This window comes from Mycobacterium sp. TKK-01-0059 (assembly GCF_000709305.1).
Classification (GTDB): Bacteria; Actinomycetota; Actinomycetes; order Mycobacteriales; family Mycobacteriaceae; genus Mycobacterium; species Mycobacterium intracellulare.
In genome coordinates, this window is record NZ_KL446993.1 from 1,007,308 (window position 1) to 1,064,978 (window position 57,671).

A 57,671-nucleotide genomic window follows, 5' to 3' on the forward strand; every position below is an offset into this window, starting at 1 on the left:
GCGGTTGCGGTCGGCGAGCTCGCCCCATCGCTGCGCCTCGCGGCTGGCCGACAGGGCGCCGACCTCGTTCACCTCGTCCAGGCCCCACTGCCCTCCCTCGCGAATCAGGGCCTCGATGAGCACCGCCGAGCTGGCGGGGTTGTGGTCTTCCAGGGGCGGGACCTGGTTGGTGACGACATGGGTATCCGGCATGGGATCAATGTTACATTTTTCCGACAGTTGCACAAGAGGTGTAATGATCAGCGTGGGTGCGCGGCGAAGAAGTCCCACAGTTGTCGCGTCGCGAAGTCGGGCCACTCGTGGTCGCCGTGGTCGACCGTGATGAGCACGACCCCGCGACCGTCGGCGCATCCCGCGGTCGAGGTGGTGATCGGGCCGTCGGTGGTGGCCGACGGGGCGCCGCACTGATCGACGTTGCGCCAGAAGGCATTCACGTCCGGCACGGGCGGGCCGTTGATCACGCTGTAGCCCGGCCCGCCGCCGTAGGGCACCAGCTCGTCCGCGGTGCCGTGAATGTGCATGACCGACATCGGATGCGGCGTGCGGCAGACGTTCAGCTGGGTGCCCGCGACCGGGCCGATCGCGGCGAAGATCTCCGTGGTGCAGGCCAGCGTGTAGGACATGATGCCGCCGTTGCTCATGCCGGTGGCGTAGACCTTGGCGGTGTCGATGCCGACGTTCTTGGCGATGTCGGCGACGGCCGCGCTGATGAAACCGACGTCGTCCACGCCCTCTCGCCCGGACCGGCCGCAGCAGGTTTGGCCGTCGACGTTCCAGGCGTGGTCGAGGCCGTCCGGGTAGGCGACGACGAACTTGCCCGAATCGGCCAAACCGTCCCAGTGGTAGTCCTTTTCGGCTTCCCTGGCGCTTCCCGACACACCGTGCATCATGACCACGAGCGGGGCCGAGGCCGCCACTCCCGCGGGCTTGTACAGCCGATAGCTGCGATCGAGATCGCCGACCTTGAGGTGGTGGACGCTGGTGCCGGTCACGAAGCCCGTCGGCGCGTTGGCGACCCCGGGGAAGCAGCCCGCGAGCACCAGGACGACACCCGAGATCGTGGCCAGCCGGCGCAGCATGGATCAAAGGTAAGCGCTGGCCCGCGCTCAGCCGCCCGTTTTCTCCCGCAGGAACGCGATGTCGTCCTTGCGGCCCTCGTCGGCGGTTTCGCAGATCACCGGGGCGTCGGCGGCCTTGACCACCGCGGCGAGCAGCTCGGGATCGATCTGGCCGGTGCCGAAGTTGGCGTGCCGGTCGGCGCCGGAGCCCGCCGCGTCCCTCGAGTCGTTGCAGTGCACCAGGTCGATGCGGCCGGTCAGCGCCTTGATGCGGTCGACCGCGTCGATCAGCCGCTCGCCGGCGGCCCAGGCGTGGCAGGTGTCCAGGCAGAACCCAATTCCCTTGTCGCCGATGTGATCCCACAACCGGCCGATGGTGTCGAAATGGCGGGCCATCGCGTGGTCGCCGCCGGCGGTGTTCTCCAGGTAGACCGGCACGTCCGTTTCCAGGTAGTCCAGCGCCTTGACCCACCGTTCGAAGCCGGCGTCCATGTCGTTATCGTCGGCGTGGCCGCCATGCACGATCACCGCCGTCGCGCTGATCGCCGCGGCCGCGTCGCAGGTGTCCTGCAGAATCTTGCGCGACGGGATGCGGACCCGGTTGTTGGCCGAGGCCACGTTGATCAGGTAGGGCGCGTGGATGTAGAGCGGGATGGTCGACGCCTTGAGCGCCTCGGCGTCGTCACGCGGCTTGGGCTTCTTCCAGCTCTGCGGGTTGCCGAGGAAGAACTGCACGACGTCGGCGCCGTCGGCCTGCGCGGCGGCCAGCGGGTCATCCTGGTGGACATGCGAACCGATGAGCACGGTGGCCAGTGTAGTGAGGGGTCCTGACGGCGGCGAGAGTGCAACCTCCCGCCAGTCGAACGCCCGGCTGGCGGGGCGTTCGACTGGCAACGCCCGGCTGAACGGGCGTTCGGTCGGACAATCAACAGCCGCCCCACGCAACGAGAAAGCCCCGGGCGAAACCCGGGGCTTTCTCGTTGTCGCAGAAACTACCGGTAGTCGCTGTAGCCGTAGTCGTCCAGCGGCACCGCGGCGCCGGTGGCCTGGCCGAAGTCCGGGCTGTAGTACTGATCCTCGTAGGACGGGATCGTGTACGCGGCGGCCCGGGCCTCCTCGGTCGGCTGCACCTGGATGTTGCGGTACCGGTTGATGCCGGTCCCGGCCGGGATCAGCTTTCCGATGATCACGTTCTCCTTCAGACCGTTGAGCTTGTCGCTGCGGCAGTTGATCGCCGCATCGGTCAGCACTCGCGTGGTCTCCTGGAACGACGCCGCGGACAGCCACGAGTCGGTGGCCAGCGACGCCTTCGTGATACCCATCAGCACCGGACGGCCGGCGGCGGGCTCGCCGCCCTCGGCCACCACCCGACGGTTCTCCGCCTCGAACTCCGCGCGGTCGATCAGCGAGCCGGGCAGGAACTCCGTCGAGCCCGAGTCGATGATGGTGACGCGGCGCAGCATCTGGCGAACGATCACCTCGATGTGCTTGTCGTGGATCGACACACCCTGGGCGCGGTAGACCTCCTGGACCTCGCGGACCAGGTGGATCTGCACCTCGCGCGGGCCCTGCACGCGCAGCACCTCGTGCGGGTCGGCCGAGCCCTCCATCAGCTGCTGGCCCACCTCGACGTGGTCGCCGTCGGACAGCACCCGCTCGGACCCGTCCTCGTGCTTGAAGACACGCAGCCGCTGCCGCTTGGAGAGCTTGTCGTAGACGACCTCCTCGCTCCCATCGTCGGGAACGATGGTGATCTTGTAGAACCGCTCGCCGTCCTCGAGCTGGACCCGCCCGGTGACGTCGGCGATCGGCGCCTTGCCGCGCGGCACCCGGGCCTCGAAGAGCTCCTGCACCCGCGGCAGACCGCCGGTGATGTCCTCACCGACACCACCCTGGTGGAAGGTACGCATCGTCAGCTGCGTGCCCGGCTCACCGATGGACTGCGCGGCGACGATACCGACGGCCTCGCCGATGTCGACCAGCTTGCCGGTCGCCATGGACCGCCCGTAGCACGTCGCGCACACGCCGGTGCCCGTGGTGCACGTCAGCACCGAGCGCACCTTGACCTGCGTGATGCCCGCCGCCAGCAGAGCGTCGATCTCCGGGTCGCCCAGGTCCTCGCCGCGGGCGACGACGACGTTGCCCGCCTCGTCGACCGCGTCGGTGCCCAAAGTCCGCGCGTACGCCGAGGTTTCGATGTACGGGTCGCGGATCAGCGTGCCGTCGGGCTGGCGCTCGGCCAGCTCGACCAGGATGCCGCGCTCGGTCTCGCAGTCGTGCTCGCGGACGATCACGTCCTGGCTCACGTCCACCAGACGACGGGTCAGGTAACCCGAGTCGGCGGTACGCAACGCGGTGTCCGCCAGGCCCTTTCGGGCGCCGTGCGTGTTGATGAAGTACTCCAGCACGGTCAGGCCCTCGCGGAACGACGACTTGACCGGACGCGGGATGAACTCACCCTTCGGGTTGGTCACCAGGCCCTTCATGCCGGCCAGCGTCCGGGTCTGGGTGAAGTTACCGGTGGCGCCCGAGTCGACGATCGTGATGATCGGGTTGTCGCTCGGGTAGTGCTCGCGCAGCGCCTGACCGACCTCGTCGGTGGCTTCCTTCCAGATCTCCACCAGCGCCTCGTTGCGCTCGTCGTGGTTCAAAGCACCACGCTGGAACTGCTTTTCGACCTTCTCCGCCCGCTCCTCGTAGTGGTCGAGGATCTCCTTCTTGCGCGGCGGAACCAGCACGTCGGCCATCGACACGGTGACACCGCTGCGGGTCGCCCAGTAGAAGCCGGCGTCCTTGAGCTTGTCGACGGTCTGCGCGACCACGATCATCGGGTAGCGCTCGGCCAGGTCGTTGATGATGGCGGCCTGCACCTTCTTGTGCATCTGCTTGTTCACGAACGGGTAGCCCACCGGCAGCAGTTCGTTGAACAGCACCCGGCCCAGCGTGGTGTCGGCCATCCAGGCGTCGCCCGGCTGCCAGCCGTTGGCGCCGAACAGCTCCGCCTCGATCTCGGCGGGCGGACGCAGCTGCGTCAGTCGCACCTTGATCTTGGCGCGCACCGACAGGACGCCGCGGTCGGCGGCCATGATCGCCTCGGCCGGCGAGGAGTACACCCCGACCTCCGGCTGATCCTTTGCGGCGGGCTGGAATTCGCCCAGGGCGGCGTCGACCTCGGTGGTCAGGTAGTACAGCCCGGTCACCATGTCCAGACGCGGCATGGCCAGCGGGCGCCCCGACGCGGGCGACAGGATGTTGTTACTCGACAGCATCAGGATGCGCGCCTCGGCCTGCGCCTCCGCGCTCAGCGGCAGGTGCACCGCCATCTGGTCGCCGTCGAAGTCGGCGTTGAAGGCCTCACACACCAGCGGGTGCAGCTGAATGGCCTTGCCCTCCACCAGCATCGGCTCGAAGGCCTGGATGCCCAGCCGGTGCAGGGTGGGTGCGCGGTTCAGCAGCACCGGGTGCTCGGCGATGACCTCTTCCAGGACGTCCCACACCTGGGGGCGCTGGCGCTCCACCATGCGCTTGGCGCTCTTGATGTTCTGCGCGTGGTTGAGGTCGACGAGCCGCTTCATCACGAACGGCTTGAACAGCTCGAGCGCCATCAGCTTGGGCAGCCCGCACTGGTGCAGCTTGAGCTGCGGGCCGACCACGATGACCGAACGGCCGGAGTAGTCGACGCGCTTACCGAGCAGGTTCTGGCGGAACCGGCCCTGCTTGCCCTTCAACAGATCCGACAGCGACTTGAGCGGACGGTTGCCCGGCCCGGTGACCGGGCGGCCGCGGCGGCCGTTGTCGAACAGCGCGTCGACGGACTCCTGCAGCATCCGCTTCTCGTTGTTGACGATGATCTCGGGCGCGCCGAGGTCGATCAGCCTCTTGAGCCGGTTGTTGCGGTTGATGACCCGGCGGTACAGGTCGTTGAGGTCGCTGGTGGCGAACCGGCCACCGTCGAGCTGCACCATCGGCCGCAGCTCCGGCGGGATCACCGGGACGGCGTCGAGCACCATGCCCATCGGGGAGTTACCCGACTGCTGGAAGGCGGCGACCACCTTGAGCCGCTTGAGGGCGCGAAGCTTCTTCTGCCCCTTGCCGTTCCGGATGACGTCACGCAGCGAGTCGGCCTCGGCGTCGATGTCGAAGTTCTCGATCAGCTTCTGGATCGACTCCGCGCCCATGGCGCCGGTGAAGTACTCGCCGTAACGGTCGACGAGCTCGCGGTAGAGGTTCTCGTCGACGATCAGCTGCTTGGGGGCCAGCTTGGTGAAGGTGTTCCAGATGTCCTCCAGCCGGTCCAGCTCGCGCTGGGCGCGGTCCCGGAGCTGGCGCATCTCGCGCTCGCCGCCGTCGCGCACCTTGCGACGCGCGTCGGCCTTGGCGCCCTCGGCCTCCAGCTCGGCCAGGTCGGCCTCCAGCTTCTGGGCGCGGGCCTCCAGGTCGGCGTCGCGCTGGTCCTCAACGGCCTTGCGCTCCACCATCATTTCGGCCTCGAGCGTGGACAGCTCGTTGTGCCGCATCTCGTCGTCGACCGACGTGATGACGTACGCCGCGAAGTAGATGATCTTCTCGAGATCCTTCGGGGCGAGGTCGAGCAGGTAGCCCAGGCGCGAGGGCACGCCCTTGAAGTACCAGATGTGCGTGACGGGGGCGGCCAGTTCGATGTGGCCCATCCGCTCCCGGCGCACCTTGGCGCGGGTCACCTCGACGCCGCAGCGCTCACAGATGATGCCCTTGAAGCGGACGCGCTTGTACTTGCCGCAGTAGCACTCCCAGTCGCGAGTCGGTCCGAAGATCTTCTCGCAGAACAGCCCGTCCTTCTCCGGCTTGAGCGTGCGGTAGTTGATCGTCTCCGGCTTCTTGACCTCGCCGTAAGACCATTGCCTGATGTCCTCCGCGGTGGCCAGGCCGATACGGAGTTCATCGAAGAAGTTGACGTCGAGCACGTAACTCCCTTTCCCCTTGCGGGTTTAGTGACTAGAAGTGATTAAGCCAGGTCCTCAACGGACGCGGATTCGTTGCGGGACAGGTTGATTCCCAAGTTGGCCGCGGCCCGCTCGAGGTCCTCGTCCTCGCCTTCGCGCAGTTCGATCGCCGCGCCGTCCGACGAGAGCACCTCGACGTTCAGGCACAGCGACTGCAGCTCTTTGAGCAGCACCTTGAACGACTCGGGGATGCCCGGCTCGGGGATGTTCTCGCCCTTGACGATCGCCTCGTACACCTTGACCCGGCCGACGGTGTCGTCGGACTTGATGGTCAACAGCTCCTGCAGCGTGTATGCGGCGCCGTAGGCCTGCATGGCCCAGCACTCCATCTCGCCGAACCGCTGGCCACCGAACTGCGCCTTACCACCCAGCGGCTGCTGGGTGATCATCGAGTACGGGCCGGTGGAGCGGGCGTGGATCTTGTCGTCCACCAGGTGGTGCAGCTTCATGATGTACATGTAGCCGACGGTCACCGGGTACGGGAACGGCTCACCGCTGCGGCCGTCGAACAGCACCGCCTTGCCGTCGCCGTCGACCATCACCTCGTTGTCCCGGTTCGGCAGCGTGCAGGACAGCAGCCCCTGCAGCTCCGCCTCCCGGGCGCCGTCGAACACCGGCGTCGAGACGATGGCGTTCGGCTGCGCGTGCAGCAGGTCCTCGGGCAGGTTGGCCGCCCAGTCGGGTGAACCCTCGATATTCCAGCCGGACTTGGCCACCCACCCGAGGTGGGTCTCCAGGATCTGGCCGATGTTCATCCGTCGCGGCACCCCGTGGGTGTTCAGGATGATGTCCACCGGCGTGCCGTCCGGCAGGAACGGCATGTCCTCCTGCGCCAGGATCTTGCCGATCACGCCCTTGTTGCCGTGCCGGCCCGCCAGCTTGTCGCCGTCGGAGATCTTGCGCTTCTGGGCCACGTAGACGCGGACCAGTTCGTTGACGCCGGCCGGCAGCTCGTCGTCGTCCTCGCGGGAGAACACCCGGATGCCGATGACCTTGCCGGACTCGCCGTGCGGCACCTTCAGCGAGGTGTCGCGCACCTCGCGGGCCTTCTCGCCGAAGATCGCCCGCAGGAGCCGCTCCTCCGGGGTCAGCTCGGTCTCACCCTTCGGGGTGACCTTGCCGACCAGGATGTCGCCGTCGCGGACCTCGGCGCCGATGCGGACGATGCCGCGCTCGTCGAGGTCGGCCAGCACCTCATCGGAGACGTTCGGGATGTCCCGGGTGATCTCCTCGGCGCCCAGCTTGGTGTCGCGGGCATCGATCTCGTGCTCCTCGATGTGGATCGAGGTGAGCACGTCCTCTTCGACCAGGCGGTTGGAGAGGATGATCGCGTCCTCGTAGTTGTGGCCCTCCCACGGCATGATCGCCACGAGCAGGTTCTTGCCCAGCGCCATCTCGCCGTTCTCGGTGCACGGACCGTCGGCGATGACCTGGCCGGCCTCGACCCGGTCGCCCGCGTCCACGATCGGCGACTGGTTGGCGCACGTGCCGTGGTTGGAGCGCTCGAACTTGCGCATCCGGTAGGTGTGCCGGGTGCCATCGTCGGCCATCACGGTGATGTAGTCGGCCGAGACCTCCTCGATCACCCCGGCCTTGTCCGCGACGACGACGTCACCGGCGTCGATCGCGGCGCGCAACTCCATGCCGGTGCCCACCAGCGGCGCCTCGCTGCGCACCAGCGGGACCGCCTGGCGCTGCATGTTGGCGCCCATCAGGGCACGGTTGGCGTCGTCGTGCTCGAGGAACGGGATCATGGCGGTGGCCACCGACACCATCTGGCGCGGCGACACGTCCATGTAGTCCACCTCGGACGACGGCACGTACTCGACCTCGCCGGCCTTCCGGCGGACCAGCACGCGCGACTCCTCGAACCGGCCGCTCGCGTCGATCGGCGAGTTGGCCTGCGCCACGACGTGGCGGTCCTCCTCGTCGGCGGTCAGGTAGTGGATCTCGTCGGTGACCACACCGTCGACGACCTTGCGGTACGGCGTCTCGATGAACCCGAACGGGTTGACCCGCGCGTACACCGACAGCGAGCCGATCAGGCCGATGTTGGGACCCTCCGGGGTCTCGATCGGGCACATCCGGCCGTAGTGCGACGGGTGCACGTCGCGCACCTCGAGGCCGGCCCGCTCACGGGACAGACCGCCCGGGCCCAGCGCCGACAGGCGGCGCTTGTGGGTCAGACCCGACAGCGGGTTGTTCTGGTCCATGAACTGGGAGAGCTGGCTGGTGCCGAAGAACTCCTTGATCGCGGCCACCACCGGCCGGATGTTGATCAGGGTCTGCGGCGTGATCGCCTCGACGTCCTGGGTGGTCATCCGCTCGCGGACCACCCGCTCCATGCGGGACATGCCGACCCGGATCTGGTTCTGGATCAGCTCGCCGACGGTGCGCAGCCGGCGGTTGCCGAAGTGGTCGATGTCGTCGGTCTCCACCGGCACCTCGATGCCGCCGGGCACGGTCATGACGGCGGGGTGGCCATCGGTGCGGGCGTGGTGCAGGCGCACCAGGTACTCGATGGTCGCGACGACGTCTTCCTCGGTCAGCGTGGACGACGTGATCGGCTCGCCGGCGTGCAGGCCCAGCTTCTTGTTGACCTTGTAGCGGCCGACGCGGGCCAGGTCGTAGCGCTTCTCCTTGAAGAACAGGTTCTCCAGCAGGGTCTGCGCGGACTCCTTGGTCGGCGGCTCGCCCGGGCGCAGCTTGCGGTAGATGTCCAGCAGCGCCTCGTCGGTGCCGGCGGTGTTGTCCTTCTCCAGCGTGCCCATCATGATCTCGGAGAAGCCGAACCGCTCGTGGATCTGCTCGTTGGTCCAGCCCAGCGCCTTGAGCAGCACGGTGACCGGCTGGCGGCGCTTGCGGTCGATGCGCACGCCGACGGTGTCGCGCTTGTCGACGTCGAACTCCAGCCACGCGCCGCGGCTGGGGATCACCTTGACGCTGTGCAGCAGCTTCTCGGTGGACTTGTCGATGGTCTCGTCGAAGTAGACGCCGGGCGACCGCACCAGCTGGCTGACGACGACGCGCTCGGTCCCGTTGATGATGAAGGTGCCCTTCTCGGTCATCATCGGGAAGTCGCCCATGAACACCGTCTGGCTCTTGATCTCGCCGGTGTTGTTGTTGATGAACTCGGCCGTGACGAACAGCGGGGCCGCGTACGTCATGTCCTTGTCTTTGCACTCGTCGACCGGCGCCTTGACCTCGTCGAAACGCGGGTCGGAGAACGACAGCGACATCGAGCCGGAGAAGTCTTCGATCGGCGAGAGCTCCAAGAGCACCTCTTCGAGGCCACCCACCGGCTTGACGTCGCCGCGGGCGGCCGCGGCCTCACGCCAGCGCGGCGAGCCGATCAACCACTCGAAGGAGTCGATCTGCACGTCGAGCAGGCCGGGAACCTCGAGCGGTTCGCGGAGCTTGGCGAAGGAAACTCGGTTGGGGGCTCCGGGCACGGAGCCGTTTGAGGAACTTCCGTTTGAGGAACTCTGTGGGCGATCCGTTTTGCTCTGGCGAGAATCAGCCAAGATGCATCCTTCCAGCACCTCGTGCGACTCACGAAAACCGGGACCACCGGTCTGTTCGCCGCGAATTGTGTCGGTTAGGCCGGCGAACGATCTGTCCGAGTCTCACGCGCACAACTAAAGAACTAAGCCACTAGAGGGGGCTCAGGCTTAGACCACGGTGTCAAGTGGTGGGTGAGGTGGGCAGGAAGTAGCCAGCGCAACGTCCAACAATAGCGCAGGGCGGCGCATTCCTCAACTGTCCAGCACAGGCCATCCAGGGACATCGGCGCTGGCTGGCATCTCGACTTTCCGCTGGATACATGCTGCCCAACAGACTGGCCCGTTTACGCCCCGTCGTCAAGGGGGCGGGCCGCCGAGTTACACGAAGTTATCGCGAATCCTCGGGGCGGGCCTCCTAGTCGCCGACCTCGTGCGCCCGGTACTTGTGCGTGCCCTCCATGTCGTCGATGATCGCGGCCTGGGCCTTCTGCGGCAGGGTGTGCAGGATCTCGCGGACCCGCGCCTGGCGGCGGGCGACGGCCTTGCGCTCCGGCATCCCGGGGGACGCCACGATCTGCGGAGGCACGCCCTCGATCTCCTCGACGCCGCCGGCGTGCTGCCCGGCCTCGAGGGCGGCCTGCTCCTCGGCCATGGTCGACTCGTCCTTCTCCTCGGACATGCCGATCGGCCCGATGCGGCGGCCGTTGAGGAACTGCCGCACCACCGGCTCGTCACTAGTCAGGAGCACCTCGCGGGGGCCGAACATGACCAGCTTGCGGCGGAAGAGCATGCCCATGTTGTCCGGCACGGTCCGGGCGATGTTGATGTTGTGCGTGACGATCAGGACGGTGGCGTCGATCTGGGCGTTGATGTCGAGGATCAGCTGGCTCAGGTAGGCGGTACGCACCGGGTCCAGACCCGAGTCGGGCTCGTCGCAGAGGATGATCTGCGGGTCCATCACCAGGGCGCGGGCCAGGCTGGCGCGCTTGCGCATACCGCCGGAGATCTCGCCGGGGAACTTCTTCTCGTCGCCACCCAGACCCACCATGGTCAGCTTCTCCATGACGATGTCACGGATCTCGCCTTCCTTCTTCTTGGTGTGCTCGCGCAGCGGGAAGGCGGCGTTGTCGAAGAGGTTCATCGAACCGAACAGGGCGCCGTCCTGGAACATCACGCCGAACAGCGTGCGGATCTCGTAGAGCTCCTTGGCCGAGCACTGCAGGATGTCGGTGCCGTCGATGACCACCGAGCCGCGCTCGGGGCGCAACAAACCGATCAGTGACTTCAGGAAAACCGATTTGCCGGTACCCGACGGCCCCAGCAGGACGCTGACCTCCCCGGCGGGGATTTCCAGCGTCACGTCTTCCCAGATTCTCGAGGAACCGAAGGACTTCGTGAGTCCATTCACCTCGATTGCGACGCCCATGGGAAATCCTTCCGTCGACACTCATGCCTGCCACCTGCCCTTTTGTGTGGCATGAGTCACTGTAGCGCACGCCTGCCACACGGCATCAGGGTTGCGGCACACAGCGGGGAAAAATTGGCCTTCCCGAGATCAGCCGGAAGCCGCGATGGCGCAACTTATTTGACGCACGTGTTAGCCAGCGGGCGCCCAGTTGCCGTGGAATCCCATCGGCACCCGCTGCGGCAGATGCACGGTGGCGACGTGCTCGAGCGTCTGCGCGTCCAGCAAGACCAGTCGGCCCTCGTCGCGGTCGCGGTGATAGCCGAACCCCATGAGGATGCCGTCATCCTCGGCGCCCGGTGCGGGATTGGGCACAAACGACATCTCGCCGAGCAAAAGGCCCGCATCGAGATCGGCAGCGGTGGCGGATCCGGTCGCGTAGTCGTGCTTGTACACGGCGGTCGACATCTCGGATCGCCCGCCGGACAGGTAACCGCCCTCGGTGCCGATGGTGTAGCCATACCGGTGCGGCCCGCCCAGCAAGGCCTCGTTGATGCGCGGGAATTCTTGGGGGCGATCGTCACGGCGTTCGCTGGTCACCGTCCCGGTGGCCAGGTTGACGGTCCAGCGGTCCAGCGTCGGCCGGCTGTCGCCGGGACCGCGCAGGTCACGGTCGAACATCCGCGCGTAGCGCACCACGTCGAGCACCAAAACCTCTGTGCCGTCGCGCATCTCGGAGTAGGCGTTGAGCGGGTGGTAGACGTAGCAGGGCTCGATGTCGAACCAGCGCACGTCCCGATTTCCGCCCTCTCGGGGCATCACCCCGATGCGCGCCGGGTAGTTGTCGTCCCACCGGTACGGCATCCGGCTGGTCGGCCGCTGGTTGCGATTGATCGCCGTCGCCATCGGGCTGGGCAGCCGCACGCGCCCGATGAGCGACTGCATCACCAGGCGGGCCGGTAGGCTCAGCCAACGGGGCACGTTCGCCGGCATCACCTGGACGGGGTCGAACGTGACGGGCAGGTCGTAGATCACCACGTACTTGTCGGTCAGCGAGAAGTCGTGCATCATCGGCGACCCGCCCACCTCGATGTCGACGGTGCGCCGCGCCCGGCCCTGGGTGTCGATGACCGAGTACTGCACGGTGCGCCCGCGGGTGAACGAGTAGGACACCGCGTGCAATTCGCCGGTCCGCGGGTCGGCGTGCGGATGGGCGGTGTATCCCCCGAACAGGGTTCCGTCGAAGTCGCAGGGCCCCTCGGTGTCCAGCTCGTCGGTGAGGCGGTAGTTCGCCCCGCCCCCCTCGACGAGCGCGAGCGTGTGGCCGGCGTGGCTGAGGACGTTGGTGTTGGGGCCGACGGAGAGCATGCCGGCCCGCGGGTTCAGCCCGCTGGGCGCCGGCTCGCCGAGTGCGGCGCAGACGTGGGCGGTGCGCACCCATCGGTTGCGATACCAGCGGGCCTGCCCGCCTTGCAGCGCCACGCCGTGCACCATGCCGTCGCCGCTGAACCAGTGGTAGACGGCGGGGTCCACCTCGGCGACGGGGTTGGGCCCGTTGCGCAGGTAGCGCCCGTCGAGGTGTTCGGGAATGCGTCCGGTGACCTTGAGGTCGGTGGCGGTGACCTCCGCGCTCACCGGCGCCAGGAAGTCCTCGAGGTAGGGGTTGCCGGGCTTGGCGGTTGTCGTGGTCGCCATGGCTGAGCTCCTATAACATTGTTATTTCAGCGTTATTGGCACCGTACGCCCCCGATGAGAAGATGGCAATGTGTCTTCCGAGATGACTTCGCCGATTCAGCGCAGCGTTCGCGAGGAGATGCTGCGCGCCGCGGTCGGCCTGCTCGACGAGCACGGCCCCGACGCCCTGCAGACGCGCAAGGTGGCCGGCGCCGCGGGGACCTCGACGATGGCGGTCTACACCCACTTCGGCGGGATGCGGGGGCTCATCGCCGAGGTGGCCGAGGAGGGCCTGCGCCAGTTCGACGCCGCGCTGACCGTGCCGCACACCGCCGACCCGGTCGCCGACCTGTTCATGATCGGGGCCGCCTACCGCCGCTACGCGATCAAGCGCCCGCACGTGTATCGGCTGATGTTCGGCAGCACCAGCGCGCACGGCATCAACGCGCCCGCCCACAACGTCCTGACGCTGACGGTCGCCGCGATCGAGCGCGACTACCCGAGCTTCGCGCACGTGGTGCGCGGGGTGCACCGGTGCATGCTGGCCGGCCGCATCAAACCCGCGGGCGCCGTGAAAGACGGTGTCGACGACGCGTCCGTGGTGGCGACCGCGGCGCAGTTCTGGGCGTTGATCCACGGCTTCGTCATGCTGGAACTGGCCGGCTACTACGGCGACGACAGCTCGGCCGTCGTCCCGGTGCTGGGGTCGATGACGTCGAACCTGCTTGTGGCCCTTGGTGATTCACCGGAGCGGGTGGCGCAGTCGCTGCAGACGGCGATGGGCGCCCGCTGAGCGCACGAAGCCCCCGGGACCTCGATCCCGGGGGCCTGCGCGCAGTGACTTACTTGACGGTGACGGTGGCGCCAGCGGCCTCGAGCTTGGTCTTGGCCTCGTCGGCGGCCTCCTTGGCGACCTTCTCCAGCAGCGGCTTGGGCGCGCCGTCGACCAGGTCCTTGGCCTCCTTGAGGCCCAGGCCGGAGACGATCTCGCGGACCACCTTGATGACGCCGATCTTCTTGTCGCCGGCGGACTCGAGGATCACGTCGAATTCCGACTGCTCCTCGGCGGCCTCGGCGGGCGCGCCACCGGCGGCCGGGCCGGCCGCGGCGACGGCGACCGGGGCGGCGGCGGTGACCTCGAAGGTCTCCTCGAACTTCTTGACGAAGTCGGAGAGCTCCAGGAGCGTCATCTCCTTGAACGCGTCGAGCAGGTCGTCGGTAGACATCTTTGCCATGGGTGTGGGTCCTTCCTTGTTTTTCCCAGGTTCCGGGGTGGTTGTTATTCGGCTTCGGCCGGGGCTTCCGCAGGCTCGGCGGGTGCTTCCGAAGCGGGTTCCGGGGCGGCTTCCGCGGCGGGCTCAGCGGAAGCTGCTGGCCCCGCCGATCCCTCTGCGGCCTTCTTCTCTTGCAACGCGGCCGCGAGCCTGGCGACCTGCGACGCCGGGGCGTTGAACAGCCCGGCCGCCTTGGCGAGGTTGCCCTTCATCGCGCCGGCCAGCTTGGCCAGCAGCACCTCGCGCGATTCGAGGTCGGCGATGCGCTCGACTTCGGCGACCGTCAGCGCGCGGCCGTCCATGTAGCCGCCCTTGATGACCAGCGCCTTGTGCTCCTTGGCGAAGGTCTTGATGGCCTTGGCGGCGTCGACCGGCTCCCCGGTGATGAACGCGATGGCCGTCGGGCCGGCGAAGAGTTCGTCGAGGCCGTCGACCCCGGCTTCCGACGCAGCCCGCTTGACCAGCGTGTTCTTGGCCACCGAGTACGTGGCCGACGCGCCCAGCGAGCGCCGCAGCTCGGCCAGGTTGGCGACCGTCAGGCCGCGGTACTCGGTGACCAGGGCAGCGGTCGATTCCTTGAACTGCTCGGCGATGTCCGCAACGGCGGTGGCCTTGTCAGCCCTGGCCATGCCTACCTCCTGAAGTGAAGTCATGCGACGTGTCGTCTCGATTCCCCCGAAAACGACGAACGCCCCGGCGCAGGAAACGGCCGGGGCGTACAAACACGCCGGCGCGAGCCGGCGTCGTGCCTCGTCCTCCTGCGTGGGCCGCCGGGATACCTCCCGGACCTTCGACCGATTGCTCGGTCACCGACGGTCTTCGGTGGAACGGCTAACACAATAGCGTGGCCTGCGCGGTCAGCCAAAACGGCGACCCCGGACGCCGGCTCAGATGACCGCGCGGGTGACGCCGAGGGTCAGCAGGACGAACACCGCCAGCAGCAGGGCCACCCGCAGCCGGTGCAGCCGATCCCACCGGGCCGCGAGGTCACGCGAGAGCTCACCGGCGGCCGGCCACTTGGCGATGCGGTTGTTGATCGGCACCAGCAGCGTGACCGTCAGCAGCACGACCAACACCATCAGGGCGCCGGCGGCCCCGTACAGCCAGTCGCGCGCCGCGCCCCGCTCCTTGATGGCCAGCGCCACCAACAGCAACAGGCTCAGCGCGTACCAGAACGGCATCGTCGTGCCCAGCGATCGGGCGGCGCCGACGCGGGCCGCACGGAAGGCGTCGTCGGGCAGCCGCGCGATGAGCGGGTGGAAGAACACCGCGACCGCCAGCTCCACACCCACCAGCAGGCCGATGATCACGACCGCGAGCGCGTCGATGCTGTGGTTCATGCCAGTCAGCGTAGAAAGCCGCGTGCGGCGTGCGGCGCGTCAGCCCAGGGCCGCGAGGCGGGCCGCGCCGATCAGGCCGGCCGCACCGCCGAGCTCGCCGGGCACCACCCGCAGCCCGGACAGGAAGTCCAGCCCCGCGTAGTCGGCCAGCTTCGCCCGCAGGGGGTCGAAGAGCAGCGGCCCGGATTTGGACACCCCTCCCCCGATCACGACGAGGTCCAGATCGCAGACCGCGCCGACCGAGGCGATCATCGCGGCGAGCGCGTTGGCCGATCGGTGAAAGGCCCGCCGGGCCACCGGGTCTCCGGCCGCCGCCGCGACGGCCAGGTCCCTGGCGCCCGCGCCGGGCGGCGCCGCCCACCCGTTATCGCGCGCCCAGCGCACCATCCACGGCCCGGACGCCACCGTCTCCACGCAGCCGCGGCCGCCGCACGTGCACGGCGGCCCGTCCAGTTCGACGACGATGTGCCCGACGTGGCCGGCGTTGCCGGTGCGCCCGGCGTAGGGGACGCCGTCGAGCACCAGACCGCCGCCCACCCCGGTGGAGACCACCATGCCCAGCAGGAACCGGGCGTCCGGCCCCGCGCTGCGGCCCGCCCCGATCCAGTGCTCGCCCAACGCCATACACAGGCCGTCGCCGCCCAGCACCACCGGCACCCCGGGCACCGCGCTGGCGACCCTGTCGCGCAGCGGGAATCGGTCCCAGCCCGCGATGTTGATCGGGCTGACCGATCCGGTGTGCAGGTCGATCGGCCCGGCCGAGGCGATGCCGACGGCGGTGATCGGGGCGTCGGCCGCGCGCACCGCGTCGGCGATCATCGCCTCGACGACGGCCCACACGTCGCCGGCGGCGGTCGTGACCGGGGTGGGGCGGATCGCGCTGTGCACCAGCGCGCCGGCCGAATCGACCAGTGCGGCGGCGATTTTGGTGCCGCCGATGTCCAGGCAGAGGGTTGGCATGGTCTCAGTGCCGGTGGGTGTTGTCGGGTTGGCGGGGGTCGCCGGGATGCTCGTAGCCGGGCGCGAGCCGCACCAGCTCGGCGCGGCGGGCGTGCAGCCACAGCCGGAAGGCGCGCCGCCGGGCGGCGCCGCGCAGCTGCTCGGCGATCGCCGATCGCACCTCGGCCAGCGGTGGAGCGGCCAATGCCGTTGTGCGCCAGCCGCTTTCACCCGGCCGTGCCGCGGCGAAGCGCAGCGGGTTGCGGGCGTGATAGGCGGCCACCTCGTCGTCGGTGACGTGCACGTCGGCGGTGACGTCGGCGAACAGCGCCCGGGCGCGCGGGTCGGCCAGTACGGCCGCGGCGATGCTGCCGATCTCCAGCCGTGCGGTCACGTCGGGCAGCAGCTCCGCCTCGGTCGGGGCTTCGCGCGGGTCCAGCCCGCACGCGTCCGCCTCGGCGGCGACCACCCGCCGGGTCACGATGAGCTGGGTCAGCCAGCGCCGCAGTTGGCGGCCCTCGCCGGTGCCCGCGGCCGGCAGCGCGCCCGCTCCCCGCCCAGCGCGCAGCCGCGTTTCGGCCGCGTCGACCTCCGCGCACGACACGGGGATGCCGGCGACGGTCGCGACAGGGTGGCCGCTCATGTCACCGTCACCCGGACCGCGGGCGAGTAGACCAGCCGCCCGGCGCAGCCGATGCGGACCAGCGCCCACCATTGCCCGGGTCCCAGCCAGGCCGGCGGGGTCACCCGGAAGCCGAGGCCGACGGTGCCGCCGGCGGGCAGGACCGCGCCGAGGGCGGCGGGTCCCATCCATTCCCACGTGCCCCAGGGGCTGATCAGATGCGCCTCGAGCGCCAAATCGGCCCGGGCGTGGGTGCCGACGGTGACGGTCACCTCACCCGCTTCGCCGGGTCGCAGCGTGACCTCGCGCGGCCCGTCGGCGAGGTAGACCAGCCCGCCCGGGTCGACCGCCGCGCCGCCCACCGCGACCACGCACACGTCCTCGACCGCTTGCCGCCAGGGGGCGGGGATGTGTTCGCCGGTGAGGCGCAGCCGTGCCCGGACGGGGTAGAGGCCCGGTTCTGCCGTCGGCGGGATCGACACCACCACGTCGGCCTCCAGGTGGCCGCCGCTGCACAGGGTGAAGGGCAGCTCGGCGGGCGTGGCCGACCAGCCGTCCGGGCACGCGAGGACGACCCCGCCGCGCAGCGTGGCGTCGCTGCAGTCGCTGGCCGCGGTCAGACGCACCGTCACGTCGCGGCCGGGCTGCGCACTGATCTGCGACGGGTGCAGGTGGGCGACCGCGGGCAGGCCCCCGAGCGGCGCGGGCCCGCGGTTGTGCAGCCAATAGCGGGCGTAGAGCGGCTGGGCGGCCTCGGCGTTCGGCGCCAGGGCGGCGGCGTCCGCGAGCGTCGCGGGCAGGTCGAACCGGGCCAGCACGGTCGCCACCTGGTAGCCGTGCAGGTCGACCGAATCCAGCCGCCCCTCGGGAGCCTCCAGGAGGTCGGCGGCCCGCAGGTCGCTGATCGCCGCGACGTCCGAGCTAAGCGTCACCCGCGCGCCCGCCCCGGTCGTCTCCACCAACCGCAGGGCGACCGAGTGCGGGTCGACCGGCGCGGCGCGGCCCGCGGTCAGCGGATCGCCGGCCGCCTTGAGGGCCGCCAGGTGGACCGAGTCGGCGAGCTCGACGCGCAGCAGCGCACCGACCGGCGGCAGCGCACCGGGCCGCCGGCCCCCGGCGACGGCGAGCAGCGGCTGCGCGAACTGCGCGCTGCGGGTGGGGATGTCCGCGCGCCGCCAGTCGCCGTCGCCGCTGACCAACGCGTAGTCGAAATCGTGGGTCCAGTGCTGCAGCTGGAAGTTGGAGCCGTCCGGCGCGGTGCGGCGGGGGTCATCGATCCAGATGCCCGACGGCCAGCCGGTGCACGAGCGCATCAGCGCGGTGTGCAGGGTGCCCTCGGTGTCGACGGCGAAGCTGGGCACCCCGCGGTTGAGCAGGGCGACGGTGCGGTCCTCGAACGCCTCCGTTCCCGACGCGGGCCGCTGCGCGACGATCTCGGCGTCACCGAGATCGTCGGCCAGCGCGGCGATCTCCGCGCGCAGGTCCTCGTCGGCGCGGCCGTCGACGACCAGCACCGGCAGCGCCCGCAGTCCACGCAGGTCGGCGCCGGGCACCCACACCGCGGCCAGCGGCGTCTCGGCCGGCACCCAGACCCGGGCCCGGCCGGTCGCCGCCAGCTGGCGGTCGAGTTCCCGGGCGTACACCGCATCGGCGTGGGCCAGCACCGCCTCGGTGAAGGCGTTGCGGTCCGGCCCGCCCAGCGCGATCCGCACGTCGGGCAGGTTGGAATCCACCTCCAGGTGGCCGTAGCGGGGCTTGTCCGCGGCGCTGCAGGTGGCCGTGACTCCGGCGCGGACCAGCGCCACCATCAGCGCGCGCGCCAGCGGCCCGGACACCGCCTCCGCCGGAGACACCACCTCGGCGACCGAGATCGCCCGCACCCCGGCCCCCGACACCCGGACCCGGGCGGCCGAGGACAGGCCGAACCAGCCGTACGCCGGGTTGTCCAGGGCCCACAGGTGCCGGGCGGTGTCCACCGCGCGCGGCCCGTCGTGCAGCAGCGCGAAACCGCGGCCGACGACGGCGTCGCCGACTTCGCTGACCGGCATGGCGCCCGGCACCGGGCACGGCCAGCGCAGCCGCACCAGCTGATCGGCGCCGGTGAAGTCGTCGATGGTGGTGCGGCAGTCCACCCGCGCGACGCCCCGCCACAGCGTCAGGGTCTGGGTGTAGCGCAGCAGCGTGCCGATCCGACCGCGGACCACCACCCGCTCACCGAGGGGTCCGCGAAAGGCCCGCACCCGCGCCGGCGATTCCGACGAGCACACCACCGGCCCCTTGGGCAGCAGGTGCCACGGTCCCTCGCCCTGCGTGGGGTGCGACGGGTATTCCTCGTAGACGGCGAGCTCGTTGCCCACCCGGCCCTCGGCGATCAGCTCGCGGCCCCCCTGGGCAGACAAGTCGATCAGCGAGGCGACGGCCCCGCCGCGGGCCTTGTCGACCTCGAGCCGGTAGTGCTCGTTGGCGATCACCGATCCCGGCACCGCCGCCCAGCCGGCCGCTTGGTCGGCGGGTGCCAGCCGGTAGGCCCGCCAGCCCAGCGACCCGACATCGCGGGCCAGCCAGGTGACCGAGCTCCCGTCGTGCTCGACCAGCGCGGGCAGTTCGGCGCCGTCGGCGTCCAGCACCCGCACGCCCGCGGGCAGCGGCGGATCGATGCGCGCGGTGACGAGATCGGTGCGTGGGTGCGCCAGGGGGTTCCACACGACGACGTCGCCCTCGATCGCCCCGGACAGCAGCGCCAGCGAGGCGTCCCGGGCCGTGCGGCCCAGCTCCCACGCGTCGCGCCAGCCGGTCAACAGGTCGAGGTAGACCTGGTCGGATTCCGACCCGGTGATCGCGTCGTGGTGCGCGCCGTAGGCCAGCTGCACCCACGCCTTGGCCAGGGCCGCATGCGGGTAGTCGGCGCCGGTCGCCAGGGCCGCGAACACCGCGAACCGCTCGGCCGCCAGCACGGCGTTCTCGGCGGCCCGGTTGGCTTGTTTGGTGTCGATGTAGGACACGTCCTTGCCGGTGTAGATCGGGTTCATGTCCCGGGTCTGCGGCGACGGCTCACACCCGCGCTGCGCCAGCTCGGCGCGCACCGCCGCGAAGAACTCGCGCGGCAGCGCGCACACGAATCGCGGCCAGGTGTAGCGGGCGGCCCAGTCGCGATGGATCGCGGTGACCCATGTGTTGGGCGGCGTGTAGTCGGTGCCGACGGGCAGCAGCACGTTGCGGGTCAGCGCCACCGTTTTGAGCTGATCGAACAGCTCGTACGTGGCGTCGGAGGCCTCGCGCAGCGTGGTCGCGGAGTCCATCCACCACCCCGCCGAGTAATGCGCGGGCATGTAGTGGGTGAGCAGGCCGCGGCCCGACGGCGAGATCCACTCGAACTCGCTGCAGAACTGCATGCCGCCCAGTCCGCCGTCGCTGTGCATCGGGCCCCACTGGTGGTGCGGTCCCCGGGCCCACGAACTCGACGTCAGGCCGGCGTCGGCGGCCAGGCCCGGGAACTGCGGGTCGTGGCCGAACACGTCCAGCTGCCACGCGGTCGCCGGGTCGGCACCCAGGACGTGGCGCTGAAAACCCATGCCGTGCACCAGGTTCCGGATGGTCGTTTCCGGGCTGGTGAGATTGGTGTTCGGTTCGTTGTAGGTGCCGCCCAGCACCTCGACACGGCCCTGCGCGATGAACCGGCGCAGGTCGGCGCGGTCCTCGGGGCGGGTGTCCCAGTACGGCTTGAGGTAGTCCACCTCGGCGAGCACGAACTTGTACTCGGGCTCGCGGCGGGCCATCTCCAGGTGGGCGTGCACGAGCTCGAAGCCGTTGGTCTGCCGGGCCCGCCCCGGCGGATCCTCGGTCCATTCGCTGGTGTAGGCGCCCTGGGTGTTCCACCACACCGGGTCGTAGTGGAAGTGACTGACCATGAACATGGTCCAGCCGGGCTCGGCGACCGTGAACTCGAACGGCAGGTCCGCGCGCCCGGCGCGCACCCGCGCGGACCGTCGCTCGCCGACCACCGGACGGTCCAGGGTGACGGGGACCTCGACGAGCTCGTCGCCGATATCGGCGACCGCCTCCCCGGTCAGGCCGTCCCCGTCGATGCGGACCCGCCTCGGCTCGCCCACCCCGGCGACGGTGACGCGCGCCAGCTGCAGCGGGGCTTCCGGCGGCCCGACGAAAAGCTCCGTCGACTCCGCCGAAACCAGCTGCATCCCCGCACTTTACGGCGGCGCGGCCAACCGAGAAACCCGTCGCCTGACCGCGAACCCGTCGCATTGGTGGAAAGCTCGGTGCCATGGCAGATCTGAGCGCCCAACTGGCCGACCAACTCGACTGGCACTGGCGCAACCAGCTGCGCCCTCGCCTGGGCGGCCTGACCGACGACGAGTACTTCTGGCAGCCGGTGCCCCACTGCTGGACGGTGCACCCGGACGGGTCGATCGACTTCGCGTTCCCGGCGCCCAGCCCGGCATCGTTCACCACGATCGCGTGGCGCATGGCACACGTGATTGTCGGGGTGTTCGCGATGCGTGCCCATCACCATTTCGGTGGACCGTCCGCCGATTACCAGAGTTGGAACTACGCCACCACCGCCGCCACCGCCCTGCGGCAACTGGACGAGACGTACGCGGTGTGGATCAACGGTGTACGGTCGCTGTCCGCCGCCGACCTGACCCGCCGCTGCGGCGCGGCCGAAGGGCCGTACGCCGACTACCCGCTGAGCGCGCTGGTCTTGCACATCAATCGGGAAGCGATCCACCATGGCGCCGAAATCGCTTGCCTGCGCGACCTTTACGTTCACAACAGGATGGATTGACAATGCCCGCCCTCGCACCACCGGTGTCCGATGAACGCAGCGCCCTGCGCGAATTCCTGGCGTTCCACCAAAGCGCGTACTTCGCCGTCAGCTACGGCCTCACCGACGAACAGGCCCGCTCCACGCCGTCGGCCAGCGCGCTGTCGATCGGCGGGCTGGTCAAGCACGCCACGGGGATGCAGCACAGCTGGATGACCCGCGTCGCCGCCGCGCCCGACGCGCCGCCGAAGGACACCCGTCCGTTCGAGCAGATCAGCAAGGAGTTCGCCGACCAGCATGTGATGGGTCCCGACGAGACGCTGGACGGGCTGCTGCGGGCGTTCGAGGCGCAGAACGCGACGTCGCTGCGGCTGGTCGAGACCGCGGACCTCGACGCCGCGGTGCCCGTGCCGCGCGACATCCCCTGGTTCCCCAAGGACCAGCGGGCGTGGTCGGTGCGCTGGGTGATCCTGCACGTGATCAACGAGCTGGCGCGGCACGCCGGTCACGCCGACATCGTCCGGGAGACGATCGACGGCGCGACCATGTACGAGCTGATCGCCGGGCACGAAGGCTGGGCGATCGAGGGGTGGGTGCAGCCGTGGCGAGGCGGGCACCGGCACCAGTAGAGATTGGGACTTGCCAGCACCGGTTTGGCAGACTGCTGGAATGAGTTCTACCAAGCATCGAGAGGTGGCCAAGCTCGACCGGGTGCCGTTGCCGGTCGAAGCGGCCCGGGTAGCGGTGACCGGTTGGCAGGTCACCCGCTCCGCCGCTCGCATCGTCACCAAGCTGCCCGGCAGGGGTCCGTGGCAGCAGAAGGTGATCAGGCAGCTCCCCCAGACCTTCGCCGACCTGGGACCGACGTACGTCAAGTTCGGGCAGATCATCGCGTCGAGCCCGGGGGCGTTCGGCGAATCGCTGTCCCGGGAGTTCCGCGGCCTGCTGGACCGGGTGCCGCCCGCCGACCCCGGCGAGGTGCACAAGCTGTTCATCGAGGAGCTCGGCGCCGACCCGTCCGAGCTGTTCGCCAGCTGGGACGAGGAACCGTTCGCGTCGGCGTCGATCGCCCAGGTGCACTACGCGACCCTGCACAGCGGCGAGCAGGTCGTCGTCAAGATCCAGCGGCCGGGCATTCGCCGCCGGGTCGCCGCCGACCTGCAGATCCTCAAGCGCTTCGCCCAGGCCGTCGAGGTGGCCAAGCTCGGCCGCCGGCTGTCCGCGCAGGACGTCGTGGCCGACTTCTCCGACAACCTGGCCGAGGAGCTCAATTTCCGGCTGGAGGCGCAGTCGATGGAGGCGTGGGTCTCGCACCTGCACGCCTCCCCGCTGGGCCGCAACATCCGGGTGCCGCAGGTGTACTGGGACTTCACCAGCGACCGGGTGCTGACCATGGAGCGGGTGTCCGGCATCCGCATCGACGACGTCGCCGCCATCCGCAAGGCCGGGTTCGACGGCGTCGAGCTGGTGAAGGCGCTGCTGTTCTCGCTGTTCGAAGGTGGGCTGCGGCACGGGCTGTTCCACGGCGACCTGCACGCGGGCAACCTTTACGTCGACGATCAGGGCCGGATCGTGTTCTTCGACTTCGGGATCATGGGCCGCATCGATCCCCGCACCCGGTGGCTGCTGCGCGAATTGGTGTACGCGCTGCTGGTCAAGAAGGACCATGCCGCGGCGGGCAAGATCGTGGTGCTGATGGGGGCCGTCGGCACCATGAAGCCCGAGGCCCAGGCCGCCAAGGATCTGGAAAAGTTCGCCACCCCGCTGACCATGCAGACGCTGGGCGACATGTCCTACGCCGACATCGGCCGGCAGCTGTCGGCGCTGGCCGACGCCTACGACGTCAAGCTGCCCCGCGAGCTGGTGCTGATCGGCAAGCAGTTCCTCTACGTCGAGCGGTACATGAAGCTGCTGGCGCCGAAGTGGCAGATGATGTCGGATCCGCAACTGACGGGGTATTTCGCGAACTTCATGGTCGAAGTCAGCCGCGAGCACTCCTCGGACGTCGAGGTATAGGCGTGCAGGTCCGCACGGGATACGCCATATCAGGCGACCTGAAGCTGTACTACGAGGACATGGGCGACGTCGACGACCCGCCCGTCCTGCTGATCATGGGGCTGGGGGCCCAGCTGCTGCTGTGGCGAACCGCGTTCTGCCAAAAGCTGATCGACCAAGGGCTGCGCGTCATCCGGTACGACAATCGAGACGTCGGCCTGTCCAGCAAGACCCAGTACGGCAGCTCGGGACAGCCGCTGGCGACGCGGTTGGTCCGGTCCTGGCTCGGTCTGCCCAGCCGGGCGGTGTACAAGCTCGAGGACATGGCTGACGACGCGGCGGCCGTGCTCGATCATCTGGGCATCGAACGCGCCCACATCGTCGGGGCGTCGATGGGCGGCATGATCGCCCAGATCTTCGCCGCGCGATTCCGCGAGCGGACCCAATCCCTGGCGATCATCTTCTCCAGCAACAACGCGGCTCTGTTGCCGCCGCCGGCACCGCGCGCGCTGCTGGCCCTGTTGAAGGGGCCGCCGCCGAACTCGCCGCGCGAGGTGATCGTCGACAACGCCGTGCGGGTCGGCAAGATCATCGGCAGCCCGCGCTACCGGGTGCCCGACGAGCAGGCCCGCGCCGAGGCCGCCGAGGGGTACGACCGCAATTACTACCCGCAGGGCGTGGCGCGGCACTTCGCCGCGGTGCTGGGCAGCGGCAGCCTGCGGCGCTACAACCACGGCACCGTCGCTCCGACCGTGGTGATCCACGGCCGGGCGGACAAGCTGATGCGGCCCTTCGGTGGCCGCGCGGTGGCCCGGGCCATCGACGGCGCCCGATTGGTGTTATTCGACGGGATGGGTCATGATCTGCCACAGCAGTTGTGGGATCAGGTGATCGGCGTGCTGACTAACAATTTCGCCAGGGCGTGTTGAGCCAAAAGGCATTCCGCAGAAACATTTCCCCGCATTTTCAGTCCATGCCGCAGGGTTGTACGGTTGTCGAAGGAGGGTGGGTGTCGCAATGGTGAAGCTGGAGCCGTATTACGAAGAGTCGCAGGCTACCTACGACATTTCGGACGACTTCTTCGCGTTGTTCCTCGACCCAAACATGGTCTACACCTGCGCGTATTTCAAAGACGACGACATGACCTTGGAACAGGCGCAGCTGGCCAAGCTGGACCTGGGGCTGGACAAGCTGAACCTCGAGCCGGGCATGACGGTGCTCGACGTCGGGTGCGGCTGGGGCGGGGCCGTGGTCCGGGCGCTGGAGAAATACGACGTCAATGTCATCGGCATCACGCTCAGCCGCAACCATTACACGCGCACCAAGGCGCGGCTGGCCGCGATCCCGACGACGCGGCGCGCCGAGGCCCGGCTGCAGGGGTGGGAAGAATTCGACGAGCACGTCGACCGGATTATCAGCTTCGAGGCCTTCGACGCGTTCAAAAAGGAACGCTGGCCCGCGTTCTGGGACTGGGCATATGAAACCCTCCCCAACGACAGCCGGATGCTGATGCACAGCATCTTCACCTACCCGCAATCGCACTGGAAGGAAGTCGGCATCAAGATCACGATGTCGGACCTGCGCTTCCTGCACTTCCTCGGCAAGGAGATCTTTCCCGGCGGGCAGATGTGCGGCGAAGCCGACATCGTCGACCTTTCGCGAGCCAGCGGTTTCGGCCTCGAGCAGACGCAATACCTGCAGTCGCACTACGCCCGGACGCTGGACACCTGGGCGGCCAACCTGGAGGCCAACCGCGACCGCGCGATCGCCATCCAGTCCGAAGAGGTCTACGACCGCTTCATGCGCTACCTGACGGGCTGCGCGAACCTTTTCCGCAAAGGCATCTCGAACGTGGCCCAGTACACGCTCACCAAGTAGCGTCGGCGGAAAGTAGAGTTTGGCTGCGCGGTCGGGCCCGCGACGCGCACTCGCACCCTTCGGAAACGACGCCTCGACGTTGGGTATCGTTGCTGCTCACACCGGACCCCTCGATGCGCGCGACTAGAGGCAGCGAACGTCATCGAGGAGAACAGGACGAAAATGGCTGAGCAACCGACTGGCCCGACGAAGACGCGGACGCGCTCGGAAGACATCCAGGCGCATTACGACGTCTCCGACGATTTCTTCGGCCTGTTCCAGGACCCGTCACGGATCTACAGTTGCGCCTACTTCGAGCGCGACGACATGACCCTGGAAGAGGCCCAGTACGCGAAGATCGACCTCAACCTCGACAAGCTGGACCTCAAGCCCGGCATGACCCTGCTCGACATCGGCTGCGGGTGGGGCACCACCATGAAGCGCGCCGTCGAGCGGTTCGACGTCAACGTCATCGGCCTGACGCTGTCCAAGAACCAGCACGCCCGCGCCGAAGCGTTGCTCGGCTCCATCGACAGCAACCGCTCGCGGGAGGTGCGCCTGCAGAACTGGGAGGACTTCTCCGAGCCCGTCGACCGCATCGTGTCGATCGAGGCCTTCGAGCACTTCGGCCACGAGAACTACGACGACTTCTTCAAGCGGACCTACGACATCATGCCCGACGACGGCCGCATGACCGTCCAGAGCAGCGTCAGCTACCACCCGTACGATCTGGCCGCGCGCGGCAAGAAGCTGAGCTTCGAGACGGCGCGGTTCATCAAGTTCATCGTGACCGAGATCTTCCCCGGCGGCCGGCTGCCCTCCACCCAGATGATGGTCGACCACGGCGAGAAGGCCGGTTTTGTTGTGCCCGAACCGCTTTCGTTGCGACCGCACTACATCAAGACCCTGCACATCTGGGGTGACACGCTCGAGTCGAACCGGGACAAGGCCATCGAGGTCACCTCCGAAGAGGTCTACAACCGCTACATCAAGTACCTGCGCGGCTGCGAGCACTACTTCACCGAGGAGATGCTCGACGTCAGCCTGGTGACCTACCTCAAGCCGGGCGCGGCCGCCTGAATTTCTGCGGCGCCTGTCGGATTGGCGCTGCGCGGTTCGTCGAGTAGGTAGAGAGTGGAGCAGACGGCTTCGCTCACTACCGGAGGTGACGACCATGCAGTACTTCGCCTTGTTGATCAGCAAGGAACAGGACCGTGCGCCCGACGATGCCGCCGCCGCGATGGCCGCCTGGGAGAACTTTCATGCCAAGGCCGGGCCGGCGATCAAGGCCGGTGACGCCCTGGCGCCCGCCGCGTCCGCCGTGGCCATTTCCGGCGGCCCGGACGCGCCGACGGTCACCGACGGTCCCTTCGCGGAATCCGCCGAAGTGGCTTGCGGCTATTACGTGTTCGAGGCCGAAAACCTCGACGAGGCGCTGGCGCTGGCGCGCGACGTCCCGGTGGCCGAGTTCGGGGCGGTGGAGCTGTGGCCGGTGGTCCACGCCGTCGAGCCGTCCCGCGCACTCACCGGCAACGACTGGCTCGCGCTGCTGCTCGAGCCCGCCGAATCCGCGCACACACCGGGCACGCCGGAGTGGGAGGCGGTGGCGGCCAAGCACGTCGAGCTGCACGCCGCCGCCGGCGATCACGTGATCGGCGGCGCCGCGCTGCACGACCGGTCCACGGCGACGACCGTGCGGGTGCGCGACGGCGAGGTCCTCATCACCGACGGGCCGTACGTGGAGGGCGCCGAAATCGCCACCGGCATCTACCTGTTGAGCGCCGCCGATCGTGACGAGGCGGTCAAGATCGCCTCGATGATCCCCGCCTCGTCCGTGCAGCTGCGCCAGTTGGCGGGCGTCTCCGGCCTGTAGCCAGATGGCCGACCTGGACGGCGTCTTCCGCCGGGAGTGGGGCCCGGCCGTGGCCGCGCTCGCGCGGTGGTCGGGTGACCTCACCGTCGCCGAGGACGCCGTCCAGGAGGCCTGCGCCGAGGCGCTGCGCACCTGGCCGCGCGACGGGCTGCCCGCCAACCCGGGCGGGTGGCTGGTGACCGTCGGCCGTAATCGGGCCCGTGATCGCTTGCGCCGCGAATCGGTGCGCCCCGGAAAGGAATTGGCGGCCGTGTTGGACGACATCAGGGCGCGCACCGAGCACACCGACCCGCACCCGGTTCGCGACGACGAGTTGCGGATGATGTTCACCTGCGCGCACCCGGCGCTGGACCGGCAATCGCAATTGGCGCTGACGCTGCGGCTGGTCTCGGGCCTGACCGTCGGCGAAATCGCCCGCGCGCTGCTGCAGACCGAGGCGGCGATCGGCCAGCGAATCACGCGCGCCAAGAACAAGGTTCGGCACGCCAACATCCCGCTGCGCGTCCCGCCCGCCGAGCTGCTGCCCGAGCGCACCCCGCACGTGCTGGGTTGCGTCTATTCGGTGTTCACCGAGGGCTACTGGTCGACGGCGGGCCCGTCGGCCATCCGCGACGACCTGTGCGACGAGGGGATCCGGCTGGGCGGCGAGCTGTGCGCGCTGCTGCCCGCCGAGCCGGAGGCGCACGCGCTGTCCGCCCTGATGCTGCTGCACGATTCGCGACGCGCGACCCGGGTGGACGAGTCCGGGATGCTGGTGCCGCTCGAGGACCAGGACCGCCGCCGGTGGGACCGCGCGCGCATCGCCCGCGGGCTCGAGCGGTTGCGTCACGCCCGAGGCTCGACGGGCGCCTACCTGCCCCAGGCGGTGATCGCCGCGCTGCACGCCACGGCCCCGTCCTGGGAACGCACGGACTGGGTCGCCATCTGCTCGGCCTATGACCGGCTGTGGCAGCTCACCGGGTCCCCGGTGGTGGCCGCCAATCGCGCGCTGGCGATCGGCTTTCGCGACGGGCCCGACGCCGGGCTGGCCGCCCTGGACGATGTGGCTGGCGATCCGCGGCTCGCCCGCTCGAACCTGGTCGCGACCGTGCGCGCCGACCTGCTGCGCCGCGCGGGCCGGCCGGCCGATGCGCTGACGTGGTACCGAGCGGCGTTGGAGTCCAACGGGTCTGAGCCGGGACGCGCGTTCCTGCGGCGCCGCATCGCCGAGTGCGGGGGGTAATTCCCGCCGAACGTCGACTTGTGGCGCCGATTACTTGGGTGATCGCGCCACAAGTCGACGTTCGACCAGGAGAGAGATCAGGCCTCGGAGAAGTTGCGGGTGACCGACGGGTCGACCGGAATGCCCGGCCCCGTCGTCGTCGACACGGTGATCTTCTTCAGGTAGCGGCCCTTCGACGCGGACGGCTTGAGCCGCAGCACCTCGTCGAGCGCGGCGCCGTAGTTCTCGGCCAGCGACTTCTCGTCGAAGGAGGCCTTGCCGATGACGAAGTGCAGGTTGGCCTGCTTGTCGATGCGGAAGTTGATCTTGCCGCCCTTGATGTCGGCCACGGCCTTGGCGACGTCGGGGGTTACGGTGCCGGTCTTCGGGTTCGGCATCAGGCCGCGCGGACCGAGCACCCGCGCGATGCGGCCGACCTTGGCCATCTGGTCCGGGGTCGCGATCGCGGCGTCGAACTCCAGCCAGCCGCCCTGGATCTTCTCGATCAGGTCGTCGCTGCCGACGATGTCCGCGCCGGCGGCCTGCGCCTGCTCGGCCTTGTCGCCGACCGCGAACACCGCCACCCGGGCGGTCTTGCCGGTGCCGTGCGGCAGGTTCACCGTGCCGCGGACCATCTGGTCGGCCTTGCGCGGGTCGACGCCGAGCCGGATCGCCACCTCGACGGTCGCGTCCTGCTTGCTCGACGACGTTTCCTTGGCGAGCTTGGCCGCCTCCAGCGGGGAGTACAGGCTGTTGCGGTCCACCTTCTCGGCGGCGGCGCGGTATGCCTTGCTGTTCTTGCTCATTGATTCATCCAATCTGGTGTTGGGTCGTGGTTATCGGGCCGAAGCCAGCCCTCCCACGGTGGTGGTGCGGGGTATTACTCGACGGTGTCTTTGCGTCGATTCGTCCTTCCCATACCTACGCTGGGCCTCGTTCCTCGCCCCGCTTCGTCATGCTCGGACTACTCGACGGTGATACCCATCGACCGGGCGGTGCCGGCGATGATCTTGGCGGCCGCGTCGATGTCGTTGGCGTTCAGGTCGGCCTTCTTGGTCTCGGCGATCTCCTTGACCTGATCCCAGCTGACCTTGGCGACCTTGGTCTTGTGCGGCTCGGCCGAACCCTTGCCGACGCCGGCGGCCTTGAGCAGCAGCTTGGCGGCGGGCGGGGTCTTGAGCGCGAAGGTGAAGCTGCGGTCCTCGTAGACCGTGATCTCGACCGGGATGACCTGGCCGCGCTGGTTCTCCGTGGCGGCGTTGTACGCCTTGCAGAACTCCATGATGTTGACGCCGTGCTGACCGAGCGCAGGCCCGACCGGCGGCGCCGGGTTGGCCTGCCCCGCCTGGATCTGAAGCTTGATCAGCCCGACGACTTTCTTCTTCGGGGCCATGAGATGTTGTTCGTTCCTTCCTGGTTTGTGCCCGGCGGAGGCGCCGGTTTAGAGCTTGGAGACTTGGCTGAAGGTCAATTCCACCGGGGTCTCGCGGCCGAAGATCGACACCAGCACCTTGAGTTTCTGCTGTTCGCCGTTGACCTCGCTGATCGTGGCCGGCAGCGTCGCGAACGGGCCGTCCATGACCGTGACCGATTCGCCGACCTCGTAGTCGACCTCGATGGCCGGGCGTTCCAGCCCCCCGGCCTCGGCGGCGGTGGCGGTGGTCGCCGCCCCCTTGGCGGCCTTCTTCGTCGCGCCGCGCGGCAGCAGGAACTTCACCACGTCGTCGAGCGTCAGGGCCGACGGGCGCGACGTCGCCCCGACGAACCCGGTGACGCCGGGGGTGTTGCGCACCGCGGCCCACGAGTCGTCCGTCAGGTCCATGCGCACCAGGATGTAGCCGGGCAGCACCTTGCGATTGACCTGCTTGCGCTGGCCGTTCTTGATCTCGGTGACCTCTTCGGTGGGCACCTCCACCTGGAAGATGTAGTCGCCGACGTCGAGGTTCTGCACCCGCGTTTCGAGGTTGGCTTTGACCTTGTTCTCGTATCCCGCGTAGGAGTGGATGACGTACCAGTCGCCGGGCTTGCTGCGCAGTTCCGCCTTGAGCGCGACGGCCGGGTCGACCTCTTCGGCCGGCTCGTCGGGCGCCCCGGCAGCGTCGGCGGCCTCGTCCGCGGTCGCCTCGTCCGTGGTCGCCTCGGAAACCTCGGAGGTCGCCGTGTCGTCAGAAACCTCGGCAGCTTCCGTGGTCTCTTTCAGGTCGACCGCGTCACCCGCGGACGGGTCACCGTCGAAGCTAGTCACGGTGTGAGTCCTCTCTGTCACTTTTCACAGCGGCGTCGCTCGCTCAGCCGAACACCAACAGCACCAGCTTGGTCAGGCCGAAATCCGCCAGGCCGACCAGCGCCACCATGAAGGCCAGGAAGGCCAGCACGACGGAGGTGTACGTGAGCATCTGCTTGCGGTTGGGCCAGATGACCTTCCGCATCTCCGCAACGACCTGCTTGAGGTAGTTGTAGACGAACAGGAACGGGTTGGCCCGGCTGTCCGCGGATTTCTTCGGCTTGGCGGCCTTCTTGGCTTTGGCGCCCTTCTTGGCCTTGTCCTTGCCGGAGGCTTCGATCTCGTCCGGCGACGCGGCGTCGACATCCTCGCCGGCGTCGGCCGCCTTCTGGCGGGACCGCTTGCCGGTCGGGCGTTGTGGCCGCGTCACCACCGCCGTCCGGACACCGCTCGCGCGGCCCTCCGTCGTGTCAGTGCCGTCGCTTGCGGCGTCGTTGGCAACGTCGCCTTCGTCGCTCACCGCACGCTCCTTTGTTTGCTAGTACCCACCAGAACCGTCCCATCGGTGGCGGCGCACCTTCCAGTGTCCACCATGGCACATGCTCATGCCCATGGTCCGGCTCCGTCCGTCTTCAGCAGGGGCGACAGGACTTGAACCTGCAACCTGCGGTTTTGGAGACCGCTGCTCTGCCAGTTGAGCTACGCCCCTTCGCGGTTGGCAGGCCAACCTGCGCTTACCTACCGGGGCTTACATGACACGCGCGCCTTCCGATTGCTCGACTCACGGAAAGCGCGCTGATGCTGGGAAAACCCCGAGGTCCGAGTGTACATCGACGCGGGAGTCAGATACTAATTACGCCGTTCTGACGACCTGGCCGGACTCCGAGTCCCAACGCAGGTTCGCGGAGTTGTCGCTGAACTGGCTCATCAGCGTGGTGTAGGCCTCCAGGACCACCTCACCCTTGTCGTTGGTGCAGATGTTCTTGGTGACGACGATGTCGGCGCCGAAACGCTCGTCCACCGAAACGATGTCCATCCGGGCCCACAGCTTGTCGCCGGCCTTGATCGGCTTGGAGAACACGAACCGCTGGTCGACCTGGACGATCACCAGCGTCTCCATGCCGATGTCGACGTGCCGGAAGAAATCCAGCTGGACCAGTTTGGCGAAGATGGTCCCGAAGGTCAGCGGCGCGATGATCGCGTCGTGGCCGAGTTCGGCGGCGGCGTCCTCCTCGAAGTGGGCCGGGTGGCGGTTCTTGATGGACAGCGCGAACTGGCGCAGTTGTTCACGGCCGACGACGAAGTAGTCCGGGTAGCGCCAGATCATCCCCCTGATGTCTGTCTTGAGCGCCATGCGCTATGCCAGGGTCGCGGACGCGATGGCCCTACCGAAGATCTTCTTGCCGCCGGTGGTGGCGGTGAGCGCGATGGTCACGGACTTGGTTTCGGGATCGGCGGACTTGACGCGGCCGTTGAAGACCAGCTCGGCGCCCTTGCCGTCGTTGGGCACCGGCACCACGGCGGTGAACCGCACGTTGTACTCGGTCACCGCGCCGGGGTCACCGATCCACGCGGTGACGTAGCCGCCGCCGATGCCCATGGTCAGCATGCCGTGCGCGATCGCGGTCTCCAGGCCGACGACCTTGGCCATCTCGTCGTCCCAGTGGATCGGGTTCAAGTCGCCGGAGACGCCCGCGTAATTCACCAGATCCTGTCGGGTCAACGGGTAGGTCTTCTCCGGAAGCTGGTCACCCACCTTCACGGAGCTGAACTCACGCAGTGGCATCAGAAAATCCCTCTTCTCCATCCTCGCCGGCACGGCCCGCCAGGGTCGTATAGGTCTCTTGCACGACGTCACCCGCCTCGTTGGTGATGACGTTCTTGGTGACGATGATCTGGGTGCCGTGCGACACCCGCACCGAGTCCACGTAGACGTCGCAGTAGAGCTTGTCCCCGGCGACCAGCGGCGCGAAGAACTTCAGCACCTGGTCGACCTGCACGATCTGGGCGTCCTGGACGGCGACGTTGGCGTGCTTGAAGAAGGCCGTCTGCGCCGTGTAGCCGAACACGCAGACGAAGGTCAGGGGGGCCGGCAGCCCCGAGTAGCCGAGGTCGGCGGCCGCCTTCTCCTCGAAATACGCCGGGTCGTCGTGTTTGACGGCGACCGCGTACTCGCGGATCTTCTCCCGCTCTACCTCGTAATGATCGGGGTAGCGGTAGTGCATCCCGACGATGCTCTCGGTTAACGGCACGGTTCTTAAACTACCTAGTCAATCGGAGTAAACGCTGGCGGGGCGCCGCTAGCGTGTCTCTCGATGCGCCTGGTGCTTACCGCAGTTGGGGCAGAACTTCTTCAGCTCCAGTCGGTCCGGGTCGTTCCGGCGGTTTTTCTTGGTGATGTAGTTGCGGTGCTTGCACACCTCGCATGCCAAGGTGATCTTCGGCCGTACGTCGGTACTGGACGCCATGACGGTTCTCTCTCGATTCTTGAAAAGATCTCTGCTGTTCTGTTGTAGCGATGGCCGGACTCGAACCGGCGACCTAACGATTATGAGTCGTTCGCTCTAACCGACTGAGCTACATCGCCTCTGGCCACCCCGTTTTGGGGTCGGGCCGCCACGCCTGCTCGGCGTCCGCCGAGCCCCCTAACGGAATCGAACCGTTGACCTTTTCCTTACCATGGAAACGCTCTACCGACTGAGCTAAGGGGGCCGTTCACCCGAAGCGATCAGTCGCGCGGGCCTAAAAGAGGGTACAACCTGGCTCGCAGCGGCACCAAACCACGAGTACCGATGGACGGCGACCCGCGGTGGTCACCCGAAATGCCCGGCTCACCCGGTCTCGCTGGAGCGGCGAGGCCGCCACGCGTTGAGGTCGCTGAATTCGTCGTACTCGTCGTCCTCTTCGTAGGAAGCTCCCTCACGAAGCAGGGTGCGCAACGCGAGATTGACGGCCTCACGCGCGTCGGCGACACGGAAGCGCTGGATCGCCTCGTCGACCAAATCGAGGTCGACCTCGATTTCGACCTTCTTCCTCATGCGCCAACAATACCCACTGGCAACGGACCCAACCCGGTGCTCCGAAGGGGTGTCGCGCCGCCGCCGGGCGGCGCGAACAAAGTGGTGGCGGACTACCCGCCGGGCCGCCGCGATCCGGGTCCTAGTCTGGTCACGTGTCAGATGACCGGCTCTACTTCCGTCAACTGCTCGCCGGCCGCGACTTCGCCGCCGGCGACATGTTCGCGACGCAGATGCGCAACTTCGCGTACCTGATCGGCGACCGGCAAACCGGGGACTGCGTGGTCGTCGACCCGGCGTATGCCGCCGGTGATCTCCTCGACACCCTCGAGGCCGACGGCATGCACCTGTCCGGGGTACTGGTGACGCACCACCACCCCGACCACGTCGGCGGATCGATGATGGGCTTCTCGCTGGCCGGCCTGGCCGAACTGCTGGAACGGGCGCCGGTGCCGGTGCACGTCAATACCCATGAGGCGCTGTGGGTTTCGCGAGTCACCGGGATCGGGGTCGGCGACCTGACCGCGCACGAGAACCACGACAAGGTCAGCATCGGCGACATCGAGATCGAGTTGCTGCACACCCCCGGCCACACCCCGGGCAGCCAGTGTTTTCTGCTCGACGGCCGCCTCGTCGCCGGTGACACGTTGTTCCTGGAGGGCTGCGGGCGCACCGACTTCCCCGGCGGCGACTCCGACGAGATGTACCGCAGCCTGCAGCGGCTCGCGACCCTGCCCGGGGACCCGACGGTGTTTCCGGGGCATTGGTATTCGGCGCAGCCCAGTGCCTCGCTGTCGGACGTCAAGCGGTCCAACTATGTGTATCGGGCCGCGGACCTTGACCAATGGCGAATGCTGATGGGTGGGTGATCGCTCGATGGCGCCCCTTCGGCGTCCGGCCCTGTGATATAAGCGGAGGGTGGATTCCATGGGTTGGATCCAGGACAGCTGGCATGGGGTCACGCACGTCGGGTCCAGCACCTGGATAGCGTGGGCAGCGTGGGCGGCGATCGCCCTCGCCGTCGTCACACTGGTCTTCACCAACAGCCAGATCACCCGCAACCGCCGCACCGCCGCGGAGCAGACCCGCCCGCACGTCGGGGTGTTCATGGAGCCGCATTCCGCCGACTGGCACGTGATCGAACTCGTGGTCCGCAACTTCGGCCGGACCGCGGCCTATGACATTCAGTTCTCGTTCGACAATCCGCCGACCGTGGCCGAATACGAAAGCGCCACCGACGGCTACGCCGACGTCGTCGAACTGCGCCTGCCCCGGGAGCTGCCGGTGCTGGCGCCCGGCCAGGAATGGCGCCTGGTGTGGGACTCCGCCCTCGACCGCGCCGAGATCGGCAGCGGCATCGAGTCGCGTTTCACCGGGACCGTCAGCTATTACGACCGCCCCGACCAGCCGCGCGGATGGCGATTCTGGCAGCGCGAGCGTTCCCCCCTGCGCACCGACGTCGTCCTGGACTGGGACGCCCTGCCACCCGTGCAGCGCATCGAGTTGATGACCACCCACGACCTGGCGAAGCGGGAGAAGGAAAAGCTGGAGCTGCTGCGCGGCCTGCTGACCTATTTCCACTACGCCAGCAAGGAGACCCGGCCCGAGGTTTTCCGCAGCGAGATCGAACGGATCAACGCCGCGGTTCGGGAGACCCAAGACCGCTGGCGCACCCGCCAACTCGACGAACCCACCGATGTGAGCCTGCGCTGGAGTAACGCCGAAGACGATCTGGGCAAACACCACAACCAGTCCGCCTGACGGCAAGGAGCAGGAGCACCCATGACCGCCCCGGTCCACTACAGCACCAAGGACTCCCTCGCCGTCATCAGGATGGACGACGGCAAGGTCAACGCGCTGGGCCCGACCATGCAGCGGGCTCTGGGCGACGCGATCGACCAGGCCGAGCGGGACAACGCCGGGGCGCTGGTGATCACCGGCAACGAGCGGGTGTTCAGCGGCGGCTTCGACCTGAAGATCCTCACCTCCGGCGAGGTGCAGCCCGCGATCGACATGTTGCGCGGCGGGTTCGAGCTGGCCTACCGGCTCCTGTCGTTTCCGAAGCCGGTGGTGATGGCGTGCACCGGCCATGCGATCGCGATGGGGGCGTTCCTGTTGTCGTCGGGCGATCACCGGGTGGCGGCCCACGCCTACAACATCCAGGCCAACGAGGTCGCGATCGGCATGGTCATCCCGTATGCCGCGCTGGAGATCATGAAGCTGCGGCTGACGCCGTCGGGGTACCAGCAGGCCGCGGGGCTGGCCAAGACGTTCTTCGGCGAAACCGCCCTTGCCGCAGGCTTTATCGACGAGATCGTGCTGCCCGAGATGGTGCTGGACCGCGCGCAGGAGGCCGCCGCCGAATTCGCCGGCCTCAATCAGCGCGCGCATGCCGCCACCAAGCTGCGCGCCCGGGCCGACGCCCTGGCCGCCATCCGCGCCGGCATCGACGGGATCGAGGCCGAATTCGGGCTCTAGCCCGCTGATTTGCCCCTGGCTGAAGTGGTTTCGGGGCCCGCTGCCGGGGAAGTCCACGCCTGTGGCCACAGATCGCATCGCGGATCCCTGGGGGGCGCGCACCCCGTACGAACCCGGCACCCCATGGCCGGACCGGGTCGACACCTACCTCGCCGACGGCATCACCGCCGAGTCGGTGGACCGCTGGGTGCAATCGGCGGCGGTGCTGCACTCCAACGGCGACGGTCTGGACATCGCCGTCAAGGACGGCCGCATCGTGGGCGTGCGCGGGCGCGCCGTCGACCGCGTCAACCACGGGCGCCTCGACCCCAAGGACCTGTTCGGCTGGCAGGCCAACGCCTCCGCCGACCGGCTCACCACCCCGATGATCAGGGAGCGCGGCGAGCTGAAGCCGTGCGACTGGGACACCGCCATGCAGCGGATCGTCGACCGCAGCAAGCAGCTGCTCGACGGCTACGGCCCCAGCTCGATCGGCTTCTACACGTCCGGACAGTTGTTCCTGGAGGCCTACTACACGCAGGGCGCCATCGCGCACGGCGCGATCGGCACCAACCACGTCGACGGCAACACCCGGCTGTGCACCGCGACGGCGGCCGAGGCGCTGAAGGAGTCGTTCGGCTGCGACGGGCAGCCGGGGTCCTACACCGACGTCGACCACGCCGATGTCATCGCGTTGTTCGGGCACAACGTCGCCGAGACGCAGACGGTGCTGTGGGCGCGGATGCTGGACCGGCTGGCCGGGGCCTCGCCGCCGGCGATCGTCTGCGTCGACCCCCGGCTGACGCCGGTCGCCCGGCACGCCACCGTTCACCTGGCGCCGGTGCCGGGCACCAACGTCGCGTTGATGAACGGGCTGCTGCACGAGATCATCGGCAACGGCTGGATCGACCGGGACTACATCGACTCGCACACGGTCGGTTTCGACGAGCTGCGCGGCCGGGTCGAAGAGTTCGGACCCGAGCGGGTCGCCGACATCTGCGGCGTGCCGGCCGAGGACATCCGGCGCGCCGCGCAGCTGCTCGGCACCGCTAAGCGGCTGCTGTCCACCGTGCTGCAGGGCTTCTACCAGTCGCACCAGGCCACCGCGGCGGCCGTGCAGGTCAACAACATTCACCTGGTGCGCGGCATGCTGGGTAAGCCCGGCTGCGGGGTGCTGCAGATGAACGGGCAGCCGACGGCCGAGAACACCCGCGAATGCGGCGCCGACGGCGACCTGGCCGGTTTCCGCAACTGGTCCAACGACTCCCACGTCGCCGAGCTGGCCGCGTTGTGGAACCTCGAGCCCCTGCAGATTCCGCACTACGCCCCGCCGACGCACGCCATGCAGATGTTCCGCTTCGCCGAGGAGGGGACGCTGCGGATGTTGTGGGTCACCGCCACCAATCCCCTGGTGTCGCTGCCGGAGCTGGCCCGCATCCGCGACATCTTCTCCCAGGAGCGGCTGTTCCTCGTCGTCCAGGACATCTTCCTGACCGAAACCGCCGCGCTGGCCGACGTCGTGTTGCCCGCCGCGGCGTGGGCCGAGAAGACCGGCACCTTCACCAACGCCGACCGCACCGTGCACCTGTCCGAAAAGGCCGTGGATCCACCAGGTTCCGCGCGCCCGGACCTCGACATCTTCCTGGACTACGCGCGCCGCATGGACTTCCGCGACTCCGACGGCCAACCCTTCCCACCCTGGACCGATGCCGAGTCGGCGTTCGAGGCGTGGAAGCAATGCAGCGCGGGGCGGCCGTGCGACTACACCGGTCTGAGCTATGCGAAGCTGCGCGGCGGCAGCGGCATCCAATGGCCTTGCAACACAGAACATCCCGACGGCACCGAGCGTCTCTACGCCGACGCGAAGTTCTGGGCGGAACCCGACTACTGCGAGGCCTACGGCAAAGACATGATCACCGGCGCCCCGCTGCAGCCCGACGAGTACCGCTCGATGAACCCCTACGGCAGGGCGATCATCAAGGCGGCCCAATACGTTCCTCCCCATGAGCGGACCAGCCCGGATTTCCCGTTCGCGCTGATCACCGGACGCACCGTCTACCACTTCCACACCCGCACGAAAACCGCGCGGGCACAGCAACTTCAGCGGGCCGCCCCCGAGGTCTGGGTCGAGGTCTCGGCCGGCGACGCGCGCCGGCTGGGCATCGCCGACGGCGACCTGGTCGAGGTGAGCACGCCGCGGGGCTGCATCAGGTGCGCGGCGCGGGTCTGCGGTATCCGCGACGGCGTGTTGTTCGTGCCCTTCCACTACGGCTATTGGGATGCCGGGACCAACGGGCATCACCGGGCCGGCAACGAACTCACGCTGACCGATTGGGACCCGGTGTCCAAGCAGCCGATCTTCAAGACGGCCGCCGCCCGGCTGCGCAAAAGCCGGATGCGGCGAGCCGGCGGGAACGGCGCCGCCGCCCCGCCCGCGGCGGTTGCCGAAGCCTTGGGGGGTCAGGCGTGAAGCTCAAAATGGCGCTGCGCGAACTGCACCGCTCCGAACGCAAGCTGGCCCACGAACTCAACGTGGTCGCCGCGCGACACCACAGCGACCAGGACGTCAGCCACCTGGCGCAGGACCTGGCCGGCTGGTCACGCCATCACCTCGCCGAGCTGGCGCGGCACGGCCGCCACTACGGCCTGCACCTGTCCACCGATCCCCGCACCGGCGCGGTCACCGGTTTCCTGCAATCGCGCCTCAGCGGCCTGCTGCGGCACCGGCCGGAGCCGGGGCTGATGCTGCTCGCCGACCTACGCCGGATTCACCGCCTGTCCGCGGGGGTGTCGCTGGACTGGGAGCTGCTGGCCCAGGGGGCGCAGGCCGCCAAGGATTCCGAACTGCTGAGCCTGGCCTCGCGCTGTCATCCCGAGACGCTGCGCCAGATGCGCTGGGCCAACGCGATGCTCAAAGAGCTTTCGCCGCAAGTGTTGATGAACTGAAACGGCGAACGCGGTGACCGCCATCGGCGGCCACCGCGTTCCTCTCGCCTCCTCGCCGCCAGTCTGGCACGTGCGCGACGAGCCGTCACTTCACCCGGCGGGGCGACGGCTTACCGGAACCGGTCCAGATAAGCCGGCCAATCCCACGTCGACAGGAACGCCTGCGCCGCCGCATAGCCGCTCTCGTACAGCTCTTCGAGGCGGCCCTTGGGGATGTCGAAGTCGAGCACGCCGACATCGGTCGACTCGACCGCGATGGCGCGGGCCGCCACCCACGGCCGGCTGAGATGGGTCTGGTCGTGGCCGGCCAGCATGGTGGTGACCAGGCTTTCCAGCAACGCCGTCTGTTCGAAGAAGCGCAACGGTTTCAGGGCCGGCATCACCGCGCCGATGCCCTCGGTGAGCCTCGGCAGCACCGTGATCCCGAACGTGGGCCAGCGCGGGGCCCTGCCGTCGGGGCGGTCGAAGGTGTCGATCGGGAAATTCGACAGCACGCCGCCGTCGACCAGGGTGGACGTCGAGCCGTCGGCGCCCGTCAGCTTGACCGGGCGATAGAAGAACGGGATCGCCATCGAGGCGCGCACCGCGTCGGCCACCGGCTGCTCGTCGGGGTCCAGGCCGTAGAGCCGCCGAAAGTCCCACGGGAACCGCACCAGCTGCGCCGCGGTCAGGTCGGCGACGGTGACCACCAGCTTGTCGCGCCGCCCCTCGAGCAGGCGGTCGTCGTCGAGGTGCAGATCGCCGAAGCGGGTGACCCCGAAGTTCTTCAACTCGCTGCGGATCCAGTCGTAGGCCACGTCGCCGCGGTACATGCTGGAATCGGTGACCAGCCCCCAGGCCGCACCCAGGTAGGGCACGGGTCCGGCGTCGCGCCACTTACGCAGGGGGACCGAGAACGCGAGCTCCTTGACCTGCGCGCCGGTCAGCTGCCCATCGGTGGATCCGGCCGCCAGGATCGCCGCGACCACCGAACCGGCCGAGACCCCCGACACCCGCTTGATCGAATACCCGGCATCCATCAGCGCGACGATGGCGCCCACCAGCCCGATGAACTTGACGCCCCCGCCGGAGAGCACCAGATCGACGGGCTTCGGCTGGTGTGCGGTGGATTCCATCTACCGCTCCGACGAAACCCATTGATAGGGAAGGAATTTCCCGTCGAACGTGACCACGACGCGGTCACCGGACGGGTGCGGCTTCTTCTGGATGTCGACACTGAAGTTGATCGCGCTCATGATCCCGTCACCGAACTGTTCGGCGATCAGCTCCTTGAGCGCTCCGCCGTAGACCTGCAGGGCCTCGTAGAAGCGGTAGACGGTCGGGTCGGTCGGTACGGCGGTGGGCAGGCCGCCCCGCATGGGCGCCGCCGCCAGCACGGGCACCACCGACTCGTCGAGGCCGAGCAGCTCGGCCAGGGTCTTTGCTTGCTCGACCGGAATCGGGTGCTGCCCGAGCAACGCCGAGGTCGTCCACACCACCGGCCTGTCGATGGCGTCGGCCAGTTGTTGCCACGTCAGCCCCTTCGCCAGGCGCGCGACGACGATCTGTTCGGTGAGTTCGGTTCTCGTCATGGGTCCCAGCATGCACGCCGGCCCGATCGCGCCTCAGCCCGGTTTGGTCGCGGTGACCAGCCGCGTGGAGAACCACGGGCCGCCGTACCACATCCGCCAGCCGAGGTTGCGCCGCCGCACATTGCGCCAGCCCAGTTCGCGCAGCCGCTCGGCGTGCTGACGCGTCTCCCAGAGGTCCGCGATCGCGAGCCGGCCGCCCGGCCGCAGCACCCGCGCGGCTTCGTCGAGCGCCCGCCGCCGGCCGGCGTGGCCGTCGATGTTGTGGATGGCCAGGTTGCTCACGATCACGTCGACGCTCTCGTCGGCCAGCGGCAGCGCGGTCATGTCGGCGGTGCGCACCTCGACGCGGTCGGCGACGCCTTCGGCGACCGCATTGGCCAGCGTGGCCTGCCGCGAGTTGTCCGTCTGGTCGGCCTGCCACAGGTCGACACCGATCGCGCGGCCCCGCGGCAACCGCTTGGCCGCGGCCAGCAGCACCGCGCCGCGCCCGCACCCGAGGTCGAGCACCGTCTCGTCGCCGGCGAGCCGCAGATCGCGCAGAACCCGGTCCCACACAACGAATTTCCCGGACCGCGTCGCGTACATGTACAGGAGCGCGTTGCCGGCGATGCCGGCGCTCGACACCGCCGCCAGCCCCGCCCGGAGCCGCTTGCCGCGCGCCCAGCTGATCGCGGCCCAGACGGCCAGGGCGACAACTTGAGCGCCGACGCCCAGCGCCTGGGTTCGCGCCGAGAACTTGTGAAACGAACCGTCGACTCCGTAATCGCCCTGGTGGTCATGCATGCCCCTTAGCTTACGACTCAGCAAGTCGCCGAAGGTTTTTCACGCGTCTCACCACCGGCCGTGATGCACCACCTCGGAAAACGGCCGGCGATTCGGTGTGCGGATCGGGCGCAGCGGGCGATCGGCGGGATAGCCCACCCCGAGCAGGAAAGCCACCAGGTGATCGTCGGGAACACCCAGGATGGCGCGCGCCTTCTCCTGATCCCCGACCGACGAGTGGCCGGTCCCGATTCCCAGGTCGGTGGCCGCGATCATCATCGCCATGGTGGCCTGGCCGATGTCGTAGTTGTCGGTGACCACCCGGCGCTCGTCGGGCGGCACCGGCGCCACGATCGCGATCGCGGCCGGCGCAGCGGCGATGTGGCCGGCGCCCCGCCAGACGGTGGACAACTCCTGCAGCTGGGCGCGGTCGGTGACGATGACGAAGTCCCAGGGCTGACGGTTTTTGGCCGACGGCGCACGCCAGCCGGCTTCGGCGATCCGGTCGAGGTCCTCGTCGGAGATCGCCCGCGGCTGATACTCGCGCACATTGCGCCGCGCGCAGATCGCGTCCCAAGCATCCATCAGATTCCCTCCCTGGCGGCTGTTCCCCCAAGTATCGGCGAAGCCCGCCGAAGTTTGCGTACGGCCGAATCGGGAAAGTCGTGGTGACGTGGTGAACCACCCGGGCGGGCGGCTCGTGAACAACTGAATGCCCCAAGTCAGAAAGGCGGGTGGCCGCCGTGGCAGAGCACCTGACGCCGCACTTCGAAGAGGTCCAAGCCCACTACGACCTGTCGGACGACTTCTTCCGGTTGTTCCTCGACCCCACCATGACCTACAGCTGCGCGTACTGGGACCGCGGCCGAGATATCACGCTGGAAGAGGCCCAGCTGCGCAAGATCGACCTCTCGCTGGGCAAGCTGGGCCTGCGGCCGGGGATGACGCTGCTGGACGTGGGCTGCGGCTGGGGCGCCACGGCGCGCCGCGCGATCGAGAAGTACGACGTCAACGTCATCGGCTTGACCCTGTCGGCACACCAGGCCGCCCACGTGCAGAAGCTCTTCGACTCGATGGACACCGAACGCAGCCGCCGCGTGCTGCTGCACGGCTGGGAGGAGTTCGACGAGCCGGTGGACCGGATCGTCTCCATCGGCGCCTTCGAGCACTTCGGGTACGACCGCTATGACGATTTCTTCGCGATGGCGCACCGCCTCCTGCCCGACGACGGGGTGATGCTGCTGCACACGATCACCATGCTGACCCCGCAGCAGATCGTCGAGCGGGGCCTGCCGATGACCGAGGAGCAGACCAGCTTCAACGAATTCATCGCCACGGAGATCTTCCCGGGCGGGCAGTTGCCGGCCATCGAGATCGTCGAGTTCCACGCGTCCAAGATGGGTTTCAACCTCAAACGCCGGCAGTCGCTGCAGCTGCACTACGCCCGGACCCTCGACCACTGGGCCGAGGCCTTGGAGGCCCACCACAGCGAGGCCGTCGCGATCCAGTCCGAAGAGGTGTATCAGCGCTACATGCGCTACCTGACCGGCTGCGCCGACGCGTTCCGGGCCGGCTACATCGACGTCAACCAGTTCACCCTGGCGAAGTAGGCACCCCTCCCCGGGCGCCGGGGTTTATCGTGACAGCGCAATGCCGCTTCATCTGCACCGCGCCGAGCGCACCGATCTGTTGGCCGACGGGCTCGGCGCTCTGCTGGCCGATCCCCCGGCCGACCCGTTCGCCCCCGAGCTCGTCGTGGTCCCGGCGCGCGGGGTGGAGCGCTGGCTGAGCCAGCGGCTGTCGCACGTGCTCGGTCGGGCCCGCGGCGCCGGGGTTTCCGGCGGGGTGTGCGCCGGGGTTTCGTTCCGCAGCCCCGGCTCGCTGATCGCCGAGATCGCCGGCACCGCCGACGACGATCCGTGGTCGCCGGAGGCCATGGCGTGGCCCCTTCTGGAGGCGATCGACCACTCGCTGGACGAACCGTGGTGCCGCCCGTTGGCGACCCATGTCGGTCACTTCCACACCGGCGCGGAGGCCGAGCTGCGCCGGGGGCGGCGGTACGAGGTGGCGCGCCGGTTGGCCGGGCTGTTCGCCTCCTACGCACGGCAGCGCCCGCAACTGCTGATCGACTGGCTGGGCGGCGAGGTGGGCGATCTCGACGAGGACCTGCGCTGGCAGCCGGAGCTGTGGCGGGCGCTGGTGTCGCGGGTCGCGGCCGATCCCCCGCACATTCGCCACGCCAAGACCCTCGCGCGGCTGTCCGAGGCGCCCAGTGACCTGCCCGCGCGGCTGTCGCTGTTCGGGCACACCCGGTTGTCGCGCACCGACTCCGAGCTGCTGGCCGCCCTGGCCATCCACCACGAGCTGCACCTGTGGCTGCCGCACCCCAGCGACCGGCTGTGGCGCGCGCTGGCCGGCACGCGCGGGGCGATCCCCCGCCGCGAGGACACCAGCCACCGCGCCGTGGGCCACCCGCTGCTCGCCACCCTGGGGCGGGACCTGCGCGAGCTGCAGCGCGGCCTGCCGGCGGACGCGCAGACCGACGAATACCTGCCCGGCGAGGCGCGCCCGGACACGCTGCTCGGCTGGGTGCAGTCCGACATCGCCGCCAACGCCGTGCGGCCGCAGGGGCGCGCGCTGGCCGACGACGACCGGTCGGTCCAGATCCACAACTGCCACGGCCCGGCCCGCCAGGTCGATGTGCTGCGCGAGGTGCTGCTCGGCCTGCTGGCCGACGACCCGACGCTCGAACCGCGCGACATCCTGGTGATGTGCCCGGACATCGAAACCTATGCGCCGCTGATCGTGGCCGACTTCGGACTCGGCGACGTGGTGCACGGCGCGCACCCCGCCCACCAGCTACGGGTGCGCCTGGCGGATCGCTCACTGGTCCAGACCAATTCGCTGCTGGCTGTGGCCTCCCAACTGCTGGGGCTCGCCGGCGGCAGGGTGACGGCCACCGAGGTGCTCAACCTGGCACAGGCCGCCCCGGTGCGCGCCCGGTTCGGGTTCACCGACGACGATCTGGAGGCCATCACCCGCTGGGTGCGCCAAGCCAACATCCGGTGGGGATTGGACCAGGAGCACCGGCGGCCCTACCACGTCGACTTCGTGCACAACACCTGGCGTTTCGGCATCGACCGAATATTGGCCGGCGTCGCGATGTCCGACGACTCGAACGCATGGATCGACGCGACGCTGCCGCTCGACGACGTGAGCAGCAACCGGGTCCCGTTGGCCGGACAGTTCGCCGAATTCGTCGCCCGGCTGCACCATGTGGTCGACTCCCTCACCGGCACAAGGACATTGACCGAGTGGCTGGCCACCCTCGCCGACGCCATCGCCTTGTTGACGCGGGTGCACGAATCCGAGGAGTGGCAGACCGGTCAGGTGCAACGGGAGTTCGCCGCCGTCCTGGCGCAGGCCGGGTCGCGGGGCGACACGGTGCTGCGACTGCCCGACATCCGCGCGCTGCTGACCCGGCACCTCGCCGGGCGCCCGACGCGGGCCAACTTCCGCACCGGCACGCTGACGGTGTGCACCATGGTCCCGATGCGCTCGGTCCCCCACCGGGTGGTGTGCCTGGTCGGCCTGGACGACGGGCTGTTCCCGCGTCTCGGTGTCGTCGACGGGGACGACGCGCTGGCCCGCCGCCCGGTGACCGGGGAACGCGACATCCGTTCGGAGGACCGGCAATTGCTGCTCGACGCGATCGGCGCCGCCACCGAGAAACTGGTGATCACCTACACCGGCGCCAACGAATATTCGGGGCAGCCGCGCCCACCCGCAGTGCCGCTGGCCGAATTGCTGGACGCCCTCGACGTGACGACGCCGACGAAGGTGCGCCACCGCATCGTGATCGAGCATCCGTTGCAGCCGTTCGACGTTCGCAACGTCATCCCCGGCGAACTGGTGCCGAAGGTGCCGTTCAGTTTCGACCCCACGGTGCTGCGCGCGGCGCGCGCGGCCACCGGCGAACACACCGAACAACCCAAATTCGTTGCGGCGCCGCTGCCGCCCCCGCCGGCCGACGACGTCAACCTCGCCGACCTCGTCGGCTTCTTCAAAGACCCGGTGAAGGGCTTCTTCCGCGCCCTGGAATTCACGCTGCCCTACGACGTCGACGGCGTCCAAGACGCCATGCCGGTCGACATCAACGGCCTCGAGGAGTGGGCCGTCGGCGACCGGATGCTGGGCGACATCCTGCGCGGGATGAGCCCCGACGACGCGCGGCAGGCCGAGTGGCGCCGCGGCACACTGCCCCCCGGCCAGCTGGGCTGGCGCAAGGTCACCGAGATCCGCGACCAGGCCGCCGCGCTGGCGCTCGAGGCGCTGCGGCATCGGCGAGACCACCGATCGGCCGCCGCCTATGACGTCGACGTCGACCTGGGCGCCGGTCGCCGGCTCACCGGCACGGTGTCGCCGGTCTACGACGACGCCCTGGTGTCGGTGACCTATTCGAGGCTGGACGGCAAGCACCTGCTCGAATCGTGGATTCCGTTGCTGGCGTTGGCCGCTCACGACCCCGGCCGCGACTGGTCGGCGGTGTGCATCGGCCGGATGCGCCGCGGCAGAAGCATCCGGGTCGAGGGGCTGGGGCCGCCGGACGGCGATCCCGTCGAGGTGCTGCGCGAGCTGGTGACGATCTACGACGCGGGACGGCGGGAACCGATCCCGTTGCCCATCAAGACGTCCTACGCATGGGCGGCGGCCCGGCACGGCGGCGACGACCCGGCGGCCGAGGCGCGGCGCCGGTGGAAGACCAGCGACCGCTTCCCGGGCGAGGACCAGGCGCCGGCGCACGTGCGGGCGTGGGGGCGCGGCGCGCCGTTGGACGATCTGATGCAGCCGGTGCGGCCGGGCGAGGAGTGCGACGGCGAGGACAACCGGCTCGGCGCGTATGCGGCCCGGCTGTGGCTGCCGATGCTGCGCGCCGAGCGGAAGCTCATCTGATGCAGCGCTTCGACCTGTTGGGCCCGTTGCCGGCCGAGCGCTCCACCACCGTGCTGGAGGCCAGCGCGGGCACCGGCAAGACGTTCGCGTTGGCGGGCCTGGTGACGCGGTATCTCGCGGACGGCGCGGCGAGCCTCGATCAGATGCTGCTCATCACGTTCGGCCGCGCCGCCAGCCAGGAATTGCGGGAGCGTGTCCGCTGTCAAATCGTCGACGCGGTAAGGGCTTTCGCCGACCCGTCGACGGTCGGCGACAACCAGCTGGTGGCGTACCTGCTGGACGGCACCGACGATCAGCGCGTGGTGCGCCGGCAGCGCCTCCGCGACGCGCTGGCCGGCTTCGACGCGGCGACCATCGCCACCACCCACCAGTTCTGCCAGCTGGTTCTGCGCTCGCTCGGCGTCGCCGGCGACACCGCCGGCAGCGTGACCCTGCTGGAGCGCCTCGACGACCTGGTGACCGAGATCGTCGACGACCTCTACTTGGCGCACTTCGGGCAGGAGCGCGACGACCCGGCGCTGCCCTACTCCGAGGCGCTGCGGCTGGCCCGCGAGGTGGTCAACAACCCGTCGACCCAGCTGCGGCCGCGCGACCCGGACCCCGATTCGCGGGCCGCCGTCTGCCTCCGGTTCGCCAACGACGTCCTGGCCGAGCTTGATACGCGCAAGCGCCGGCTGGGCGTCCTCGGCTACGACGACCTGCTGACCCGACTGGCCGACGCGCTGGCCGCCGACGGCTCCCCCGCCCGGCTGCGGATGCACCAGCGCTGGCCGATCGTCATGGTCGACGAGTTCCAGGACACCGACCCGGTGCAATGGCAGGTCATCGACCGCGCGTTCAGCGGGCGCTCCACGGTGATCCTGATCGGCGACCCCAAACAGGCGATCTATGCGTTTCGCGGGGGCGACATCGTGACCTACCTGCGGGCGGCCCAGACGGCGGGTGAGCGCAAGACGCTGGACACCAACTGGCGCAGCGATTCCGCGCTTGTGGCGCGGCTGCAGGTGGTGCTGCGCGGCGCCCAGCTCGGTGACCCCGCGATCGTGGTGAACGATGTCGGCGCGCATCACCGCGGCCACCGGCTCGCCGGCGCGCCCCGCAACGACCCGTTCCGGCTGCGCGTCGTGTCGCGAAAAACCCTGGGACGCCGCGGCATTCAAAACCTTCCCATCGACGAGCTGCGCGAGCACATCGGCGCCGACCTCGCCGCCGACATCCGCGCCCTGCTCGCCGCCGGCGCCACGTTCGACGGCGAGCCCCTGCAGGCCCGCGACATCGCGGTCATCGTGGAACGGCACCGGGACGCGCACGCCTGCTTCAAGGCCCTGTGCGACGCCGGCGTTCCCGCGGTCTACACCGGCAACACCGACGTGTTCACCTCCGAGGCCGCCGAGGACTGGTTGTGCCTGCTGGAGGCCTTCGACCAACCGCACCGGCCCGGCATGGTCCGCGCCGCCGCGGCGACGATGTTCTTCGGCGAGACGGCCCAAACGCTGGCGGCCGGCGGCGACGCCCTGACGGACCGTATCGCGAAAACGCTGCGGGAGTGGGCCGGTCACGCCCGTGAACGCGGCGTCGCGGCCATCTTCGAGGCCGCCCAGCTGCTCGGGATGCGCGATCGCGTGCTCGGCTGGCGGGGCGGCGAGCGGCACATGACCGACCTGGCGCACGTCACCCAGCTGCTGCAGGAGGTCGCCCACCGCGAGCATTACGGACTGCCGGCGCTGCGCGACTGGCTGCGCCGGCAACGCGACGAGCGCGGCGGCGCCCCCGAACGCAACCGCCGGCTCGACAGCGACGCCGCCGCCGTGCAGATCATGACCGTCTTCGTCAGCAAGGGCCTGCAATATCCGATCGTGTACCTGCCGTTCGCGTTCAACCGCAACACCCAGGACAGCGACGTGGTGCTGTTCCACGACGAGGACGGCACGCGTTGCCTGCACGTCGGCGGCAAGGACAGCCCCGACTTCAAAACCGTTGAGCGGCTGGGCCGTAAAGAGGATGCCAGCGACGACAGCAGGCTGACCTACGTCGCGTTGACCCGGGCGCAGGCACAGGTGGTGGCCTGGTGGTCACCGGCGTACTTCGAGCCCAACGGCGGCCTGTCGCGGCTGCTGCGCGGGCGCCGGCCCGGCGATCCGGTCGTTCCGGACCGATGCGAACCCGCGAAGGTCTCCGACGACGACGCACTGGCCCGGTTGCGCGAATGGGAGGCCGCGGGCGGGCCCGTCATCGAGGACTCCGTGGTGGCCCCCGCGCCGTCGCTGCCGCCCGCGCCGGTGCCCCGGCACCTGGACAGCCGCCACTTCCACCGCGCCATCGACACCACGTGGCGGCGCACCTCCTATTCGGGACTGATCCGGGTGGCCCAGGCCAGCGGGGTCAGCAGCGAACCCGACCTCGTCGCCGGGCTCGACGACGAGGTCGGCGATATCCCGTTGTCCTCCAAGGCCGCCGGGCCGGACGTGCCTTCGCCGATGGCGGACCTTCCGGCGGGCGCGACGTTCGGCTCCCTGGTCCACGCCGTGCTGGAGACGGCCGACCCGTTCGCCGCGGATCTGACCGCCGAGCTCGAGGAGCACATCCGGGAGCATTGCGCGTGGTGGCCGGTCGCCGCGACCCCCGAGGAGCTGGCCGCGGCGATGGTGCCGATGCACGACACCCCGCTGGGACCCTTGGCGGGTGGGTTGACGCTGCGCCGCATCGGGCTCTCGGATCGGTTGCGGGAACTGGACTTCGAGCTTCCGCTGGCCGGCGGCGATCGGCCGTCGGTGGGGCCGGAGGCCCGCCTGGCGGACCTGGCGCCGCTGCTGCGCGAGCACCTGCCGCCCGACGATCCGCTGGTGTCGTATGCCGACCGGCTGACGGACCGGGCGCTCGGTGACCAGTCGTTGCGCGGGTACCTCACCGGCTCGATCGACGCCGTGCTCCGGATTCCCGACGGCGCGGGGCACCGCTTCGTGGTGGTGGACTACAAGACCAACTTGCTCGGGGATCCCGAGCGGCCGCTGACGGCCGCGGACTACGACCGGCCGCGGATGGCGGAGGCGATGCTGCACTCGGATTATCCGCTGCAGGCGTTGCTGTACTGCGCGGTGCTGCACCGGTTCCTGCGGTGGCGGATACGCGATTACGACCCGGACCGGCACCTCGGCGGTGTGCTCTACCTGTTCGTGCGCGGCATGTGCGGCGCGGACACCCCGGTGCGCGACGGGCACCCGTGCGGCGTCTTCAGTTGGCGGCCACCGCCGTCGTTGATCACGGCCCTGTCGGACCTGCTCGACGCCCGGGAGGTGCCCGCATGACGGCAGACGTGATGTTCGCGACCGGATTGCTGCGCACGTTCAGCGATGCCGGCGTCTTCGAGGCGGCGGACGTCCATGTGGCGCAACGGCTTACCGCGCTCACCGGCGAGTCAGACGAACGGGTGGCCCTGGCGGTCGCGCTGGTGGTGCGCGCGCTGCGGGGCGGTTCGGTCTGCGTCGATCTCCGCGCGGCGTCCGGGCTGCTCGGCGACGCCGAGCTGCCGTGGCCCGGCGCCGACGACTGGCTGGCGGCGGTACGGGCCAGCGCGTTGGTCGGGCCGCCGCCGGTGCTGCGGTTTTTCGGCGATCTGCTGTACTTCGACCGGTACTGGCTCGAGGAGGAGCAGGTGTGCACCGACCTGCTGGCCCTGTCGGCGTCGCCGATCGGCATCGAATCGTCCAGTTACGAACGGCTTTTCGAGCCCGGGTACGAGGAGCAGCGGGCCGCCGCCGAAATCGCGGTGTCGCAGGCGGTGACCGTGCTGACCGGCGGCCCCGGCACCGGCAAGACCACCACGATCGCGCGGCTGCTCGCCCTGCTCCTCGAGCATGCCGAGCGGGCCGGGATGCCGCCGCCCCGGATCGCGCTGGCCGCACCGACCGGCAAGGCGGCGGCGCGGCTGGCCGAGGCGGTGGCCGCGGGAGCCCGACGGCTCGGCGCGGCCGACCGGGCGCGGCTGGCCGGCCTGTCCGGGACCACGCTGCACCGGCTGCTCGGTCCCCGGCCGGATACGTCGGTGCGGTTCAAGCACAATCGCGCCAACCGGCTGCCGCACGACGTCATCGTGGTGGACGAGACGTCGATGGTGTCGTTGACGATGATGGCCCGGCTGGCCGAAGCGGTCCGCCCGGACTCCCGGTTGATTCTGGTCGGCGACCCGGACCAGTTGGCCTCGGTGGAGGCGGGCGCCGTGCTGGCCGACCTGGTGGACGGGCTGTCCGCCCGCGGCGACGTGCGGGTGGCCGCCCTGCGCACGCCGCACCGATACGGCACGTCGATCGGCGCGCTGGCCGAGGCGATCCGGGTCGGCGACGCGGACCGGGTGGTGGAGCTGCTGGCGGCCGGGGGCGAGCACGTCGAGTGGGTGGATGCACAGCGCCCGGCCGATCGGCTGCGCGAGGTGCTCGTCGCGCACGCGCTGCGGCTGCGGTCGGCCGCGCTGCTGGGCGCGGCCGACGAGGCGCTTGCCACGCTGGACGAACACCGGCTGCTGTGCGCGCACCGCGAGGGCCCGTACGGGGCGACGCACTGGAACACGTTGGTGCAGAAGTGGATTGCCGACGCGACGGGGCAGCCGGCATGGTCGCAGTGGTACGCCGGGCGCCCGCTGCTGGTGACCGCCAACGACTACGGCCTGCGGCTCTACAACGGCGACACCGGTGTGGCGGTGGCCGGCGCGGAGGGCCTGCGGGCGGTCATCGCCGGCGCGAGCGGGCCGCTAGACTTCGCGACCAGCCGCCTCGGCGAGGTGGAGACGATGCACGCCATGACCATCCACAAGAGTCAGGGCAGCCAGGCCGACGAGGTGACCGTGCTGATACCGCCGGAGGATTCGCGACTGCTGACGCGGGAACTGTTCTACACGGCCGTGACCCGGGCGCAGACCAGGGTGCGGGTGGTCGGGCCCGAGGCCTCGGTGCGCGCGGCGATCGAGCGCCGGGCGATGCGGGCCACCGGATTGCGGCAACGGCTGCGGGCCGACGCCGCCGCGACGTGACGGACGGCGGGGGCGCGGGCGACCGGCCCGCCCCGGCGTCCCAACCCGTCTCGCGGCGGGGCCCGGTCGTGCGGCTCGCGGTGTTCGCGGCCTTCCTGGCCGTGGTGTTCTACCTGGTGGCCGTCGCGCACGTCATCGACATCGAGGAGATCCGGCGGGTGGTGTCGGCCACCGGGCCTGCGGCCCCGCTGACCTACGTCGTGGTCTCGGCGGTGGCCGGGGCGCTGTTCGTGCCGGGCTCGATTCTGGCCGCGGGCAGCGGATTGTTGTTCGGTCCGCTACTGGGCGTGTTCGTCACGCTGGGCGCGACGGTGGGCACCGCGATCGTGGCGAGTTTCGTCGGCCGGCGGGCGGGCCGCGACAGCGCCCGGGCGCTGCTGGGCGCGCAGCGCGCCGACCGCTTCGACGCCCTGATCGGGCGCCGGGGGCTGTGGGCGGTGGTCGGGCAGCGTTTCGTCCCCGGCATCTCGGACGCGCTGGCCTCGTACGCGTTCGGGGCGTTCGGAGTTCCGTTGTGGCAGATGGCCGTTGGCGCGTTCATCGGTTCGGTTCCGCGGGCCTTCGTCTACACCGCACTGGGCGCCTCGATCGGCAACCGGTCGTCGCCGCTGGCCTACGCGGCGATCGCGGTGTGGTGCGTGAGCGCCATCGTCGGCGCGTTCGCCGCCCACCGCGGCTACCGGAGATGGCGCACTCACGCCGGCCGTGACGCGGACACCGGTTCGCCAGAGCCGGGATCCGAAGCCCGCTAGCGAACCAGCCGGGCGAAGCGGGTCGGCGCGATCTGACCTAGCGGCGATCGCAAAATGTGTTATGCCGCGCCGGGGTTGTCGGCTTCTTCGTCGTCGTCGTGTTCGTGGTGGAGGAGTTTTTCGGGGTGGTGGTAGGTGTTGGTGCGGGGTTGGCCGCGCTCGAGGTGGGGTGGTGGTTTCCATTCGGTGTCGCCGCGGGTGTTTTTGCGGGTGGTCCAGCCGCCGGGGTCGAGCATGCGGTGGTGGGGTCCGCAGGCGAAGGTGAGCTGGTTGATGTCGGTGCTGTGACACTTGCTGTAGTCGGTGGTGTGATGGACTTCGCAGTAGTAGCCCGACACCGTGCAGCCTGGGGCGGTGCAGCCGCGGTCCTTGGCGTACAACACGATTCGCTGCCCCGGGGAGGCCAGCCGCTTGGTGTGATACAACGCCAGGGCCTTGCCCTTATCGAAGATCGCCAGGTAGTGATGCGCGTGGCGGGCCAGGCGGATCACCTCACTCATCGGCAGGATGGTGCCCCCGCCGGTCAGGGCTCGCCCGGCGGCGGCCTCCAACTCGGCCAGGGTGGTGGTGACGATGATGGAGGCCGGCAACCCGTTGTGCTGCCCCAACTCCCCGGAGGCCAACAGCCCACGCAGGCCGGCCAGCAGGGCGTCGTGGTTGCGCTGAGCAGCCGAGCGGGTATCACGGTCGATCGCGGCCTGGCTGGGCGTCCCCTCCACGCACGGAATGTCGTCGTCGGGGTTGCACATGCCCGGGGCGCCGAGTTTGGCTTCCACGGCTTCGAAGGTGGCGCGTAGTTCGGGGGTGATCAGGCCCCGCAACTCCGACATGCCGTCGGCTTGCTGGTTGCCCAGCGTCACGCCGCGGCTACGGGCCCGGTCCTCATCGGTGAAAATGCCATCGGGGTTAAGCGCATCGGTGAGCCCGCGGGCCAATTCTTTGAGGTGTTCGGGGCCGAACTGGGTGCCGAACCCGGCCAGTTGGGCTTCGGCGAACTCACGGGCCGCGGCGTCGACCCAGCCGGGTAGTTGGTGGTAGAACTTGCGGATCACGGCCACCTGACCCGCGCCCAGGTCTCCGGCGCGCTGGGCGGCCGCGGTGGCGGGCAGGACCGGCGGCAACGGTTCACCGGTCAGGCCGTGGCGGGGTCCCAGGTCGCGGGCTTCTTTGATACGCCGAGACGCTTCGTGACGGCTGATCAGGGTGCGTTCGGTCAGCGCGTGGGCCAGCCCGCCGCCGAGCTCCTGCGAGGGGGCTTGGCGGGCCAGGGAATTGAGCAGCGGATACTCGATGACCGGAATGCGGCGGCGCAGCCTCTCACAGCGCTCCAACACCGCCAGCTGCTGCTGCACGGTCAACGCGTCAAGCACCAACGCACACGCGCGGTCCACCTCGGCATCGAGGGCGTCGAACACCGCGTCGACATCGGGCAGACCAGTGGAACTCACACCGCCAAACTATCGAGGCCCACCGACAAGAAACCCCGGATTGTGACCACTGAAACCACAGTGACACAAGGAATTTCGCTATACGTTTCCGATATCCGAAAACGCGTCCGCGTCAGGCGTCGCGACGGCTTGGCCAAGGAGAGAAGGCGACTCGGGACCCTAACCCGCCGCCCGCTGCGCCGCGACGAACAGGTTCCCGGGCACGTAGTCCCGCACCTCCTTGGCCGCCGCCCGGCCATAGCCGGCCATCAACTCGTCGGACGGTGTCACCGTCACGTCCCAGCCATGACGGCCGAACCACTCGCCGACGTCCTCGCGCTCCTCGAAGTACCACAGCTCGTCGGTCCTCGGCACCTGCCGGTCGGGATCGACCTCGGCCATCAGCGCCGCGATCCGATCCATCCGCTCCCGGCGCCTCGCGCGAAGCTGGGGGTCGAGGAACTTGGGGCCCAGCGCCTCCACGGCCACCCGGCTGCCGGGGACGGTGAGTCCCTGAACGCGGTCGAACAACAGCTCCTGCGCCGCGGCCGGCAGATAGGGCATCAAACCCTCGGCCGACCACACGCTGGGCGCGCTGGCGTCAAAACCCGCCTGCCGCAACGCTTCCGGCCAATCCTGGCGCAGGTCCACCGCGACGGGGACGCGGCGACAGGCGGGCTGCGCGCCGTGCTCGGCGAGCGTCGACGCCTTGAAGTCCAGCACCCGGGGCTGGTCGAGCTCGTAGACCGTCGTCCCCGCCGGCCAGGGCAACCGCCACGACCGTGCGTCGAGTCCGGCGGCCAAGATCACCGCCTGCCGGATGCCGGCGGCCGTCGCGTCGAGGAAGAACTGGTCGAAAAACGCGGTGCGCGAGGCCATGTAGCCGACCATCGACTGCATCTGCAGCGGCAGCGTCGGTTCGGCTTCGACGACCGCGTCAGGTAGTCGCCCCGCCGAATGCCAGTTCCACACGCCGTCACCGGCGGCGTCGAGGAAGACCTGGGCGAACGGATCGCTGATCAACGGGTTCTCGCTGCGGGTCTCCGCAGCGCGGGCGGCGGCCACGCCCAGGGCGGTCGCCCCCACGCTCTCGGTGATCTCCCAGCTGTCGTTCTCGGTCCTGGCCACGCGCACGTCCTTCCCACTTCGCTAGCAGGGCTACGTACCCGACCCTACGCGCGGCGGATGAGTGGCAGCTGTCCCCGAGCCGGGTATTGAAGTTAACTTGTCGGCGAGCCCATCGGCAGGGGCGAATCCGAAGGATCGTTGATACATGCGAGTTGACGGGCGCGACATCCCCGTTTCCGGCAGCCTGCTGCAGCCATTGACCCGGCGGACCAACGACATCCTGCGGCTCGTCCTGGCCTCGCTCTTCTTGGCACTGGTGATCACGGGTTCGGTGGTCACCCGCCCGCAGTGGATCGCGCTGGAGAAATCCGTCTCGCAGATCGTGGGCGTCCTGTCCCCCACCCAATCCGACGTGGTGTACCTGGTGTACGGGCTGGCGATCGTGGCCCTGCCGTTCATGATCCTCATCGGCCTGATCGTCGCCGGGCAGTGGAAACTGCTGGGCGCTTACGCGACCGCGGGGCTGAGCGCGATCGTGCTCTTGTCGATCAGCGGCACCGGCCTGGCGGCGCCCCGGTGGCACTTCGACGTCCACGACCGGCTGAGCACGCTGCCGGCGCAGTTGCTCGACGACCCGCGGTGGATCGGGATGCTGGCGGCGGTGCTGACGGTGTCGGGGCCCTGGCTGCCAGCGCGCTGGCGGCACTGGTGGTGGGCGCTGCTGTGGGCCTTCGTCCCGATCCACCTGGTGATCAGCGCCGTCGTTCCGGCGCGATCGCTGGTGGGGCTGGCGGTCGGGTGGGTGGTCGGCGCGCTGGTGGTGCTGGTGGTCGGCACCCCCGCGCTCGAGGTGCCGCTGGACGCCGCGGTGCGCGCGATGGCCAAAGCCGGCTTCGTCGTCTCGCGGCTCACCGTGGTCCGGCCGGCCGGGCGTGGCCCGCTGATTCTTTCGGCCGACGGCGACGACGATCCCGGCCGGACGGCGCTGATCGAGCTGTACGGCCCGCACCAGCGCAGCGGCGGCGCGCTGCGCCAGCTGTGGGGGAAGCTGAAGCTGCGCGACACCGAGACCGCTCCCCTGGTGACGTCGATGCGCCGCGCGGTGGAGCATCGCGCGTTGATGGCGATCGCCATCGGTGACGCCGGCCTGGCCAACACCGCGACGGTCGCCCTCGCCCCGTTGGACCGGGGATGGATGCTGCACTCGCACCAGCCCGCTCGGGGCACACCCATCGACCGCTGCGCGGCGACGACGCCCGTCGTCCGGCTGTGGGAAGCGCTGCGGATCCTCAACGACCGCCAGATCGCCCATGGCGATCTGCGCAGCCAGCACATCACGGTCGACGACGGCGCGGTGTTGTTCGGCAGCTTCGGCAGCGCCGAGTACGGCGCGACCGATGCCCAGCTTCAGTCGGATATCGCGCAGCTGCTGGTGACGGCGTCGGCGCTGTATGACCCGAAGTCCGCGGTGCGCGCCGCGATCGACGTGTTCGGCGCGGACACCATTTTGTCGGCGTCCCGCCGGCTCACCAAAGTCGCTGTGCCGCGGTTCATTCGGCGTTCGGTGCCGGACGCCGGCACGGTCATCTCCGCCGCGCGCGCGGAGGTGAAGCGCCAAACCGGCGCCGATCAGATCAAGCCGCAAACCATCACCCGCTTCACCCGCAGCCAGATGATCCAGCTGGTGCTCTTCGGCGCGCTGGTCTATGTCGCGTATCCCTTCATCAGCACGGCGCCGACGTTCTTCTCGGAGCTGAAGACGGCGAACTGGTCGTGGGCGCTGGTGGGCTTGCTGGTGTCGGCGCTCACCTACGTCGGTGCTGCCGCGGCGTTGTGGGCCTGCGCCGACGGCATGGTGAACTTCTGGACGCTGTCAATCGCCCAGGTGGCCAACACTTTTGCCGCGACCACCACGCCCGCCGGCGTCGGCGGGCTGGCGTTGTCGACGCGGTTTCTGCAGAAGAGCGGCCTGTCGGCCATGCGGGCGACCGCGGCGGTGGCGCTGCAGCAGTCGGTGCAGGTGATCGCCCATATCGCGCTGCTGGTCGTGTTCAGCGCCGCCGCCGGCGCCTCGATGAATCTCTCGCATTTCGTGCCGAGCGCGACCTTGCTGTACCTGATCGCGGGTGTGGCGCTGGGCATCATCGGGACGTTCTTGTTCGTGCCCACGCTGCGCCGGTGGCTGTCCACCGAGGTGCGCCCGAAGCTGAATGAGGTGGTCGGCGACCTGGTGAAGCTCGCCCGCGAGCCGCGGCGGCTGGCGCTGATTCTGCTGGGCTGCGCGGGCACCACCCTCGGCGCGGCGCTCGCGCTGTGGGCCAGCATCGAAGCCTTCGGCGGGGGAACGACATTCGTCGCCGTCACCGTCGTCACGATGGTCGGTGGGACGCTGGCCTCGGCCGCCCCGACACCCGGCGGCGTCGGTGCCGTCGAGGCGGCGCTGATCGGTGGCCTGGCCGCCTTCGGCGTGCCGGCCGCGATCGGTGTGCCGTCGGTGCTGCTGTACCGGATGTTGACCTGCTGGCTGCCGGTATTCGTCGGGTGGCCGGTGATGCGCTGGTTGACCACCAACGAGATGATCTGAAGGAATCCCGGTCAGGGGCTGCCGGATTCGGCCTGCGTGACCACCAGAACCGTTGACCTGCGCGCGCTTTCGCCGGCCGTGGTGGTCAAATACACCAGGTGGTAGTCCTCGGGCACCGACTGGGCCACCGTGATCGGGACGGAAGCCGTGGCCGAGCCGCCGTTGCCGAAGCGGCCGGGCGTGGGCGCCACGGTGATCCCGGCGTCGGTGGACGTGCCGGAAACCGTGTAGCCGTCGGGAACGTCGGGGCCGTCGATCATGCGTTGCGCGTCGAGGGTGACCGTGCCCGTGTGCCCCGGCGCGATCGTCACGACGGGTTGAGCGACGTTGACGGTCAACGCCGAGCTGCCCGCCCCGAACGACGGCGGCGCGTCCGCCTCGGCT

48 protein-coding genes, 3 tRNA genes and 1 pseudogene (2 of these 52 only partly in view) are annotated in these 57,671 nt (G+C 69.3%); 20 read left to right on the plus strand and 32 right to left on the minus strand.

Annotated features, from left to right (window positions below):
• From K883_RS05070 to K883_RS05100, 7 genes are all read right to left on the minus strand, one after another.
• A protein-coding gene (locus tag K883_RS05070; protein ID WP_020823609.1) for an acyl-CoA dehydrogenase family protein crosses the window boundary here: on the minus strand, positions 1-192 show its 5' portion. It extends 1,446 nt beyond the left edge of the window; the window shows 192 of its 1,638 coding nt (coding positions 1-192); it begins with the start codon at positions 190-192; its stop codon lies off the left edge, out of view.
• Positions 193-239: 47 nt separating this feature from the next.
• Positions 240-1,079 (minus strand): extracellular catalytic domain type 1 short-chain-length polyhydroxyalkanoate depolymerase, encoded by an 840-nt coding sequence (locus K883_RS05075; protein ID WP_020823610.1) that lies wholly within the window; start codon positions 1,077-1,079, stop codon positions 240-242.
• A gap of 27 nt (positions 1,080-1,106) precedes the next feature.
• Positions 1,107-1,862 carry a deoxyribonuclease IV gene (locus K883_RS05080; protein ID WP_020823611.1) on the minus strand — a complete coding sequence of 252 codons (756 nt, stop codon included), beginning with the start codon at positions 1,860-1,862 and terminating at the stop codon, positions 1,107-1,109.
• A 188-nt stretch (positions 1,863-2,050) separates the two neighbouring features.
• Positions 2,051-6,001 carry a DNA-directed RNA polymerase subunit beta' gene (locus K883_RS05085; RefSeq protein WP_007167803.1) on the minus strand — a complete coding sequence of 1,317 codons (3,951 nt, stop codon included), beginning with the start codon at positions 5,999-6,001 and terminating at the stop codon, positions 2,051-2,053.
• Between the two features lie 41 nt (positions 6,002-6,042).
• The gene (locus K883_RS05090) at positions 6,043-9,564 is read right to left on the minus strand and encodes a DNA-directed RNA polymerase subunit beta (protein WP_086427211.1); all 3,522 of its coding nucleotides are present in this window, start codon (positions 9,562-9,564) and stop codon (positions 6,043-6,045) included.
• Positions 9,565-9,958: 394 nt separating this feature from the next.
• On the minus strand, positions 9,959-10,969 hold the full coding sequence (locus K883_RS05095) for an ABC transporter ATP-binding protein (RefSeq protein WP_007167801.1): 1,011 nt from the start codon (positions 10,967-10,969) through the stop codon (positions 9,959-9,961).
• Positions 10,970-11,140: 171 nt separating this feature from the next.
• The gene (locus K883_RS05100; protein ID WP_020823613.1) at positions 11,141-12,643 is read right to left on the minus strand and encodes a carotenoid oxygenase family protein; all 1,503 of its coding nucleotides are present in this window, start codon (positions 12,641-12,643) and stop codon (positions 11,141-11,143) included.
• Positions 12,644-12,725: 82 nt separating this feature from the next.
• Between K883_RS05100 and K883_RS05105 the strand changes: the two genes are divergently transcribed.
• On the plus strand, positions 12,726-13,415 hold the full coding sequence (locus K883_RS05105) for a TetR/AcrR family transcriptional regulator (protein ID WP_020823614.1): 690 nt from the start codon (positions 12,726-12,728) through the stop codon (positions 13,413-13,415).
• A gap of 49 nt (positions 13,416-13,464) precedes the next feature.
• Here the strand turns inward: K883_RS05105 and rplL are convergent, their stop codons facing one another.
• The 6 genes from rplL to K883_RS05135 all read right to left on the minus strand — a co-directional run bounded on the left by rplL (position 13,465) and on the right by K883_RS05135 (position 20,993).
• Positions 13,465-13,857 (minus strand): 50S ribosomal protein L7/L12, encoded by a 393-nt coding sequence (gene rplL, locus K883_RS05110; RefSeq protein WP_008260886.1) that lies wholly within the window; start codon positions 13,855-13,857, stop codon positions 13,465-13,467.
• 44 nt (positions 13,858-13,901) lie between these two features.
• A complete protein-coding gene (gene rplJ / locus K883_RS05115; protein ID WP_020823616.1) occupies positions 13,902-14,525 on the minus strand; it encodes a 50S ribosomal protein L10 in 624 nt (207 codons plus the stop codon).
• A 258-nt stretch (positions 14,526-14,783) separates the two neighbouring features.
• Positions 14,784-15,236 (minus strand): anthrone oxygenase family protein, encoded by a 453-nt coding sequence (locus tag K883_RS05120; protein ID WP_020823617.1) that lies wholly within the window; start codon positions 15,234-15,236, stop codon positions 14,784-14,786.
• 39 nt (positions 15,237-15,275) lie between these two features.
• Positions 15,276-16,196 carry an ROK family protein gene (locus tag K883_RS05125; protein WP_020823618.1) on the minus strand — a complete coding sequence of 307 codons (921 nt, stop codon included), beginning with the start codon at positions 16,194-16,196 and terminating at the stop codon, positions 15,276-15,278.
• A 4-nt stretch (positions 16,197-16,200) separates the two neighbouring features.
• Positions 16,201-16,818 (minus strand): DUF7158 domain-containing protein, encoded by a 618-nt coding sequence (locus K883_RS05130; RefSeq protein ID WP_036453906.1) that lies wholly within the window; start codon positions 16,816-16,818, stop codon positions 16,201-16,203.
• Positions 16,815-20,993 (minus strand): glycoside hydrolase family 38 N-terminal domain-containing protein, encoded by a 4,179-nt coding sequence (locus K883_RS05135; protein ID WP_008260893.1) that lies wholly within the window; start codon positions 20,991-20,993, stop codon positions 16,815-16,817. Before K883_RS05135 ends, K883_RS05130 begins: the two co-directional genes overlap by 4 nt.
• A gap of 83 nt (positions 20,994-21,076) precedes the next feature.
• Between K883_RS05135 and K883_RS05140 the strand changes: the two genes are divergently transcribed.
• From K883_RS05140 to K883_RS05175, 8 genes are all read left to right on the plus strand, one after another.
• Positions 21,077-21,598, plus strand: a complete 522-nt coding sequence (locus K883_RS05140) for a DinB family protein (RefSeq protein WP_036453907.1) — start codon at positions 21,077-21,079, stop codon at positions 21,596-21,598.
• A gap of 23 nt (positions 21,599-21,621) precedes the next feature.
• Positions 21,622-22,206, plus strand: coding sequence for a DinB family protein (locus K883_RS05145; protein ID WP_014381146.1), 585 nt, complete (start codon positions 21,622-21,624; stop codon positions 22,204-22,206).
• A 40-nt stretch (positions 22,207-22,246) separates the two neighbouring features.
• Positions 22,247-23,593: an ABC1 kinase family protein gene (locus K883_RS05150; protein WP_020823622.1), complete on the plus strand. Its 1,347-nt coding sequence runs from the start codon at positions 22,247-22,249 to the stop codon at positions 23,591-23,593.
• Positions 23,594-23,652: 59 nt separating this feature from the next.
• On the plus strand, positions 23,653-24,501 hold the full coding sequence (locus tag K883_RS05155; RefSeq protein ID WP_263646913.1) for an alpha/beta fold hydrolase: 849 nt from the start codon (positions 23,653-23,655) through the stop codon (positions 24,499-24,501).
• An 88-nt stretch (positions 24,502-24,589) separates the two neighbouring features.
• On the plus strand, positions 24,590-25,450 hold the full coding sequence (locus tag K883_RS05160; RefSeq protein WP_008260900.1) for a cyclopropane mycolic acid synthase family methyltransferase: 861 nt from the start codon (positions 24,590-24,592) through the stop codon (positions 25,448-25,450).
• Between the two features lie 162 nt (positions 25,451-25,612).
• Complete coding sequence (gene mmaA4, locus K883_RS05165) at positions 25,613-26,509, plus strand: hydroxymycolate synthase MmaA4 (RefSeq protein WP_008260901.1); 897 nt, start codon at positions 25,613-25,615, stop codon at positions 26,507-26,509.
• A 94-nt stretch (positions 26,510-26,603) separates the two neighbouring features.
• On the plus strand, positions 26,604-27,302 hold the full coding sequence (locus K883_RS05170) for a YciI family protein (protein WP_008260902.1): 699 nt from the start codon (positions 26,604-26,606) through the stop codon (positions 27,300-27,302).
• A gap of 4 nt (positions 27,303-27,306) precedes the next feature.
• Entirely contained in the window at positions 27,307-28,524 is a 1,218-nt protein-coding gene (locus K883_RS05175) for an RNA polymerase sigma factor (protein WP_014385822.1), read from the plus strand.
• A 77-nt stretch (positions 28,525-28,601) separates the two neighbouring features.
• Here K883_RS05175 and rplA read toward each other — a convergent pair whose 3' ends face one another.
• The 12 genes from rplA to K883_RS05235 form a co-directional block, all read right to left on the minus strand.
• Positions 28,602-29,309 carry a 50S ribosomal protein L1 gene (gene rplA, locus K883_RS05180; protein ID WP_008260906.1) on the minus strand — a complete coding sequence of 236 codons (708 nt, stop codon included), beginning with the start codon at positions 29,307-29,309 and terminating at the stop codon, positions 28,602-28,604.
• 158 nt (positions 29,310-29,467) lie between these two features.
• On the minus strand, positions 29,468-29,896 hold the full coding sequence (gene rplK, locus K883_RS05185; RefSeq protein ID WP_007767860.1) for a 50S ribosomal protein L11: 429 nt from the start codon (positions 29,894-29,896) through the stop codon (positions 29,468-29,470).
• Between the two features lie 48 nt (positions 29,897-29,944).
• The gene (nusG, locus tag K883_RS05190) at positions 29,945-30,748 is read right to left on the minus strand and encodes a transcription termination/antitermination protein NusG (protein WP_008260910.1); all 804 of its coding nucleotides are present in this window, start codon (positions 30,746-30,748) and stop codon (positions 29,945-29,947) included.
• Between the two features lie 43 nt (positions 30,749-30,791).
• Complete coding sequence (gene secE, locus K883_RS05195; protein WP_008260921.1) at positions 30,792-31,247, minus strand: preprotein translocase subunit SecE; 456 nt, start codon at positions 31,245-31,247, stop codon at positions 30,792-30,794.
• Positions 31,248-31,363: 116 nt separating this feature from the next.
• Positions 31,364-31,436: transfer RNA gene (locus K883_RS05200), tRNA-Trp, on the minus strand.
• Between the two features lie 144 nt (positions 31,437-31,580).
• Positions 31,581-32,081 carry a (3R)-hydroxyacyl-ACP dehydratase subunit HadC gene (hadC, locus tag K883_RS05205; protein WP_036453908.1) on the minus strand — a complete coding sequence of 167 codons (501 nt, stop codon included), beginning with the start codon at positions 32,079-32,081 and terminating at the stop codon, positions 31,581-31,583.
• Positions 32,082-32,084: 3 nt separating this feature from the next.
• The gene (hadB, locus tag K883_RS05210; protein WP_009957386.1) at positions 32,085-32,513 is read right to left on the minus strand and encodes a (3R)-hydroxyacyl-ACP dehydratase subunit HadB; all 429 of its coding nucleotides are present in this window, start codon (positions 32,511-32,513) and stop codon (positions 32,085-32,087) included.
• Positions 32,500-32,952, minus strand: a complete 453-nt coding sequence (gene hadA, locus K883_RS05215; protein WP_014383315.1) for a (3R)-hydroxyacyl-ACP dehydratase subunit HadA — start codon at positions 32,950-32,952, stop codon at positions 32,500-32,502. Before hadA ends, hadB begins: the two co-directional genes overlap by 14 nt.
• A 75-nt stretch (positions 32,953-33,027) precedes the next feature.
• On the minus strand, positions 33,028-33,195 hold the full coding sequence (gene rpmG, locus K883_RS05220; RefSeq protein WP_003898538.1) for a 50S ribosomal protein L33: 168 nt from the start codon (positions 33,193-33,195) through the stop codon (positions 33,028-33,030).
• 45 nt (positions 33,196-33,240) lie between these two features.
• Positions 33,241-33,314 (minus strand) — tRNA-Met (locus tag K883_RS05225).
• Positions 33,315-33,366: 52 nt separating this feature from the next.
• Positions 33,367-33,439: transfer RNA gene (locus K883_RS05230), tRNA-Thr, on the minus strand.
• Positions 33,440-33,558: 119 nt separating this feature from the next.
• The gene (locus K883_RS05235) at positions 33,559-33,765 is read right to left on the minus strand and encodes a type II toxin-antitoxin system VapB family antitoxin (protein ID WP_008260951.1); all 207 of its coding nucleotides are present in this window, start codon (positions 33,763-33,765) and stop codon (positions 33,559-33,561) included.
• A gap of 134 nt (positions 33,766-33,899) precedes the next feature.
• Between K883_RS05235 and K883_RS05240 the strand changes: the two genes are divergently transcribed.
• The 5 genes and pseudogenes from K883_RS05240 (at position 33,900) to K883_RS05260 (ending at position 39,147) form a co-directional block, all read left to right on the plus strand.
• Complete coding sequence (locus K883_RS05240; protein WP_008260952.1) at positions 33,900-34,613, plus strand: MBL fold metallo-hydrolase; 714 nt, start codon at positions 33,900-33,902, stop codon at positions 34,611-34,613.
• A gap of 58 nt (positions 34,614-34,671) precedes the next feature.
• Positions 34,672-35,513 (plus strand): annotated as a pseudogene (locus tag K883_RS05245) (hypothetical protein); the annotation flags it as partial.
• Between the two features lie 13 nt (positions 35,514-35,526).
• Positions 35,527-36,222: a crotonase/enoyl-CoA hydratase family protein gene (locus K883_RS05250; RefSeq protein ID WP_008260954.1), complete on the plus strand. Its 696-nt coding sequence runs from the start codon at positions 35,527-35,529 to the stop codon at positions 36,220-36,222.
• 61 nt (positions 36,223-36,283) lie between these two features.
• Positions 36,284-38,671, plus strand: coding sequence for a molybdopterin oxidoreductase family protein (locus K883_RS05255; protein WP_036453911.1), 2,388 nt, complete (start codon positions 36,284-36,286; stop codon positions 38,669-38,671).
• Entirely contained in the window at positions 38,668-39,147 is a 480-nt protein-coding gene (locus tag K883_RS05260; protein WP_008260959.1) for a hypothetical protein, read from the plus strand. Before K883_RS05255 ends, K883_RS05260 begins: the two co-directional genes overlap by 4 nt.
• 110 nt (positions 39,148-39,257) lie before the next feature.
• On the opposite strand, the gene K883_RS05265 is transcribed toward K883_RS05260, so the two are convergent.
• The 4 genes from K883_RS05265 to K883_RS05280 are packed head-to-tail and all read right to left on the minus strand — an operon-like array spanning position 39,258 to position 42,065.
• Positions 39,258-40,262, minus strand: coding sequence for a patatin-like phospholipase family protein (locus tag K883_RS05265; RefSeq protein ID WP_008260961.1), 1,005 nt, complete (start codon positions 40,260-40,262; stop codon positions 39,258-39,260).
• A complete protein-coding gene (cynS, locus tag K883_RS05270) occupies positions 40,263-40,730 on the minus strand; it encodes a cyanase (protein WP_014385825.1) in 468 nt (155 codons plus the stop codon).
• Between the two features lie 21 nt (positions 40,731-40,751).
• Entirely contained in the window at positions 40,752-41,501 is a 750-nt protein-coding gene (locus K883_RS05275; protein ID WP_008260964.1) for a class I SAM-dependent methyltransferase, read from the minus strand.
• Between the two features lie 48 nt (positions 41,502-41,549).
• A complete protein-coding gene (locus K883_RS05280; protein WP_008260966.1) occupies positions 41,550-42,065 on the minus strand; it encodes a nitroreductase family protein in 516 nt (171 codons plus the stop codon).
• A gap of 158 nt (positions 42,066-42,223) precedes the next feature.
• Here K883_RS05280 and K883_RS05285 point away from each other — a divergent pair, with 158 nt between their 5' ends.
• From K883_RS05285 to K883_RS05305, 5 genes are read left to right on the plus strand one after another with little or no spacing between them, the layout of a single operon-like run.
• Complete coding sequence (locus K883_RS05285) at positions 42,224-43,090, plus strand: cyclopropane mycolic acid synthase family methyltransferase (RefSeq protein ID WP_008260968.1); 867 nt, start codon at positions 42,224-42,226, stop codon at positions 43,088-43,090.
• Positions 43,091-43,130: 40 nt separating this feature from the next.
• Positions 43,131-46,433 (plus strand): exodeoxyribonuclease V subunit gamma, encoded by a 3,303-nt coding sequence (gene recC / locus K883_RS05290; RefSeq protein WP_036453913.1) that lies wholly within the window; start codon positions 43,131-43,133, stop codon positions 46,431-46,433.
• Complete coding sequence (gene recB / locus K883_RS05295; protein WP_036453915.1) at positions 46,433-49,738, plus strand: exodeoxyribonuclease V subunit beta; 3,306 nt, start codon at positions 46,433-46,435, stop codon at positions 49,736-49,738. Before recC ends, recB begins: the two co-directional genes overlap by 1 nt.
• On the plus strand, positions 49,735-51,456 hold the full coding sequence (recD, locus tag K883_RS05300) for an exodeoxyribonuclease V subunit alpha (RefSeq protein WP_051701143.1): 1,722 nt from the start codon (positions 49,735-49,737) through the stop codon (positions 51,454-51,456). Before recB ends, recD begins: the two co-directional genes overlap by 4 nt.
• Entirely contained in the window at positions 51,453-52,208 is a 756-nt protein-coding gene (locus K883_RS05305) for a TVP38/TMEM64 family protein (protein ID WP_036453917.1), read from the plus strand. Before recD ends, K883_RS05305 begins: the two co-directional genes overlap by 4 nt.
• A gap of 59 nt (positions 52,209-52,267) precedes the next feature.
• Here the strand turns inward: K883_RS05305 and K883_RS05310 are convergent, their stop codons facing one another.
• Together K883_RS05310 and K883_RS05315 are read right to left on the minus strand one after the other, a co-directional pair.
• Positions 52,268-53,656, minus strand: coding sequence for an HNH endonuclease signature motif containing protein (locus K883_RS05310; protein WP_036453919.1), 1,389 nt, complete (start codon positions 53,654-53,656; stop codon positions 52,268-52,270).
• 159 nt (positions 53,657-53,815) lie between these two features.
• Positions 53,816-54,763 carry a class I SAM-dependent methyltransferase gene (locus K883_RS05315; protein WP_036455277.1) on the minus strand — a complete coding sequence of 316 codons (948 nt, stop codon included), beginning with the start codon at positions 54,761-54,763 and terminating at the stop codon, positions 53,816-53,818.
• 145 nt (positions 54,764-54,908) lie between these two features.
• On the opposite strand from K883_RS05315, the gene K883_RS05320 reads away from it, so the two are divergent.
• A complete protein-coding gene (locus K883_RS05320) occupies positions 54,909-57,287 on the plus strand; it encodes a lysylphosphatidylglycerol synthase transmembrane domain-containing protein (protein ID WP_036453921.1) in 2,379 nt (792 codons plus the stop codon).
• Positions 57,288-57,298: 11 nt separating this feature from the next.
• On the opposite strand, the gene K883_RS05325 is transcribed toward K883_RS05320, so the two are convergent.
• Positions 57,299-57,671: the 3' end of a GH92 family glycosyl hydrolase gene (locus K883_RS05325; RefSeq protein WP_036453923.1), read on the minus strand. The gene runs 2,273 nt beyond the window's last position; 373 of the gene's 2,646 nt are visible here — the last part of the coding sequence; its start codon lies off the right edge, out of view — the gene reads right to left on this strand; the stop codon is at positions 57,299-57,301.

Coding starts and splice junctions, on each gene's coding strand:
- K883_RS05075 (WP_020823610.1), bottom strand. CDS start 1,079: ATGCTGCGCCGGCTGGCCACGATCTCGGGTGTCGTCCTGGTGCTCGCG.
- K883_RS05095 (WP_007167801.1), bottom strand. CDS start 10,969: ATGGGCGTCGCAATCGAGGTGAATGGACTCACGAAGTCCTTCGGTTCC.
- K883_RS05100 (WP_020823613.1), bottom strand. CDS start 12,643: ATGGCGACCACGACAACCGCCAAGCCCGGCAACCCCTACCTCGAGGAC.
- K883_RS05105 (WP_020823614.1), top strand. CDS start 12,726: ATGACTTCGCCGATTCAGCGCAGCGTTCGCGAGGAGATGCTGCGCGCC.
- rplL (WP_008260886.1), bottom strand. CDS start 13,857: ATGGCAAAGATGTCTACCGACGACCTGCTCGACGCGTTCAAGGAGATG.
- rplJ (WP_020823616.1), bottom strand. CDS start 14,525: ATGGCCAGGGCTGACAAGGCCACCGCCGTTGCGGACATCGCCGAGCAG.
- K883_RS05120 (WP_020823617.1), bottom strand. CDS start 15,236: ATGAACCACAGCATCGACGCGCTCGCGGTCGTGATCATCGGCCTGCTG.
- K883_RS05125 (WP_020823618.1), bottom strand. CDS start 16,196: ATGCCAACCCTCTGCCTGGACATCGGCGGCACCAAAATCGCCGCCGCA.
- K883_RS05130 (WP_036453906.1), bottom strand. CDS start 16,818: ATGAGCGGCCACCCTGTCGCGACCGTCGCCGGCATCCCCGTGTCGTGC.
- K883_RS05135 (WP_008260893.1), bottom strand. CDS start 20,993: ATGCAGCTGGTTTCGGCGGAGTCGACGGAGCTTTTCGTCGGGCCGCCG.
- K883_RS05140 (WP_036453907.1), top strand. CDS start 21,077: ATGGCAGATCTGAGCGCCCAACTGGCCGACCAACTCGACTGGCACTGG.
- K883_RS05150 (WP_020823622.1), top strand. CDS start 22,247: ATGAGTTCTACCAAGCATCGAGAGGTGGCCAAGCTCGACCGGGTGCCG.
- K883_RS05155 (WP_263646913.1), top strand. CDS start 23,653: ATGGGCGACGTCGACGACCCGCCCGTCCTGCTGATCATGGGGCTGGGG.
- K883_RS05160 (WP_008260900.1), top strand. CDS start 24,590: ATGGTGAAGCTGGAGCCGTATTACGAAGAGTCGCAGGCTACCTACGAC.
- mmaA4 (WP_008260901.1), top strand. CDS start 25,613: ATGGCTGAGCAACCGACTGGCCCGACGAAGACGCGGACGCGCTCGGAA.
- K883_RS05170 (WP_008260902.1), top strand. CDS start 26,604: ATGCAGTACTTCGCCTTGTTGATCAGCAAGGAACAGGACCGTGCGCCC.
- K883_RS05175 (WP_014385822.1), top strand. CDS start 27,307: ATGGCCGACCTGGACGGCGTCTTCCGCCGGGAGTGGGGCCCGGCCGTG.
- rplA (WP_008260906.1), bottom strand. CDS start 29,309: ATGAGCAAGAACAGCAAGGCATACCGCGCCGCCGCCGAGAAGGTGGAC.
- rplK (WP_007767860.1), bottom strand. CDS start 29,896: ATGGCCCCGAAGAAGAAAGTCGTCGGGCTGATCAAGCTTCAGATCCAG.
- hadC (WP_036453908.1), bottom strand. CDS start 32,081: ATGGCGCTCAAGACAGACATCAGGGGGATGATCTGGCGCTACCCGGAC.
- hadB (WP_009957386.1), bottom strand. CDS start 32,513: ATGCCACTGCGTGAGTTCAGCTCCGTGAAGGTGGGTGACCAGCTTCCG.
- hadA (WP_014383315.1), bottom strand. CDS start 32,952: ATGCACTACCGCTACCCCGATCATTACGAGGTAGAGCGGGAGAAGATC.
- rpmG (WP_003898538.1), bottom strand. CDS start 33,195: ATGGCGTCCAGTACCGACGTACGGCCGAAGATCACCTTGGCATGCGAG.
- K883_RS05235 (WP_008260951.1), bottom strand. CDS start 33,765: ATGAGGAAGAAGGTCGAAATCGAGGTCGACCTCGATTTGGTCGACGAG.
- K883_RS05250 (WP_008260954.1), top strand. CDS start 35,527: ATGACCGCCCCGGTCCACTACAGCACCAAGGACTCCCTCGCCGTCATC.
- K883_RS05265 (WP_008260961.1), bottom strand. CDS start 40,262: ATGGAATCCACCGCACACCAGCCGAAGCCCGTCGATCTGGTGCTCTCC.
- cynS (WP_014385825.1), bottom strand. CDS start 40,730: ATGCTGGGACCCATGACGAGAACCGAACTCACCGAACAGATCGTCGTC.
- K883_RS05275 (WP_008260964.1), bottom strand. CDS start 41,501: ATGCATGACCACCAGGGCGATTACGGAGTCGACGGTTCGTTTCACAAG.
- K883_RS05280 (WP_008260966.1), bottom strand. CDS start 42,065: ATGGATGCTTGGGACGCGATCTGCGCGCGGCGCAATGTGCGCGAGTAT.
- recC (WP_036453913.1), top strand. CDS start 43,131: ATGCCGCTTCATCTGCACCGCGCCGAGCGCACCGATCTGTTGGCCGAC.
- recB (WP_036453915.1), top strand. CDS start 46,433: ATGCAGCGCTTCGACCTGTTGGGCCCGTTGCCGGCCGAGCGCTCCACC.
- recD (WP_051701143.1), top strand. CDS start 49,735: ATGACGGCAGACGTGATGTTCGCGACCGGATTGCTGCGCACGTTCAGC.
- K883_RS05320 (WP_036453921.1), top strand. CDS start 54,909: ATGCGAGTTGACGGGCGCGACATCCCCGTTTCCGGCAGCCTGCTGCAG.